This window comes from Pseudoalteromonas sp. MQS005 (assembly GCF_001661605.1).
Classification (GTDB): domain Bacteria; phylum Pseudomonadota; class Gammaproteobacteria; order Enterobacterales; family Alteromonadaceae; genus Pseudoalteromonas; species Pseudoalteromonas tetraodonis.
This window is the reverse complement of sequence record NZ_LYRQ01000040.1, coordinates 1-45,163: the sequence shown is the minus strand read 5'-3', so window position 1 is coordinate 45,163 and position 45,163 is coordinate 1. Positions and strand designations below refer to the sequence as shown.

General features: G+C 38.9%; 40 protein-coding genes and 1 pseudogene. 17 read left to right on the top strand and 24 right to left on the bottom strand.

Annotated elements, in window-relative coordinates; genetic code table 11:
• Window positions 1-88 precede the first annotated feature (88 nt).
• A complete protein-coding gene (locus A9479_RS13920) occupies window positions 89-2,596 on the bottom strand; it encodes a S8 family serine peptidase (RefSeq protein WP_064663733.1) in 2,508 nt (835 codons plus the stop codon).
• A gap of 72 nt (window positions 2,597-2,668) precedes the next feature.
• On the opposite strand from A9479_RS13920, the gene A9479_RS20190 reads away from it, so the two are divergent.
• The 5 genes from A9479_RS20190 to A9479_RS13900 all read left to right on the top strand — a co-directional run bounded on the left by A9479_RS20190 (window position 2,669) and on the right by A9479_RS13900 (window position 6,298).
• Window positions 2,669-2,800 carry a hypothetical protein gene (locus tag A9479_RS20190; protein ID WP_269453429.1) on the top strand — a complete coding sequence of 44 codons (132 nt, stop codon included), beginning with the start codon at window positions 2,669-2,671 and terminating at the stop codon, window positions 2,798-2,800.
• 366 nt (window positions 2,801-3,166) lie between these two features.
• Window positions 3,167-4,675 carry a curlin gene (locus tag A9479_RS13915; RefSeq protein ID WP_064663732.1) on the top strand — a complete coding sequence of 503 codons (1,509 nt, stop codon included), beginning with the start codon at window positions 3,167-3,169 and terminating at the stop codon, window positions 4,673-4,675.
• Window positions 4,676-4,716: 41 nt separating this feature from the next.
• Entirely contained in the window at window positions 4,717-5,109 is a 393-nt protein-coding gene (locus A9479_RS13910; RefSeq protein WP_013462999.1) for a curli production assembly/transport protein CsgE, read from the top strand.
• Window positions 5,103-5,525: a curli assembly protein CsgF gene (locus tag A9479_RS13905; RefSeq protein ID WP_016900115.1), complete on the top strand. Its 423-nt coding sequence runs from the start codon at window positions 5,103-5,105 to the stop codon at window positions 5,523-5,525. The genes A9479_RS13910 and A9479_RS13905 overlap by 7 nt, the downstream gene beginning before the upstream one ends.
• Window positions 5,525-6,298 carry a CsgG/HfaB family protein gene (locus A9479_RS13900; protein ID WP_024602690.1) on the top strand — a complete coding sequence of 258 codons (774 nt, stop codon included), beginning with the start codon at window positions 5,525-5,527 and terminating at the stop codon, window positions 6,296-6,298. Before A9479_RS13905 ends, A9479_RS13900 begins: the two co-directional genes overlap by 1 nt.
• 52 nt (window positions 6,299-6,350) lie before the next feature.
• Here the strand turns inward: A9479_RS13900 and A9479_RS13895 are convergent, their stop codons facing one another.
• The 4 genes from A9479_RS13895 to A9479_RS13880 all read right to left on the bottom strand — a co-directional run bounded on the left by A9479_RS13895 (window position 6,351) and on the right by A9479_RS13880 (window position 11,071).
• The gene (locus A9479_RS13895) at window positions 6,351-7,040 is read right to left on the bottom strand and encodes a LuxR C-terminal-related transcriptional regulator (protein WP_013462996.1); all 690 of its coding nucleotides are present in this window, start codon (window positions 7,038-7,040) and stop codon (window positions 6,351-6,353) included.
• Window positions 7,041-7,143: 103 nt separating this feature from the next.
• Window positions 7,144-8,640 carry an alpha,alpha-trehalase TreF gene (gene treF / locus A9479_RS13890; RefSeq protein WP_064663731.1) on the bottom strand — a complete coding sequence of 499 codons (1,497 nt, stop codon included), beginning with the start codon at window positions 8,638-8,640 and terminating at the stop codon, window positions 7,144-7,146.
• A 15-nt stretch (window positions 8,641-8,655) separates the two neighbouring features.
• Window positions 8,656-9,894 (bottom strand): sugar MFS transporter, encoded by a 1,239-nt coding sequence (locus A9479_RS13885; RefSeq protein WP_064663730.1) that lies wholly within the window; start codon window positions 9,892-9,894, stop codon window positions 8,656-8,658.
• Window positions 9,895-10,063: 169 nt separating this feature from the next.
• Entirely contained in the window at window positions 10,064-11,071 is a 1,008-nt protein-coding gene (locus A9479_RS13880; RefSeq protein WP_010389326.1) for a LacI family DNA-binding transcriptional regulator, read from the bottom strand.
• 280 nt (window positions 11,072-11,351) lie between these two features.
• Here A9479_RS13880 and A9479_RS13875 point away from each other — a divergent pair, with 280 nt between their 5' ends.
• Window positions 11,352-13,601: a TonB-dependent receptor gene (locus A9479_RS13875; protein WP_064663729.1), complete on the top strand. Its 2,250-nt coding sequence runs from the start codon at window positions 11,352-11,354 to the stop codon at window positions 13,599-13,601.
• A 348-nt stretch (window positions 13,602-13,949) separates the two neighbouring features.
• Here the strand turns inward: A9479_RS13875 and A9479_RS13870 are convergent, their stop codons facing one another.
• Genes A9479_RS13870 through A9479_RS13860 form a run of 3 tightly spaced genes read right to left on the bottom strand, consistent with a single transcriptional unit; the run spans window position 13,950 to window position 15,603 of the window.
• Complete coding sequence (locus A9479_RS13870; protein ID WP_064663728.1) at window positions 13,950-14,567, bottom strand: GDSL-type esterase/lipase family protein; 618 nt, start codon at window positions 14,565-14,567, stop codon at window positions 13,950-13,952.
• The gene (locus tag A9479_RS13865) at window positions 14,567-15,091 is read right to left on the bottom strand and encodes a DsrE family protein (protein ID WP_064663727.1); all 525 of its coding nucleotides are present in this window, start codon (window positions 15,089-15,091) and stop codon (window positions 14,567-14,569) included. Before A9479_RS13865 ends, A9479_RS13870 begins: the two co-directional genes overlap by 1 nt.
• 47 nt (window positions 15,092-15,138) lie before the next feature.
• Window positions 15,139-15,603, bottom strand: a complete 465-nt coding sequence (locus A9479_RS13860) for a flavodoxin family protein (protein WP_064663726.1) — start codon at window positions 15,601-15,603, stop codon at window positions 15,139-15,141.
• 98 nt (window positions 15,604-15,701) lie between these two features.
• On the opposite strand from A9479_RS13860, the gene soxR reads away from it, so the two are divergent.
• Window positions 15,702-16,160 (top strand): redox-sensitive transcriptional activator SoxR, encoded by a 459-nt coding sequence (soxR, locus tag A9479_RS13855; protein ID WP_064663725.1) that lies wholly within the window; start codon window positions 15,702-15,704, stop codon window positions 16,158-16,160.
• Here the strand turns inward: soxR and A9479_RS13850 are convergent, their stop codons facing one another.
• Together A9479_RS13850 and A9479_RS13845 are read right to left on the bottom strand one after the other, a co-directional pair.
• Window positions 16,161-16,676: a DUF6795 domain-containing protein gene (locus A9479_RS13850; protein ID WP_197487260.1), complete on the bottom strand. Its 516-nt coding sequence runs from the start codon at window positions 16,674-16,676 to the stop codon at window positions 16,161-16,163.
• Window positions 16,677-16,895: 219 nt separating this feature from the next.
• A complete protein-coding gene (locus A9479_RS13845; protein WP_064663724.1) occupies window positions 16,896-17,255 on the bottom strand; it encodes a DUF1294 domain-containing protein in 360 nt (119 codons plus the stop codon).
• 51 nt (window positions 17,256-17,306) lie between these two features.
• Here A9479_RS13845 and A9479_RS13840 point away from each other — a divergent pair, with 51 nt between their 5' ends.
• Window positions 17,307-17,837: a hypothetical protein gene (locus A9479_RS13840; RefSeq protein WP_064663723.1), complete on the top strand. Its 531-nt coding sequence runs from the start codon at window positions 17,307-17,309 to the stop codon at window positions 17,835-17,837.
• Window positions 17,838-17,940: 103 nt separating this feature from the next.
• Here the strand turns inward: A9479_RS13840 and A9479_RS13835 are convergent, their stop codons facing one another.
• Window positions 17,941-18,483 carry a carboxymuconolactone decarboxylase family protein gene (locus tag A9479_RS13835; protein WP_064663722.1) on the bottom strand — a complete coding sequence of 181 codons (543 nt, stop codon included), beginning with the start codon at window positions 18,481-18,483 and terminating at the stop codon, window positions 17,941-17,943.
• A 113-nt stretch (window positions 18,484-18,596) separates the two neighbouring features.
• Between A9479_RS13835 and A9479_RS13830 the strand changes: the two genes are divergently transcribed.
• Window positions 18,597-19,184: a TetR/AcrR family transcriptional regulator gene (locus A9479_RS13830; RefSeq protein ID WP_013462952.1), complete on the top strand. Its 588-nt coding sequence runs from the start codon at window positions 18,597-18,599 to the stop codon at window positions 19,182-19,184.
• Window positions 19,185-19,308: 124 nt separating this feature from the next.
• Here the strand turns inward: A9479_RS13830 and A9479_RS13825 are convergent, their stop codons facing one another.
• From A9479_RS13825 to A9479_RS13805, 5 genes are all read right to left on the bottom strand, one after another.
• Entirely contained in the window at window positions 19,309-21,426 is a 2,118-nt protein-coding gene (locus A9479_RS13825) for a methyl-accepting chemotaxis protein (RefSeq protein ID WP_033102988.1), read from the bottom strand.
• Between the two features lie 113 nt (window positions 21,427-21,539).
• Entirely contained in the window at window positions 21,540-22,760 is a 1,221-nt protein-coding gene (gene arsJ, locus A9479_RS13820; protein WP_033102989.1) for an organoarsenical effux MFS transporter ArsJ, read from the bottom strand.
• A 15-nt stretch (window positions 22,761-22,775) separates the two neighbouring features.
• The gene (locus tag A9479_RS13815) at window positions 22,776-23,789 is read right to left on the bottom strand and encodes an ArsJ-associated glyceraldehyde-3-phosphate dehydrogenase (RefSeq protein WP_036955243.1); all 1,014 of its coding nucleotides are present in this window, start codon (window positions 23,787-23,789) and stop codon (window positions 22,776-22,778) included.
• A gap of 16 nt (window positions 23,790-23,805) precedes the next feature.
• A complete protein-coding gene (locus A9479_RS13810) occupies window positions 23,806-24,162 on the bottom strand; it encodes a metalloregulator ArsR/SmtB family transcription factor (protein ID WP_013462948.1) in 357 nt (118 codons plus the stop codon).
• Between the two features lie 201 nt (window positions 24,163-24,363).
• A complete protein-coding gene (locus A9479_RS13805) occupies window positions 24,364-24,792 on the bottom strand; it encodes an organic hydroperoxide resistance protein (RefSeq protein ID WP_013462947.1) in 429 nt (142 codons plus the stop codon).
• A 129-nt stretch (window positions 24,793-24,921) separates the two neighbouring features.
• Here A9479_RS13805 and A9479_RS13800 point away from each other — a divergent pair, with 129 nt between their 5' ends.
• From A9479_RS13800 to A9479_RS13780, 5 genes are all read left to right on the top strand, one after another.
• Window positions 24,922-25,356 (top strand): MarR family winged helix-turn-helix transcriptional regulator, encoded by a 435-nt coding sequence (locus A9479_RS13800; protein WP_064663721.1) that lies wholly within the window; start codon window positions 24,922-24,924, stop codon window positions 25,354-25,356.
• A gap of 47 nt (window positions 25,357-25,403) precedes the next feature.
• Complete coding sequence (locus tag A9479_RS13795) at window positions 25,404-26,498, top strand: L-dopachrome tautomerase-related protein (protein ID WP_036955246.1); 1,095 nt, start codon at window positions 25,404-25,406, stop codon at window positions 26,496-26,498.
• A gap of 428 nt (window positions 26,499-26,926) precedes the next feature.
• Entirely contained in the window at window positions 26,927-28,273 is a 1,347-nt protein-coding gene (gene astB, locus A9479_RS13790) for an N-succinylarginine dihydrolase (protein ID WP_064663720.1), read from the top strand.
• A gap of 258 nt (window positions 28,274-28,531) precedes the next feature.
• Window positions 28,532-29,212 carry an SDR family oxidoreductase gene (locus tag A9479_RS13785; RefSeq protein WP_064663719.1) on the top strand — a complete coding sequence of 227 codons (681 nt, stop codon included), beginning with the start codon at window positions 28,532-28,534 and terminating at the stop codon, window positions 29,210-29,212.
• A 182-nt stretch (window positions 29,213-29,394) separates the two neighbouring features.
• Complete coding sequence (locus tag A9479_RS13780) at window positions 29,395-31,482, top strand: bifunctional diguanylate cyclase/phosphodiesterase (RefSeq protein WP_064663718.1); 2,088 nt, start codon at window positions 29,395-29,397, stop codon at window positions 31,480-31,482.
• 26 nt (window positions 31,483-31,508) lie between these two features.
• Here the strand turns inward: A9479_RS13780 and A9479_RS13775 are convergent, their stop codons facing one another.
• The 5 genes from A9479_RS13775 to A9479_RS13755 form a co-directional block, all read right to left on the bottom strand.
• Window positions 31,509-32,306, bottom strand: coding sequence for a response regulator (locus tag A9479_RS13775; RefSeq protein WP_064663717.1), 798 nt, complete (start codon window positions 32,304-32,306; stop codon window positions 31,509-31,511).
• Window positions 32,307-32,426: 120 nt separating this feature from the next.
• Window positions 32,427-35,354, bottom strand: coding sequence for a TonB-dependent receptor (locus A9479_RS13770; protein WP_064663716.1), 2,928 nt, complete (start codon window positions 35,352-35,354; stop codon window positions 32,427-32,429).
• Window positions 35,355-35,610: 256 nt separating this feature from the next.
• A complete protein-coding gene (locus A9479_RS13765) occupies window positions 35,611-36,426 on the bottom strand; it encodes a TlpA disulfide reductase family protein (RefSeq protein ID WP_064663715.1) in 816 nt (271 codons plus the stop codon).
• Between the two features lie 155 nt (window positions 36,427-36,581).
• Window positions 36,582-37,301 (bottom strand): Sir2 family NAD-dependent protein deacetylase, encoded by a 720-nt coding sequence (locus A9479_RS13760; RefSeq protein ID WP_064663714.1) that lies wholly within the window; start codon window positions 37,299-37,301, stop codon window positions 36,582-36,584.
• Window positions 37,302-37,580: 279 nt separating this feature from the next.
• Window positions 37,581-37,826, bottom strand: a complete 246-nt coding sequence (locus tag A9479_RS13755) for a YfhL family 4Fe-4S dicluster ferredoxin (RefSeq protein WP_058155766.1) — start codon at window positions 37,824-37,826, stop codon at window positions 37,581-37,583.
• Window positions 37,827-38,086: 260 nt separating this feature from the next.
• On the opposite strand from A9479_RS13755, the gene A9479_RS13750 reads away from it, so the two are divergent.
• The gene (locus A9479_RS13750; protein WP_064663713.1) at window positions 38,087-39,760 is read left to right on the top strand and encodes a hypothetical protein; all 1,674 of its coding nucleotides are present in this window, start codon (window positions 38,087-38,089) and stop codon (window positions 39,758-39,760) included.
• A 123-nt stretch (window positions 39,761-39,883) separates the two neighbouring features.
• Window positions 39,884-41,446 carry a tyrosine-type recombinase/integrase gene (locus tag A9479_RS13745; RefSeq protein ID WP_064663712.1) on the top strand — a complete coding sequence of 521 codons (1,563 nt, stop codon included), beginning with the start codon at window positions 39,884-39,886 and terminating at the stop codon, window positions 41,444-41,446.
• A gap of 42 nt (window positions 41,447-41,488) precedes the next feature.
• Here the strand turns inward: A9479_RS13745 and A9479_RS13740 are convergent, their stop codons facing one another.
• The 3 genes from A9479_RS13740 to A9479_RS13730 all read right to left on the bottom strand — a co-directional run bounded on the left by A9479_RS13740 (window position 41,489) and on the right by A9479_RS13730 (window position 44,618).
• Window positions 41,489-42,577, bottom strand: coding sequence for a cell division protein FtsZ (locus A9479_RS13740; RefSeq protein ID WP_064663711.1), 1,089 nt, complete (start codon window positions 42,575-42,577; stop codon window positions 41,489-41,491).
• 81 nt (window positions 42,578-42,658) lie between these two features.
• Entirely contained in the window at window positions 42,659-43,633 is a 975-nt protein-coding gene (locus A9479_RS13735; RefSeq protein ID WP_231893573.1) for a YafY family protein, read from the bottom strand.
• A gap of 247 nt (window positions 43,634-43,880) precedes the next feature.
• The gene (locus A9479_RS13730; RefSeq protein WP_064663710.1) at window positions 43,881-44,618 is read right to left on the bottom strand and encodes a DUF3883 domain-containing protein; all 738 of its coding nucleotides are present in this window, start codon (window positions 44,616-44,618) and stop codon (window positions 43,881-43,883) included.
• 406 nt (window positions 44,619-45,024) lie between these two features.
• Between A9479_RS13730 and A9479_RS20215 the strand changes: the two are divergent.
• A pseudogene (locus A9479_RS20215) lies at window positions 45,025-45,163 on the top strand (transposase); the annotation flags it as partial.

Sequence of the window (45,163 nt, the reverse complement as noted above, 5' to 3'; positions counted from 1 at the left end):
TAATTATTTATTACTATAAAATTAAGAAGGGATATTCCATAAAAAAGCCCAGCATTGCTGGGCTTTGAATGTCTAAGGGGTAAACGTTTTATTCAGAAAATGAAACCGTAATAATATTCGAACATACGTTTTCAGATACGCATAACTGATAGTCGTATGCCGGTAATGTTGCGTTACGCACATAATCACGGTAACGGCCATTATCTGATACGGTATCTACTAGTTCGCCATTTCGGTATAGGCTAAGTGACTCAGCCCCTACTTCTGCCCAGTTTAACTCAACACGCATAGTATCAAGACGTGACTTGTTAGCGCGTTTTAAGCTCAATTCAATTTCAACATCACTAACAACCACTGTTTGAGTGAATGTATCTGAGTTATTTTCACTATCCGTTACGGTTAATTCAACCTCATAACTTCCTGACTGAGCGTAAACATGTGTAGGATTTGGGTTTGTTGATGTTGAACCATCACCAAAGTTCCAGCTCCACTGTGAAATGTCATCATTTACATCACGACTTGTATCTACAAATGTAGCAGTTAAACCTTGTGCTGAAACACTAAAGCCAGCTTGTGGTGGTTGTGGGCTTACCTCACCAATAGCGCTAAATGTAAGTGACCAACCATTGATATTACCCGTATCTGCACCAGCTGTATCTTCAACATGAAGTGTCCAATCTCCGGTTGCCACTTCAGAATTAAATACGCTTGATGTAAATGACTTAACAATATCGTCTGCACTGCCACCTTCATTGCTTTGTAAAGTTACTTCTGTACCTTGCGCTGAAATAAGCGTAAGTACTAAGTCACCAGACCAAGTATGCGTAATATCTACATCAGCAGTGGTGCCAAAAATAGTTAAATCATCAGCAACCGTAATAACCGAGCTTGCGCCCTCTGGAGAATTATCTGGAATAGCGATGTTTTCATCACTGCTGTAAGTAAAGTCATTTAAACCAGCAGGTTGAAGCATTAAGCTAACAGTTTGTTCTTTAACTTGCTCGTCTGATGTTGCGGTAACAGTAAAGTCGTAATTTCCCCACTGAGTATCGCTGTTAGTTGCAACTGTTAAAACAACTTCATCGCCCGGACGAGCGGTAGTTGCGCTTAGTGATGCATCGGTAAGATCTGAAGCTAAAGCCAGTGAAACGTCACCTTCCCATTGTGCAATTGAGCCAATCGTAAAGGTATAAGTAACCGTATCACCTACAGTCGCTTGCTGAGAAACCGGCGATACAGATAATTTAAAGCCTGGAGTTGGATCAGCATCAATTAGCGCTTGGTTAACATTTAGACGAGTACCTGCAACCGTTTTACCATTTAATGCCGCATTAGCATCACCACTAGACATAAGTAATTCTTTAAGCTCTAGTGTTGTTAAATCAGGATTAACTGAAAGTACAAGTGCAGCAGCACCAGCTACATGTGGTGTTGCCATAGATGTACCTGAATAAGTAGCATAGCTATTACCAGGAACGGTCGACAAAATACCTGAGCCAGGTGCGCCCATATCAACACTTGTTAGGCCCCATTGAGAAAAGCTAGACATATTATCTCTGCTATCAGTACTTGCTATCGATAATACGTTGTCGTTTTCATAATTAGATGGGTAGTGTGGATTTTGATCGTTATCAACCGCATCGTTACCCGCAGCAGCAACAAATAAAATATCAGCTTGCTCACTAGCCGTAATCGCATCAGCTAACGCTTGGCTAAAACCACCGCCGCCCCAGCTATTATTTAACACACGCAGATTAACACCCGCATTTTTAAGGCCAACCATGTAATCGATACACTTAATAGCACCAGAGGTAGAACCTGTGCCATCTGCGGCTAAAAACTTACAACCAACAATAGAAACATCATGGTTTACACCAACAACACCGACACCATTGTTACCACTGGCACCGATTGTACCCGATACGTGTGTACCATGGCCTTCGTCATCCATCGGGTCACCAACATCAGTAATTGCATTAATACCGTGAACGTCATCAATGTAACCGTTTCCGTCATTATCGATACCATCACCGGCAATTTCACCACTGTTTACCCACGCGTTCGCAGCTAAATCAGGGTGGCTATAATCAACACCCGTATCAATAACACCTACTACAACATCACGACTACCTGTAGAGATTGACCATGCTTCTGGTGCATCAATATCGGCATCAGCCGTGCCACCAGTTTGGCCTTCGTTGTTTAAGCCCCATAAATCATCAAAACGAGGGTCATTAGTTGCGCTTGCTATGCTCACTCGGTAATCAGGCTCAACATACTCAATAGCTTGATGCGATTTTAAGCGCTCAATTGCTTCTTTAGCGCTCATTCCTGATATTTTAAATTTTGCGAGGCGGCCAGAAAATAACGAGGTGAAGTTATCATCAATTTCATCGTTATTTAGATCAGATATTTTGGCTTTTACTAACGAACGAGCTTGCTTACGCATTTCTGGCGAAGCATTCTTTTTATATTTAACAATAATCGAGTCACTGCTCGCGGTTATTTTTTGAGTTGTACTGTTAACATCAGGCAATTTAGCCGCAGCTAAACAAGGTAAAAGTGCAAGTGTAATAATAGATAATTTTGTTTTCATTGTTCTATCCGTAATTAAGTTAACTTAGCTTTACTAAGCGAAATATTTACGTTTATGAATTTAAGTAATCACGTGGCAAGCGTTAAGAAAACGGGTAATCAGTCACTAACTCAAGCAAAAAAAGCAAAATCAGGAACAAAACCATTATTTTTAACTAGAAATACAGTAAAAAAAACATTAATAGCAGCCATTTTAATGAATTAAATAACTTATTTTTAACATGGCATTAACTCATTATTTTTTACTGGTTTTTGATGTAAATAGATAGAAAATACAAATTAAAAGAGTAAGCAATTGAAATTTATAGATTTAAATTACCATTAAAAAAGATGATTCAAAATGAACTCATTGAAGAATACAGTGACTGAGCAGTTATGAATTAGTGAATGGCAAACCACCTTACCAAGTACTAATGACCAAACCCTAGTTCATATTTAAAACAGCATTTTACGTTTAAGAATAAAAAGCTAATCACACATTATTGCAGCACGGCATGCTGCAACGAAAATACCTTTTTAAAACTTAATAAATAATCAAGGTATTTTATTTTATCTTTCAAGGAGAATAATAATGAAATTGAATAAATCACTTTTAAGCTGTGCAATTGCAATTGCAATGGGCGCCAGCTTTACAGCAAACGCAAACACAGAAACAAAAGCAGGTTCAACTTCTGAGCTTGCAGCTAAAGTATCTGTAAGTAGCATTGAGAATGCTGTAACAGTTAAGCAATCATTTTCTGACAACACGGCATTAGTCTCTCAAGATGGCGATGGCAATACTGCACTAGCTACTGAAATCGGTAACAACAACGATGTTAAAATAGCTCAATTACAAAATGGTAATTACGCCGAAGTTGAAACAACAGGTGATAACAACCAACAAACTTATGCACAAGATGGTGTTGCTAATGGGTTCATCACACGCATAACGGGTGATAACAACGGCGTTTATGTTTCTCAATTCGGCCAAGGGTTATTTCAAAACAATGAAGCAATCAATATTATCACTGGTAGCGATAATAATATTGACGTTGAACAAGGAAATGGCGGTCACTGGTTTTACAACATGGACATGAGAGGTAATGGTAACGAAATTATTTCATCTCAGTCTGGTATGTGGCAAGAATTTGAAGTACTTAGCTTATCAGGCGATGAAAACATTATTGAAATTGAACAAACAGACACCTGGAATGAATTTAAAATAGGCTCATTACGCGGTAACGAAAATGAGATTGACATTAGCCAAGATGGTTCACGTAACATCATTACATTTACTGATATTGCTGGTGATGACAACGAAATAGCTATTGAACAAAGCAGCGGTGATAACAATACCATTACTTTTGCAGCCGTTACTGGTAATGATAATGAAATAAAACTAGACCAAGAAGGTTCGAATAATGCTATTGAGTCTGGTCTTTTTGACGGTTCATTCAATGAAGTAACAGTTAATCAAATTGGTGATGAAAACCTTGCGACTACTGAGCTAATGGGCGATAACAATGAGCTTACAGCAATGCAAGTTGGTAACACTAATGAAGCATACATGGGTGTCATTGGTTCAAATAATGAATTTACAGTAACCCAGGTTAGTGATTTTAACTCGGTTCATTTAGCTAACTTTAATGGTAGCGGTAACGATGTTGATCTTAGCCAATCAGGTGGCGATGAAAACGCAATTTTAGTGCAGTCTTCATATCCTGATGTTTCTCTCACTTCAAACGATAACGATATTGATGTTAATCAAGTCGGTAATCAAAACGAGGCGATTGTTACACTAGCGGGTATCCTTGATAGTAACGCAAACCAAATTGATATTGCTCAAAATGGTGATATTAACGTTATTGACTTAATGGTAGAAGGCAGTAATCACTCTATTGATATTGCACAGCAAGGCGAAGGTAACTGGGTAGGTGGAACTGGAGATTCAGCGTTTTTATTAGGCGGTGAAAACGTTTCATTCTCTGTTACTCAAACCGGTAACTACAACACTGTTGAAGGTAACGTAATTGGCTTTAACAGTACATTCTCTGTCACTCAACTTGGTGATGGTAATACAGCAACAATTACACAAATGTAATTGATGAGACGGGGAGAGTAACCCTCTCCCTTATTTTAACTATGAAAAATAAACAATATATCTATCTTTTTATACTTTTAACTTTTTTTACTCCTTTGAGTAATGCCAGTGCTGAATTAGAAATCGATGGATTATTACTAAACAAAAGTATTAGTCGCTTTGGGTATCAATTTTACAGTGAATTTTCAAATTATTGGCGTGAACTGCCTTCAACAGCTGGCTTTAATGTAGAAATAAAAGAAACGGTTATACCCCGTGCTGGTACTAAATTAGTTTTAATAATGAATCATAAGATTATTTATGCAACCCATTTGGGACGAAAGTTAGAGCCTTTGGACGAGCGAGTAGAGCAAGCAGTGCACTCTGTAATGGACGCCATGGCGCGATCGAATATGCAAACAGCGAGTCCTGATATGGCATTGAATGGATGGTAACAATGAAAAAAATAGCATTAACAATAATAACAACTTTAAGCTTTTCAGTCTCCGCAACTGAAATTATTTATACCCCTATTAACCCGAGTTTTGGTGGCAACCCTCTCAATGCCAATATGCTGCTTAGTAAGGCACAAGCACAAAATAAACATAAAGCGCCGGTTGTCGAAAAAGGGTATGCAGAGCAGTTTCAAGATTCATTAGAGCGGACATACTTAAATCGAATGGTGAGAGAAATCACCGACATGGCTTTTGGGGAAAATATTGAAGACAGTGTTTTTAATCAAGACTCCATTTTTATGAGTGGTGATTATCAAATAGAAGTGATCACCAGTACAACCGACACTATCACGGTTAGAATAACAAATGTAATTGATGACTCGGTTGTGGTTATCGAAGTACCGAGGTTTGGATAATGTATAAATTAATAATAATAACAATCGCTCTTTCTCTTAGTGGTTGCTCTACTATGGGTAATTTAATCCCTCCGTCAAAACAAAGTGCGGTAACGTTAGAGCCAACAGATGTCTTTTCTGATTTAAAAAGCTTACCTAAACCTGCGGGCAGCATTCCAGTCTCGGTTTATTCATTTCGCGATCAAACTGGTCAATATAAGCCACAAACTAATGTTAGCTCGTTTTCAACGGCCGTCACTCAAGGTGCAAACTCTATTCTAGTGCAAGCATTACATGAGTCTGACTGGTTTACGCCGGTTGAACGTGAGGGTTTGCAAAATATTTTGACAGAGAGGAAAATAATTAGAGCGGCACAAGCGACTAACCCTAATCAAGGCGAGCTACCGCCGTTAACCACTGCGAAAATCATTTTAGAAGGCGGTATAATTAGTTACGACACCAATGTAAAAACGGGTGGCTTAGGAATGGAATATTTTGGTATTGGCGCATCAGAGCTATATCGTGAAGATGCAATATCAATCTATTTACGTGCCGTAGATGTAAGAACTGGCCAGGTATTGTTATCAGTAGCCACCAGCAAAAAAGTATTGAGCCAAGAAATGCGAGCAGGTTTTTTTAGGTATGTTAGCTATAAACGTCTGGCGGAAGCTGAGGCGGGATTTAGTGATAATGAACCAATGAGCATTTGCGTAACGCAAGCAATAGAAAAAGCGCTTACAGATCTTATCACCAAAGGTATTGATAAAGGCTTATGGGCTAAACAGGCAACTTAACCTACTCTTGCAGATGGCCACAACGTCATTGATGTGGCCAAACAAATAACGATTAGCTCTCAACGGGTAATAATACTGAAATATATCTTTGCGCCCAATTGGCCAATTCAACTCTATTTCGCGAATTAGTTTTTTTAAATGCGCTATAAAGGTGAGTTTTAACAGTATGGTCGCTAATGTTTAGTTTGTCCGCTATTTTATTATTACTCGCTCCTTGTGCAATTAAATGAATAACCGATTTTTCTCGTTTAGTTAAATGCTTATAGTCAGCTTCATTTAACGTGATATCTTCGCTTAAGGAGCTAAACGAAGAGGCCACACTTAGAATATCATTAAAGGCCTTAGAGATTACTTTACGAGTAAACCAAAGCTCACCAGTAGAAATTCTTACTAAGCCTTTAAATATATCTTCTGCTGCAGCCGATTTATAAAATACCCCATTAAAATGATTGAGTAATAAGTTTTTTTCACATACTTGCTCTAGTTCTACATTAAAAAGCACAACCTTATACTGTTTAGCCAAACAAATTAAATCTGCTGGGATCAAGTCCTGCCAATCATTTTGAGATCCATCAATTAGAAAAATGTCATAAGCACCACGCTGATCAATATGTGGGATAGTACTGTCCATTTTTATATCACCAAAAATGGCTTGAAGTGTTCTTAAAATAACTGTGTAGTTTTGAGAATGGAAAGACGATTGAAGCGTTGTCTTAATAAAAGCCGAGCTTTTTTGCAACATATAACTCATCCTTGAAACATTAGATTTACAACAATCGTCACATTACCTAAATTAACTACAAAACACAATGCTCTTTTGGTATAAGCCAATGAGTTTAGTTACCCTATAAAAGTGTATAAAAGCGTGATGTAACACCGTTAGTCCAACCAAATCCTTGTTGTACTTTATATTCACCCCCGCTGGCTTTTTGTTGCGGTGTGCATACGTTATATTTCTCCAACAAGCATTTATTTTCAATAAAATCTTGTTCTACCATTGTTAGCCAGTTTTTCATTATGCGTGTAGCTAATTGATCAATACCATAATTACGCAAGCCTTTTACCGCAAACCATTGTAATGGAGCCCAGCCATTCGGGCTGTCCCATTGTTGTGGAGTATCAACAACCGTTGTTACAATACCACCTACTTTTAAAAACTGCTTGCTCAATACGTTTGCAACCAGTTCAGCTTGCTGTTGCGAGGCTAAATTAACAAAAAGCGGGGTACTTGCCGCTGCACTTAAAATAGCAGACGGCTTAGATAGCTTATGATTATAATCAACAAAAAAACGCTTCTCATTACTCCAAAGATATTGATTAATAAGCGACTTTCTTTTTACAGCATAGCTGCTGTACGTTTGTGATTGTTGCTCATTACCAAGCAATTTAAAGCATTTACTAAGCTGATTTTCTAAATTGTACAGTAGGCAATTTAAATCTATGGGTACAATATCTGTCGTTTGAATTGAGCTTAGTAAGTTTGACTCGGCTAACCAGCGCGAGCTAAAGTCCCACCCAGATTCGCACGCAGCACGAATATTACGATAAAACTCAGTTTTTTTATCATCACTAAACCCTGATGCAAGCGCTAAGTCTTCTCTTAATGACTCTGCGCGAGGAGCCGCCTCATCATCCCAATAGCGATTTAATACCCCACCACATGGCATTGTTACCACGCGTTTTACACTTGTTTGCGTATCACTGAGTGTATCTGCTCCTTGCATCCAAAATGCGTGCTCTTTTGTTAAAGCTTCAACACACAATTTAAGCCAAGCTAAATTATGTGTTTTACTGTGAGTGTGCTGCCATAAAAGCTCAACCATCAGCGCTAAAATAGGCGGTTGTGAACGCGATAAATAATAACTGCGGTTACCATTTGGAATGCAGCCGTAATCGTTAATTAAGTCTATGAAGTTTTGTAGCATGTCTTCTACTACATCACTTTTATCTGCATCAATTAAACCTAACGCAGTAAAGTAACTATCCCAATAATAAATTTCTTGAAAACGTCCACCAGGTACAATGTAGCTGTGCTTTAAAGCGAGTAAAGAATTAGCTTTGGGTGTATCGGCTTCACGTCGAAGGCCGCTCCACAGTGAGTTTATGTAGCCTTTTACACTGGTGGTATTTGCAGCCCCTTTCATTGTTAATAAAGGCGTTGTTATAAAATGCGCATCAACAAAGTCTCTTAATTGAGTTTTATTAAGGGGTGCTATTTGCTCATACTGTTTACAGGCACTTTGCCAATCAACACGCGCTGTTGCATCAGCAAACGTTTTACAGTCGCTAAATATGTGCTGTGTTTGTACATCTTTAAATAATTGGCTATTAAAAAAACTCATAACTGTCCTAATCTATTAACTATTGACTGCGTGTTGTGAAATGGCATGGGTGCGTTTTTTAAAAATAATCACGCTAATAAAAATTAAACTAATGGGCACAAGTGAAAGATAAAAAGCATGCTGGCCACTAAAGTGCTCAAATACATACCCGGTTATCACCGACCCTGTGGTGCCACCAAGTGCTGAAAACACAACGATTAACCCTGTCATTGCAGCATGTTGATGCTTTTGAAGCGCACTGAGCATGACTGAGTTGAGTACCGGATAAATGGGCGCCATAAAAAAGCCAATTAATGGCAAAACAAACGCCGCCAGAGGCGCATCAAATAAACTATTCACCTCGCTTTTAGGTAAGTTTTCCGTTAGTGGTAAGGTAATAATGATCAATGCAGCCATAGCAACTAAACAACAGCTAAGTACTACAAACCAATGAATATGCTTTAATACTTGGCCCGCCACTAAGCGCCCTAAAGCAAGAGCTGCGGCAAAAATACTCGCTAGTTGAATACTAATAGCTACTGGTAATTGCAAAACTTGATTATTAAATGTAGGCAACCAAGTCCCTACCCCTTGCTCGATTAACACATACAAAAATGCACTAATAATAAAAATCAGCACTAACGGTTGATAGGTAAGTTTGAGCATAGCAATAAAGTCATTCCAACCCGAGTTGCTTTTTTGACCTTTGATAGCAGGCTTTATTGGTGCTATTACGACACTGATAATCACCAAAAGCGTAAGCGCTGCTAATACGTAATAAACGTTCAACCAGGCATTGCTATCAACAGGGTCTATAAATGCGGTGAATACCCAATAGCCACTTAATACACCCACCATAAAAATGCCTTCTATGGTGTTCAGTAATGATGAGTGACTATTTGCATCCTCAGTCACTTGGCCAATAATTGAATAAACCGACACCTTAACGACCGCAAAACCACAACCCACAGCAGCAAATAACACTTTAAACATGTAAAAGTCACTTATTACAGCCGTACTCAAACACGCTATAGCGACAACTAGCAGTGCTAGCAGCATTGCAAGCTTGTAGCCTAAACGCGGTATAAATGAAGCAACAACAAATGACATTATTGCAATTGATAAGTCTTTAAACCCCTCTAAAACCGACGCTTCTGTTTTGCTTACCCCTAATGTGTTTATAGCCTGCAAAATAACAGTGCCTACGCTATTTAATAAAATTGCGAAAATAAAATAGCTTGCAGCAATTGCCAGTGTGATTTTTATTTTACTCATTGCGTGCCTCGTTTATAGCGACATACGCCATAACGTTTATAAAGCAAATTACCCATAGCTGGTAAATTACCGTGTGTGTTAGTCAGTGAATCCTGAGTTTAGAGTAGAATAAACATCATTGCAATCGTTTGCATTTTAAATTTAACAATTAATATACATGAATACTAAGTTAACGTTTGCTTGACTGGCGAGTAATTAACTCTATATCAATAACTTGTGATTCGACTTTTTCACCTGAAAACTGCTGTATTAACTTTTTAACTAACAAAGTCGCAGCAAATTGGGTGTTTTGTTTAATTGTAGAAAGTGAAGGATGGCTGATATCAGCCATGGCAATGTCATCAAATCCAACCAGAGCCACATCGTTGGGAATACTCACGTAGCGCTCTTTCAGCGCTTTCATCGCCCCCAGTGCAACCATGTCACTACAGGCCATAATCGCATCAAAATACAACCCTTTTTCACGTAATAACTGGTTAATTGCTTGATACGCAGAGCGACTGGTAAGATCAATGGATATAACATGCTGCTCAAGTTTATGGGTAGAAAGTGCAGCAGCGTAACCACGATGCCTTTCACTAATTTCACCATGCTCAGGATCGCCTAAAAATAAAATATTTTTAGCACCGTGTTCTATTAAATGAGCGGTCGCTTGCATTCCTCCTAAGTAGTTATCGCTGCCGACAATAGGATAATTGCTTTGTGTTTTTGGATCCCCCCATACAACTAAAGGAATACCTGCATCGGCAGCCGCTTCTATATTAGTTTGGTTTTTTCCTTGCCCCACAACAATAATGCCATCTGCTCGGCGGCCATTAATAAAGTAATTAGCCCAGTCATCTTGCGCCATAATAGAGTTAGATAACAACAACTCTAACCCCTGTTGATTAAGCGCAAGGTTAATTTCGCTCACTACCTTGAGTAAAAATGGATCGCTGATTGATTGCTCGGTTTGCTCATCAAGATTAATAATGACGGCAACAACATTGGTCTTTTGCGTACGCAAACGGCTAGCCGCCGTGTTAAGGCTAAAATTATGTTTTTTTGCAAGCTGCTGAAGCTTGTCGCGGGTTTCTTGCTTAATGAGCGGGTTATTATTCAGCGCGCGCGAAACCGTTGAGGTAGACACCCCAGCAAGCTTTGCTAAATCAGCTAATTTAATTTTTTTATTATTCATAAAACCCTAAACGCTCCACTGCGGCTGTTGCTATATCTAACTTACTGACAATATAGCATTATTATTTTTTACTGGCTTGCCCATTAACTTAAAAATTACGCTCTTGTGTAATTACGCTCAATAAAACAACAGCCCTTATTAATAAATAATTTACAAATAAATATTGCAAACGTTTGCATTTATCTCTAGAGTTTCAATTTATACAGCCTGTTTACATTAAAATTTAATCAATCTCGCTGTAATACACACTGTTTAACACACTAAAAACGGGATCTCACACATGAAATTCAATAAAGCAAAAAGCATGCTAGCCTGTGCAATTACTTTAGCCCTAAGCACACACGCTGCTCTTGCAGCAGAACAAGCAAAAGAAAAAAAAGTTGAGCGAATTGTCGTTTCTGGTACACCCGCAGGTGTTGGGATCAGAAAGATTGATGCCAGCTACGCTGTAACAAATATTGATTCATCACAAATTATAAAATTATCACCTAAAAGTACTGCTGACTTATTTAAAGCCGTTCCCGGTGTGTGGGTTGAAAGCTCTGGCGGTGAGTCTGGTGCCAACGTATTTGTGCGTGGGTTTCCAGGAGGTGGTGATGCGCCATTTTTAACACTCAGTATTGAAGGCTCGCCAGTTTACCCTGCCCCTACTCTTTCATTTTTAGAAAACTCATCGTTATTTAGAATCGATGAAACGATTGAAACAATGGAAGCACTGCGTGGTGGTCCTAATCCTGTGCTATCCAATGGTCAGCCTGGTTTAACAACCAACTTTAGATTAAAACGTGGCAGTGAAGATACTCAAGGCTTATTTAAATACACCACCTCAGATTACGACTTACAACGGGTTGATGCTGTAGTAAGTGGTGAAATCACCGACGACCTATATTTTATGGTAGGCGGCTATGTTAAAAGCTCTCCTGGTATTCGTGATGCAGGCTTTACTTCTGAAAAAGGCAGCCAATTTACAATTAACATTACTAAAGAGTTAGACAATGGCGAGCTTAACTTTTATACCCGTCAAACAGACGATCATGGCGCATGGTACTTACCAACACCACTCAATGTTAATGGCATTGATGCTGAATATACCCAACTTGGCACACTTAACCGTCAAGCGACGATTTTTACCGGCCCAAATGCGCAACCACACGACATTGACCTAGGTGATGGCCGAGGATGGGATGGCCATGTATCCGGCGGTAGTATTAAACTTGAATTTGATAATGGCTGGCAATTTATTGATCGCTTCAATATTACCAAAGGCGATGCCAATACATTTGGCCTAGTACCTAATGGTTCAGCAACAACCGTTGGTGAATTGGCCGACAATGGCCAAACGGCATTCGGTGCGGTAACTAACACCGAATATGCTAGTGACACTGCGATTCAGCAACTGGGTCGCTGGGTAGTATTAAAAGAAATAAGCTCGTTTACTAACGACTTAGCTTTTTCAAAACAATTTGGTGACTTATCAGCCACTTTTGGTTATTACACAGCAAGCACATCTGCGAGCGATTGGTGGAGCTTAGGTAATACCGCGTATCATGTGCTGGAAGCTGGTGGTGAGTTATTAAATGGTATTGAATGTAACCAAAACACTGACGGGTGTGGTTTTAATTACGATATTAGCTCAACAGGCGATGCACGCACCAATGCCCTTTACTTTACAAGCCAATATAAATTTGCAGATGCATTTACGCTTGATTTAGGTGTACGTAAAGAAAACCATGATGTGCAGTACAGTGTTGATGAAGACCTTGACGGCATTATCACTAAAACTGTTGATTACGATGAAAGTAAAACCTCATGGACAACCGGTTTAAACTATTCAATTAATGACGACATGGGCGTGTTTGCACGTGTTAACCGTGGTTATAAAATGCCATATTTTGATGACTTTAGAGATAACTTTCGCGCATACCAAGGGGGTGAAAAACTAATTAAAGAAGTAACGCAGGGCGAACTAGGTTACAAGCTTATTTCAGACTCTACCGACTTCTACGCCACCTTTTTTGTCAATGAAGTAAAAGGCGATACCTTTGTAAGTCGCCCGGGTGTGCCGGCTGAAATTTTAACCAACGAAGCGTATGGTGTTGAACTTGATTACAACTTTAATCATGAATCTGGCTTTTCTGTTAATTTAAATACCACATTACAACAAACCGAAATCACTGAAAGTCCAGAAAATAAAGGCAATGAAGCACAGCGCCAGCCTAAATGGCAAGTACGTGTAACACCAAGCTATGACTTTGAAGTAGACGGCATGTACGCCACACTCTATGGTACTTTGTCAGCAGTAGATGACCGCTTTGGTAATAATGAAAACACCGTGACACTTGATGGCTACGAAAAAGTTGACTTAGGTTTAATTGTTGAACCAATGGAAGGCATTAAACTGCAATTAGCCATAGATAACCTAACCGACGAGCAAGGTATCACTGAAGGCGACCCACGTAATGCCGACGCGCCCAATGGCCGTTACATTATGCCGCGTACAACACGCTTAAGCGTTAGTTACGCATTTTAATACACTCCCTAAGCAAAAAATTAAAGCCGCTGTGTTTAGGGTCTGTTGATCTTTCAAGGTTAAATTTGCAGCAGTCTGTTTGGTATTTAGGCAAGGCAGAGCCTATGTGGTGTGGTTATTCCCCATAAATAGGCGATAACGCAGCATCAATACCAAACAGGCGCTGCCCTTCGGGTTCTGCCTAGGGGCGATTTACTCTTTGTTGCCTACATGGATGTAGGTAAGGGGCGTGAGCAGGACGCGGAAGCTTTGCTCGGCTTTTACTTAGCCCACTAGGTTACAATCCGAGCGCCGCGATTAAACCGCCCCTAGTTTAAACAAATTTTAATCCGCAAAGGTCAACAGACCCTAGTACACAGCGGCTTTTTTTATTATAGGTGTCAACCTATTAGCAAGCTCTCTATGCGCACTAACAGCTAAGTGTATGCCCTCTTTCTTGCAAGATTGTATCAGCAGATAACAATCTAAAAATTCACACGTGTGACGATCAGCGGCGGCTTTGAACTCAATGGATAATTGTTCAGCTTTTTTACCTGCACCTGCGTAAATGCTTTTATAACTTCCCACTTCATGAACCTTGGGCGGGCTTATAATGATTATCTTTGGTATTGTTTTACAATGATAAAAGGCTTTAATGGCTAAAATTAACTCCTCAAGCGCTTTGCCAATATCGATAGCAGACAGTGCAAAACGTGCTTTTAAGTCATTGGTGCCAAGCTGAATAATAACAACATCAACAGTGTGCGCTTCCAGATACGGTTTTAAATATTTAATGCCCGATTTATCTCCCATAAACGGGGGGTTATTGACTAAAGTACGATTAGGCTCCCCGGCTTCAATCACTTCAAAGCCGGTGCCCAACTGCTGCTTTAATAAAGTAGGCCAGCGTTCAATTTCGCTCAGCCGTTTGCCATCAACAGGAGAAATACCAAAGGTATTGGAATCACCAAAACACAGAATATTCATTAAAACGGATTCAATGTATAGCCTTGTTGCTGTAACTGCGCATGCGCAGTCATCGCAGAAAGCGCCATTTTCACCCCAGGTATAAGCTGATCTGCTGCTACCATCATATGCATTGCCGACTGCCCGCATACATATACCTGCGTGTTATTAGCAAGCAGCTGTTTAATTAAAGATTCGGTTTTGTTATCTTTTTCAAACCGAGCTTTATAATCACTGTTTTGCAGTACATCAACGCTGGCTCCACCGTGTACCACCAGCGCAAGCTGAATATTTTCTGGTTTTACGCCGTGAGCCACATGCATATTAATAAATCGCGCTAGCGAGTTAATATGATTATTTTGCGCGCCCTTTTCAGCGCCTTTACCTACATCAAAAGCTATCTTAAACTGCGCTTGGCTTAAATCAGACACATGCTCGGGCACATTATAAAAATAACCATAGTCTTTAATAACAGGCGCAGGCTCTGCAGCAAGAGTACTAAAGCTAGCCAAAAGTAAGCTTGAGCCAATAAGTAACGTTTTCATACATCATCCTTTTTACTTTTTGTTTAGCCTAACGCTATTTAACGTGATTAACTAGCCTGAACATGTGAATGCGCTTTAAAAGTCATTCCTAAATAATTAAAGGTATGTTTAAACATATCGATAAATGCGTCTGGCGCAGAGGGAGATGCGGCATTAGACAGCAGTGAAAACTGCTTTTGACGTAAAGTTCTAAGCTTCGGTTTTAACGCCTCATCATCCATGTAATCTGTGATCCTGTCCATAAATGCTTTCATTTGTGGCGTGGTGTTATACCAGTACACAGGCGATGCGAACACCCAATGTTCGTAGCGAAGTAACACTTCAAACAAATTATAAAAATCATCATTGTGATACTGCTTATCGTAGCGATAAGGTGAAATAACATAATCATCTAAGCAAAAAACAATGCCGCTTTGTTGCTTACTATAGGCATTAACTTGCGCGGTAGTATTGCCATTTTTACGACCACTTGAATATATGATTGCGATATTGTGTGCTGATTTTTCTTGCATTGGGTTAGCTCCTTTTTTTATGATGGAGCAAAGCTTAAAACCTCAAGTTAAGTTCAGGTCAATAAGAAATAATTTAATTTTTAAAAGGAATTGAAGTGATGGCGGTACAAAAAAAGCTTACTGAAGCCAACTTAACGGTTGGGTTTGTCGCTAAACGCAGTGGCGTTAAGGTATCTACACTGCACTTTTACGAAAATAAAGGGCTAATACGCAGTTGGCGAAACAGTGGCAATCAACGACGCTTTAAACCAGATGTACTAAGGCGAGTCGCAGTTATAAAAGCAGCACAAGCGATGGGGATCACGCTAGAAGAAATTAAACAAACTCTGGCAACGTTACCAGAGCAACGCACACCTACCCAAAAAGACTGGTCTGCACTTTCAAAACAATGGCAAGCACAGCTTGATGAGCGCATTGCTTATATGCAACGTTTACGTGAACGGGTTGATGGCTGTATTGGCTGTGGGTGTTTATCAATCAGCAAGTGCCCTATTTATAACAAAGACGACCACTTAGGTGAAAGCCAAAGTGGTGCCATTTTGTTAGAGCGAGATTAGTTAAATTTTACATGCACCATATATCGTAAAGAAATGCTCTGGCGCTTCTTCTATAGGTATGTCGTATGTTTGTGGCTCTTTGGCAATATCACACTCTAAGTTAGCGAGTAAGTTTTTTAGGGTATCACCCCCCTCGTGCATAGACACGGTTGTGTACCAAAGTACAACGCCCTCAGGCGTACCATTTTCTAAATAAAGATGCTGAACCAGTGATTCATTATCAAACATGTTTGCAGGCTTACTCGTTTTTATAGATTTTTCTGTAAAGGTAAAAAAACCATTATCATCGGTTATTGCTTCATCTTTATATTCATCACCATAAGTAAGCGAGCGCACAACCTTAGTATTTGCAACAGGCTGCCCTTTATCTAATAATTGCCCCTTCACCGGAGCCGATAAAACAAAATCCTGTTTATTAAAAAAACCAAACATATCTGCACAAGCCTGTGTTGAAGTAATACTAAATAAAATCACTAGTAAAATAGCTTTGAAAGCTGATATCGAAGTCCTCTCCATGGTTTAAACCCTAAAATGAATGTTTTTACTACTTCTTGAATGTTTGAAAGCTACATTATTAATGTTTGAAACCTAAATAAAGTCATCATTTATCAATAATTAACACAATTAGACCCATTAATATCCTTTAAGCACTAAACCCATAATCAGGAAGTTTAATTAACTTTTGAAGTTACTCATCGCATTTTGTATTACCGAAAAACCTAATGCTTAAATACCTTAGCAAATAAACACCCAGAAATAACTTAGAAAACATATATTAACCACAATACATACCCATAGCACTGCAATAAAGACTCGCTTTTGTGACTTATGTCGTAAACTTTGCTGCGCAATAAGTGCACCGGGCCATCCTCCAAATAAAGCCAATAGATGTAAGTGTCGTTCAGGTATACGACTCACCTTTTTATGGTTTGATTGTACCGCTTTTCGCTTATCCCATGCGTAATATACAAATGTAATACAGCTGATCGATGAAACATATATGGGTAAGTACATTTCAACTTCATTATTTAAGTAAGCTAACCAAAATAAGGCTATAAACAAGCTGGAAAATATAATTAAGCTACTTTTTATCAAAAAATAATCGCCTATAATGAAGATAATTAAAAGAAACACCAAGGTTAAATTATGACATATTTAAAGGCTTCGATGCTGCTGTTTTCACTATGTATATTCAGTATTCAAGCAAATAATAAAACGCATTTACTAGAGCCTGAGCTTGCGGTATTCACTCCTTACTTAGGTACTTGGCAAGCTGATTTTCATATAGATAAAAACCCGCTTCCAACCCAAGATGTGACCAAATGGGAGCGCACCTTAAATGGTAAAGCCATTCGCACTACGCATTCTATAAATGAAGGTGAGTATGGGGGCGAATCAATGATTTTCTATGATCGAAAAAAACAGTCATTAGTATTTTATTATTTTACTACGGCTGGCTTTTATACCAAAGGAGTCATGAAAGTGTTGAGCCCAACACAATTTGTTGCTTATGAAGACGTCACTGGCAGCCAAGAGGGAATCACTAAAGTTAAATCAACTAGTGAATTCAAGGATGAGCAATTTGTTGTTTCCACCAGTTATTTAAAAAAAGGTGAATGGACTAAGCCGCAAATTCGCACCTACCATCGCAGCAATAAAGAAGTAAAGTTTAAATAAGTTTTACTTATTGCCTTGTAATACCTAAAAACGTATTAGTTCTTTAAAAACAGTGTTCTAGCCATTAATAATTACGATTTTGAACTAGAACACTGATTTTAAGTTACTTTATAAATTTTCTAAACGCATTATCAACAGGCGTATCTGCAAGATGGTTGGTGTAATTACTCATCACCTTTTGCGCAAGACCCAATACAATTTCAAGAAGCTGTTGTTTTGTATACCCTGCTGCAAAAAACTTTTCCTGCTGTGACTGACTTAACACACCACGTTCTCGTGTCATTTCAAGCGTTGTCTCACGAAGTGTCTCAAGTTTAGGATCAGCAAGCGGGGTTTTATTGACTAATGCATCCACAATATTCTCATCAACCTTCATGGCAGCGGCTATACCACTGTGTGCTGGCACACAATAATGGCACTCGTGCTCAACATTAATTGATTGCCAAACAACCGTTAACTCTTGTGCATTAAACGATGTTTTTTGAAATAACTCATGCAGTACTTGATAACCCTTTAGCAATGTTGGTACCTCAGCCATCACAGCATGAAGATTAGGCAACATTCCAAAAGCGGCGACAGAGTCTGCTAATAAAGGTTTTGCCTCTGCTGATGCATTTTCTTGCGTGTATAAGGTAAATTCAGCCATAGTTTGCTCCTATATAATAAATAGTATTAAGTCGTGTTGAGAAACATATTATTTGATTTTGAGCGGTCGCTCAAGTTAAAATTGAACAGTCGCTCAAATTAATAGAAACTATTATGGCCAATAAAATTAAATTTGAACGTGAACATGTTGTTCGCGTGGCAAGTCAGCTGTTCTGGGAGAAAGGCTTTCATGCTACTTCTACCCGCGATTTGCAGGAAGCTATAAATATGCGCCCAGGAAGTATTTACTCTGCATTTGGCTCTAAAGAAGGGTTATACAGTGAATCTTTAAAAGACTACACCGTACAGATGAAAAGCCAAATTGAGGGCTTTATAGCAAACTCTGATTCGATTTTAGGTGGTTTGCGGGCATTTGTTGAAAATGTAATTATTAAAACCAAGGACTGCAGTCCAAGTGCTATTTGTATGTTAGTAAAAGCAAATACCGAATTTGCTGAAAAAGACACGGCTTTAAGTGAGTTAAGCGCAGGCTTACTGACTAAATTTGAATCTTATTTAACCACATTGTTTACCCGCGCTATTGAAAATGGTGAGCTAAGCGGTGATTTAACTGCAACTGCATACGCACAATTTTTCCAAGTGCAATTTACAGGATTACGAGGTTACTTTAATCGCCCTGCAGTCGAGCATTTGGCGATGCCGATGATCAACCAAATGTTTGTACTAATCAAAAAACTGTAATCCTATTGGGTGCTTGTCTTTGCGCTTAAATAAACTCTTTTTATATTCAGTTTGATTATTCAGCGTATAAAAAAGCGGCTAATCTGTATTAAATTAGCCGCTTATTTAACTCTAAATAAAAAATTTACGTTTTCAACTTATTCAGCTCAGCGTCTTGCTGTGCAACCAACTTATTGAGTTCTTGGCTGCTATCGCCTGCCTGAGCAGATAAATCAGAGAGCTGAGATGCCGCATCAGAAATAATAGTTAAATTACGATTTATTTCTTCAGTGACCAAACTTTGCTCTTCAGCTGCGGTTGCAATATGGGTGATTTGGTTAGTTATTTCATCCACTTTTACAACAACACTGTGCAGTGCATCAAAGGCAGTAGAAGTTTCATCAACTGCATTTTCAGCACGTACAACGCCTTTTTCGATGACAGTTGAGGCATTTCCTACTTCTGATAACAAGCTATCAATTAGGCTGCTAATATCATCGGTGGATGAGCGAGTTTTAGACGCTAAAGCCCTAACTTCATCCGCAACAACAGCAAAACCTCGGCCATGTTCACCTGCACGTGCAGCCTCAATGGCGGCATTCAATGCCAGTAAATTTGTTTGCTCAGAAATAGTTCGGATCACATCCAAAATTTGCGTAATATCATTACTACGTGAGGCCACTTTTTCGACTGCTTGGTTGGCTTCTTTGATTTCCTCAGACATTGTTTTAACTTGGGTCATCGCAGAAGATAAACTCGACTCGCTGCTAACCACTAAGGTATTGATTTCATCAGCTTGTTGCGCAGATTGCTCAGAAGCTTTTGCCACTTCAAGTGCTGTCGCGCTCATTTCGTTCATTGCCGTCACAACACTTTCAATTTCTTTAAACTGTGCCTGAACATTATGCTTGGTTTCTACGGCAATATTTGAGGTAACTTCGCCTTGATGCTTGGTTTGATCCGAGACCGCTTTTAGCTCACTAATAAGTTCACGCAGTTTTGATAAAAACTTATTAAATCCTCCGGCCAAAGCTATAAGCTCAGCATGCGTATCAACATGTAGTGTTTGTGTTAAATCACCTTCAGAGCTGGCTAGGTTATCTACACGTTCTTGTATTTGTTTAAGTGGCGCTACAACACTGCCTACTACAAGCTTCATTACTATAAATGCCAATACCGCAATCACAGTCCCCGTGATCAAAATAATCACACCCAGCTCTTTTGCAGCCTCAGACATCCCAGCAGTTAATTGAATAGGTCCTTCAAAGGCAAGTTCAGCGGGTACTTCAATTAGCAGCATCCATTTCACATCAGCAAGCTTAATTTCAATCGGGTAAGACACCATTATTTCAGCGCCTTGTTTGTTTGTTCCTTTGGTGCCTTTTAGAGCTTTATAACTCTCATAACTTTTAGCGCTAACCGCTTCTTTTAAAGGGCGACCTAGTTTTTCTTTGTAGTGGCTCGTACCTACAATTAAACCTAAATGACTAAGTAACGTTACTTTTGCTTTACCATCGTAAAGCGCTTTTGAAAGCTCTTCTGTCAATTTTTGAAATACAGGTAGTGTAATATCCGCGCCTGTTACCCCTACAAACTGGCCTGATTTAATAATAGGTACCACTAAAGAGGTCATCATTTCAGAATAACCCGGTGTTATTTCATAGAGGTAGGGTTCCATAATGCAGGGTTTTAATTTGTCTTTTGCACATAAGTACCATTCGGCTTCACGTAAACCGAATTCATTAATTTTATCAACATATTTTTCTGAGGCATCTTCTACTACTTGTTGTTCAACAACGCCGTTCGAACTTCTCGTTAGATAAACCTCTAGTGTGCCAGCTCCAGCAACTGAATGATCGTACCCTTGGGTAAAATCACTATCTTTGCCATCAAAGCCATTTTTTTCAAACTGTGAGTAAATACTAGAAATAACATCATTGCTTTCTAGTATTGAGCGATTTAGTAGAACAACAGACTCTCTGTTTATGGATGTTTTATCGGCGTCTTCTAAAATACTGCCAAGAGAGTATGGGATCCGATAAGCTTCATTGATAAATGCCGCAATTTTCTCACCATATGCTGCTGCATTTGCGGTTAAGCGACCATCTACTTCACTGACAATTAATGCTTCTGCCTCTGAAGAGGTTTGTGCATTACTTGATGATAATTTAGACCACAATATTCCTGAAAATAGTACAACCGTTAAAAGTATACTTCCAACACTTATCCACAATAACTTTTTTGCTAACGCTATTTCCCGCATTAAAATTACCTTACCTTACATATGTATTTTTTAGTTTAGACCAATTAAAAGAACATACTATAAAATATTTCAGAAATACCGTTTAGTGACTTATTTTAGTATTTAGTGTTCGGCTAACTTTGTTTAGTTAACCGTTGAGTGAGTAAACAAACGAGAAAAAGTAAGCTAGCGCTTACCCACAAACAGGCCTGCAGTCCATATACTTTATACATAAAACCAGAAAGTACTGTCCCGACCAGTCTTCCTGCAGCGTTAGCCATGTAATAAAAACCTACATCCAGAGAAACACCATCACTTTTAGCAAGGCTGACAATCAAATAACTGTGTAATGATGAGTTAATAGCAAATGCAGCACCAAAAATAAATAACCCAACAATTAGCGTAGTGTTTACAGCTATATTCAACTGCATCAAACAAGCTAATAACAAGGTGACACACGCCAATACTCCCCCCCAGTAATACGCTTTCTTTATCGCATCATTACTGACAAGTGACTTGCCTGTAATTTTTGGTGCTTGAGATTGCACTACCCCATAAGCAATCACCCATAGTGCCATAAAACCACTAACCCACCAGTGTGGCCAATTAAATTGCGAGGCTAAATAAACAGGCAGTGCAACAACAAACCATACATCACGAGCAGCAAATAAACAAAACCGAGCGGCACTGAGTAAATTAATTGCCCTAGACTTAGAAAATAACGCTTTAAATTTTGGTTTATTTTTAGCTTTGCCTATATCACCCTCTAAATACACTAAGCTAATGATCCAAGCGATAGTTAAAAGCATAATTAAAGCAACTAACGCTCCAACAAATCCTAGTAAAGTAAGTAATAGCCCCCCTAAAAAGAAGCCAACTCCTTTTAATGCATTTTTAGAGCCCGTTAATATAGCAATCCATTTGTATAATTGGCTTTGCTGATTGTCACCTTCGGGAACTAAATATTTAATCGCACTTTTAGCGCTCATTTTATTGAGATCTTTGGCAACCCCACTTAAGGCTTGCGCTAACATTACATAACTTACCGATAACCAATCGCTTGGTGCACACAACATAGCTAAAGCCACAACTTGCAACCCTAATCCTATGTTCATGGTTTTATTTAAACCTAAATGCGCACCTAACCAACCGCCAATTAAGTTAGTAATAACCCCAAATAACTCATAAAACACAAACAGCATGGCAATCGCGAGCGCGCCATACCCTAACTGATGAAAATACAGCACCACCAGCATGCGAAGTGCGCCATCTGTTAGTGTAAAAGCCCAGTAATTACCCGTAATAATGCCATACTGTTTTAAAGCCGATGGTAAATTGGCGATTTGCGAAAACATCTTCAATACCCTGAACTAGTTTACTAAATCACTTTGTCCTACTTTGAGCATCAGCTCAGCAGTCCGGTTGGCATAACCCCATTCATTGTCATACCAAGCATAGAGTTTAAGTTGAGTGTGGTTTATAACCATTGTCGAAAGCGCATCTATAATTGTGCTACGAGGGTCTGTTTTGTAATCAATAGATACCAATGGCTTTTCTTCATAGCCTAAAATGCCTTTTAGCTTGTTATTAGCCGCTTGCTTAAACCATCCATTCACTTCTTGTTCGGTTACACCACGCTCTAGTTCAAACACGCAATCAGTAATTGATGCATTGGTTAGGGGGACTCGAACCGCATGGCCGTTTAATTTTCCTTTAAGCTCAGGGAATATCTGCGTAATAGCCGTTGCACTGCCGGTAGTGGTAGGAATTAAACTTGTTCCGCATGAGCGCGCGCGACGTAAATCTTTATGAGGTGCATCTATAATGGTTTGGGTGTTGGTAATGTCATGAATCGTTGTTATGGATCCATGCTTAATCCCTACTTTTTCTTGCAATACTTTTACCACAGGCGCTAAACAATTTGTTGTGCATGAAGCCGCGGTAACAATTTTATGTAACTGCGGATTATAAAGATGATCGTTCACCCCTATTACCACATTCAAAACACTCTCTTCTTTAACTGGGGCAGTAACAACCACACGCTTTACACCTTGCGCTAAATAAGCGTTGAGTAATTCTGTTGTTTTCATTTTACCGCTGGCTTCAATCACCACATCACATTGTGACCAGTCAGTCTCTGCAATCGATTTATTATTCGTTACTTTAACCGTATGCTTTGCTACAGAAAAACTATTATCATCGGCTTGCACCTCATATTTTAGGCGCCCGTGAACCGAGTCAAATTCTAATAAATGGGCATGTGTTTTCGCATCAGCAGCCACATCATTAACATGTACAAATTCAACCTCAGGCCAATCAATTGCCGCTCGTAAGGTTAAACGTCCGATTCGTCCAAAACCATTTATGCCTACTTTAATCGTCATTATAAAATTCCTTTAGTTAGTCACAGCATTTTAAAATTCGCTCAGGACGCTTGCCCATCACATTTAAACGCTGTAATTGATGCTCATAAAATGTAGGGGTGGCATGTAATGTTTTTGTAATTACATCTTTCGCCCAATCAGGTAGTGATTTATTTAAGCTATAGAACACCCATTGATTTTGCTTACGATCAGCAAGCAAACCGCATTGACGTAATACAGCTAAATGCCGTGAAATTTTAGGCTGGCTTACATCAAGTGCCGCCACTAATTCACATACACATAACTCATCTTCATGCGCAATAAGCAGTATTGTCTTTAAGCGGGTGTCGTCAGCGATACATTTAAAAAAATGCAGAGGATTTAGTTGATTCATACAGTGTAGTCTTGTTTTGCATACAACAACAATATATGAAAAGAAAGACATATGGAATAGTGAATATATGAAATTTCATATATTCAGGTAAAGTTATCTATTTTCCGCGTCAACTCAAGTTTGGCTTTTAGAGGTGTGCCCAATAAAAAACACGCAATGATCACTCATGGCGTGTTTTTATAAACAATATAAAGAGGTTAATTAAATAACCGACAGCTCTACTTCAATATTGCCACGAGTTGCATTTGAATATGGACATACTTGATGTGCTTTCTCTACCAAGGCTTGTGCCGCTGCTTTGTCCATATCACCTAGTGATACAGCCAATTTTACAGCAATACCAAAACCGGCATCAATCGCACCAATAGACACTTCAGAGTTAATGTAAGTATCACTTGGTAACGCAATTTTTTCGCTACCCGCTACAAACTTAAGTGCACCAATAAAACAGGCAGCATAACCTGCTGCAAATAATTGCTCTGGATTAGTGCCTTGTCCATCGTCACCACCTAACCCTTTAGGTGTTGATAAGTTAACATTTAAACGACCATCATCCGATTTAGCAACGCCTTCACGTCCGCCTGTTGCCGTTGCTTTTGCTGTATAAGCTACATTTTGTAATACATTCATAGTGAACTCCTAAGATTAAAATTTCTAAGTTAATTACTTTGCATGCAAAATAATAGATCAACTAAATTCCGATTGCAAATACTTTGCATGCAAACTAAAATACTCTGTATTGAAATGAAGGATAAAGCGATGTCGTTTGAACAGTTAAAATTAAAAAATCAGTTATGCCATCGTTTATATATGGCGTCCAACAGCATAGCCCGTGCCTATCGAGAACCTCTAGCTGAGCTTAACCTTACCTATCCTCAGTATGTTGTTATGATGGCGCTGTGGGAACAAGATGAAGTAACCATCGCTGAGCTAATAGATAAAACCGCAATTGATGGTGGCGCGCTTACTCAAATATTAAAAAAAATGACCGACAAGTCATTACTTAACGTTATAAAAGACGAACACGATAAGCGTAAGCGTTTGGTGCAACTGACTCACACGGGCCACTCTTTAAAACTTGAAGCTGCCGACATCCCAAAAAGGATTCTTTGCAAATTTGACAGTATCGACACAACCCAAGCACAACAATTAATGCAGTTACTCGACTTAGTGGTCAATGATCTGACCGACTAAAAACCCAGCTTTACCCAGCTATAACTTAACAAACAAGGCGTTAATTAATGACTCATTTAAAAAAACGACTTATTGCTATTACTTACAGCATTACATTACTGGTAAGTAATGGAGCACTTGCCAATAATAGTGAATTAACCACTGTTGCGACATTTGATGCACAACACCCGCCTGGCAACATAGCCATTACGCCATCTGGCCGTAAGTTTTTATCTATACATGGTTTTTATGGGCAAAATCAAAAAATCATGGAGCTATTAAGTGATGGCACCACTAAACCCTACCCTAATGAGCAATGGGCTTACGCATACAACAAAGGTAAGGGCTTTTACGGGGTACTCGGTGTTAATGTATCAAGCGACGGCATACTATGGATGCTTGATACCTCAGGGCCCGATCATGCGGGGCGATTAGTTGGTTGGGATACCAACCAAGAGCAACTGCATAAAATTATTTACCTAGCCAAGCCAACAATTACCGATACCTCGTTTTTAAACGATTTAGTCATCGATAATAAACACGGCGTTATTTACATTGCCGATACAGCACAAGGCACTCAGGCTGCAATTATTATAGTAAACCTAAAAACCGGTGAAGCGCGAAGAGTATTACAAGATAGCCAATACACCACCGCCGAAAATATTGATATGGTTATTAATGGCCGAACAATGCGCCTGGGCGGACAACCTGCGCGTTTAGGTGTTAACCCAATTACGCTTGATCCTAACGAAGACTGGCTTTACTTTGGGTCAATGTCGGGGACTTCGGTTTATCGTATTGCCACCAGCGCAATTAACAACGAGCAGCTTTCAGCAAAAGCGCTAGAAGCCAAAGTAATGCGCTACGGCACTAAACCCATTTCCGACGGCATTACGGTGGATGGGGGCGGTAACGTCTATGTGACCGATATAACCAATGGTGCAATTGGCGTCGTAAAACCAAATGGCGACTATGAAGTGTTATTTAAAGATGATCGCCTAAGCTGGCCAGATGGCTTTAGTTATGGTGCAGATCATAAAATATATTTTACAGTAAACGATTTGCACAACTCGCCGGTGTTAAGCAATGATAAAACTCAAAACCCTAATAAGTTTAAAGTGATGTCGTTTACGCCCCTTGTAAAAGGTAAAGTAGGTCGTTAATAACCTAACGTAATTACCCTAGCCCTGTCATGTAATGCAGGGCTTTATAACATCACACCAAAAAAGTGCATATTTTATAATTACTCCCCCAATTTGGTGCTTCAGCCAAATTAGGCATTAAAGAAATAATAGTAAATATCTGATTTATATTCATAAAATATTCAATAAACAATTGGCATACTTCTTCCTTATATTTAATTGTCATTAGTTACACCAAGGAAAAAAATTATGTCTAATTTATACAACACTCTTTATTTTTTATGGCGCTTAGATATCACAGTGTGGCAAGTTAATGAGCCAACAAATACGCATACCACCAGTGAGAAAGAGCGTATCTACTCGCGTTAAAACTATTTTTGAACAGACTTTGCAAGCTAAGTCATAGCGTTGTATTGTAAAAGACTATTTAATTGGTTAGTGGAACGTGTATGCATGCTTTAGAAGTTAATTTTGACGGCTTAGTCGGCCCTACTCACAACTACGCAGGTTTGTCGTATGGAAATGTTGCCTCGTTAAACAACGCGGCGAGCTTTTCAAATCCGCAAGAAGCAGTATTGCAGGGCTTGGCTAAAATGAAAGCCATGCACGATAAAGGCTTAACCCAAGGGGTATTTGCGCCTCATGCTCGCCCAGATTTAAATGTATTGCGGCGTTTAGGGTTTACTGGCAACGATGCACAAGTCATTAATAAAGCCTTTAAAGCCGATCCTATTTTATTGCGCGCTTGTTACTCTGCCTCAGCCATGTGGACCGCTAATGCAGCCACCGTATCGCCTTCACCTGATACTAACGACGGCAAAGTACACTTCACTGCGGCTAATCTAAATAATAAATTTCATCGCTCTTTAGAGCCAAACACCACTACACGTTTGCTCAAAGCGATGTTTAATAACGAACAATACTTTGCACACCATTCACATTTGCCTGAGCAAGGTTTTTTTGGTGATGAAGGCGCAGCAAACCATACTCGCCTGTGCGACAGCCATGGTGAAACCGGGCTAGAATTATTTGTATTTGGTGCAAGTGCCTTCAACAGTCAGCTTGTTAAACCCGTTAAGTTCCCTGCAAGGCAAACTTTGGAAGCGTCTGAAGCCATTTGTCGATTGCACAATATAAAAGATACCAGCCAAATACTATTACAACAAAACCCTGATGTGATTGACCAAGGGGTGTTCCATAATGATGTAATCGCGGTGGGTAACGCTAATGTTTTATTATGCCATCAGCAGGCGTTTTTAAATCAAACGCAAGCATTAGACGATATCCGCGAAGCCTATGTAGGTAACAAACAGCTTTATATTATTGAAGTGCCAACCAGCAAAGTGAGTATTCAAGATGCCGTTAGTAGCTATTTATTTAATAGCCAACTGGTTAGCCTTAGTGACGATAAAATGTTGCTCGTTGCCCCACAAGAATGCCAGCGTAATCCTGCTGTAAAAGCGTATATTGAAGAAATGATTATTGCCGATAACCCAATAAATCAAGTGCAATTTTTTGATTTGCGCCAAAGTATGCAAAATGGCGGCGGGCCTGCTTGTTTACGGTTACGTGTGGCGCTTAATAGCCAAGAATTAGCAGCGGTAAATCCTGAGGTTATTTTAAATGAGCAAAAGTACACCCAATTATGCGATTGGGCTACGCGCCATTACCGAGATAAGCTTGGTGCCAACGATTTTGCAGACCCTGCTTTACTAACCGAAAGCTACCAAGCGCTTGATGAGTTAACCCAGTTACTTAGCCTAGGATCGGTATACCCATTTCAACTAGAAGCTTAATTGCTTTCGGCTACTAGGGTTTGAAACATACGTTCAAACCCTTATCGCTAATTTCTCTAAATTCAATTAAGGTTAAGTTTATATAATTATACTTATAGCTTAACTATTCAAATAAATATGATTCTATCTATTAGGGTAATGAATTACTCCTGATAGCATGCTTAAACGACATTACTGTCACTCAATTAACCCTAACTAACTCATTTAATTGAGTCTATACACTCAAGCTTGGCAGAATTCCAAAAAAGGAGACAAACCATGGCAACACAGAAAGTAATTTTAATTACCGGCGCATCGAGCGGCATTGGCGAGGCAACCGCTAAAACATTAGTTAATAATGGCCACAAAGTGATCTTAACCGCACGCAGCAAAGATAAACTCAATAAACTAGTTGACGAGTTAGGCCATGAAAATGCATTTAGCGTTTCAGCCGATGCCACTGAATTTAATGAACTTGAGAATGTAGTGAGTAAAGGCGTTGAAAAATTTGGTCGATTAGACGCGGCATTTGCTAACGCAGGCATGGGTGTGTCATCACCTGGTACAGAGAATGGCGATCCTCAAGAGTGGTCAGCCATGGTTGACCTTAATATTAAAGCACTAATGTGGACCGCTAAACTCACTTTGCCTCATTTACGTGAAAACCAAGGGCATTTCATTTTAACCAGCTCTGCAGCAGGACGAAGACCCATTGATGGCTCTATTTATGGTGCGACTAAATGGTTTGCCCATGGCTTTGGTCAAAACCTCGCAGAAGAAATGAAACCATGGCATGGCCGTTGTACAACCATAGCCCCAGGCATGGTGAATACACCATTTTTTGATGAAGCAAAACCAGATAAGCTCGACCCTCAAGACGTGGCCGATGCGGTATTATTTGCCATTGAAGCTAATCAGCGTAATAGCGTACGCGAAATCTATTTAATGCCCACCAACTAATAATAAAATATAAAGGCCAATGTTTATTGGCCTTTACTATAAAAGTGCTTAACTGGGCTTTGTTCAAATCACTATTTACTCAATCAATAAAAAGTCACTCATTGAAACGCCGCTTACCATGCTAAATCATAACTTTATGTCTATTATATAAAGAAAGTAATTCAATAACTGGAACCCATTTAATGGCTCCCAATAAAACTAATAATATGCCAGCTCATCAATATGTTACTAATGACCCGTTGCATCAACTTTTTGATGCAGTCGATTCTATTTCAGTACAAGGTTACGATGAGCAACGACGTGTTATTTATTGGAATAAAGGCAGCGAATTACTTTATGGGTATACACACCAAGAAGCCATTGGCAAAAAACTCGAAGATTTAATTATACCCGCGCCAATGCGAGAGCCCGTTATTAAAGCGCATAGTAATTGGATTAAGTATGATATTGAAATTCCCGCATCAGAACTCATACTCAGCCATAAAAATGGCAGTGATGTAGCTGTATTTTCAAGCCATGTTATGTTTACCAATCAGTACAATACCAAACAAATGTACTGTATTGATATTGATCTGTCTGATGTTCACAAAGCACAAGCAGAAGCCGTCTTTAATGCCACCATGCTCAAAACTTTATTTGAGGCAATTCCTGATTTATTTTTTGTACTAGAGCAAAATGGCACTATTACTGACTACCATGCAAATAATGAAAACGATTTATATATTTCACCTAACCAGTTTATTGGTAAAAAAATGGTGGATGTATTACCTGAAAAAGTAGCGCAAAAGTTTCAGGTTCATATAGAAAAAACGATAACACAAGACAGTATGGTCAGTTTTGAATACGAATTAAGCATGCCTGAAGGCGTAATTTATTACGAAGCGAGATTGCGTTTACTGCCCAAAAAAAACCAAATTATGGTGATTATTCGTGATATTAGCGAACCACACCGCTCCGCTGAACTAATTCGCCATCAGGCCCACTTTGATAGTTTAACCGATTTACCTAATCGCTTTTTATCCCTAGACCGCTTATCACAAATATTACTGGAAGTACAAAAGAGCCACGAAAAAGCCGCGGTGTTCTTTTTAGATCTTGATGACTTTAAAAAAGTGAATGACTCTTTAGGCCATGAAGTGGGCGATGAACTATTAATTGCGGCAGCAGCAAGATTACAGCAAACACTTAAAAAAAGTGACACAATAGGCCGATTGGGCGGCGATGAGTTTATTGTTTTAATATCCAATTTAAATGATGAAAACGATGCTTTAGTGATTGCTGAGCGGTTACTTCAAGCATTTAGGAAACCCTTTAAACTTGTAGGTAGAGACTTAATACTGACATTAAGTATTGGGATTGCTATTTCCCCTAAGGATGGCACCTGCGCCTCGGTGTTGTTACGAAATGCCGACACCGCTATGTATCAAGCAAAAACCATGGGGCGAAACACGTCCTCTTTTTTCACCCCACAAATGAACGTCGCCATGCGCCGCCGCTTTGAAATAGAAGAGCAAATGCATGGTGCACTGGAGCGTAATGAATTTGAGCTTTATTACCAACCACAAATAGATGTAAAAACAAACACCATCGTTGGCGCTGAAGCCTTGCTTCGTTGGCATAATATAGTGTTAGGGGAAATCACACCAGATGAGTTTATCCCAATTGCAGAGCAAACCGGCTTAATTACGCCTATTGGTGTATTTGTTCTTCAACAAGCCTTACGCTTTTTAAATGAATGGCAATCAATTAACAAGCAAAACTATACCATGGCGATTAATTTATCACCGCGCCAATTCAGAGACCCTGAACTGGTCAATATAATTAAACACACTCTACATAAAAATAGTATTAATAATGAATGTTTAGAGCTGGAAATTACCGAAGGGGTGCTGATGAATAGCCAAGCGTCAATTCATGATGCCTTATTGCAAATTGATGAGCTGGGCATAAAACTGTCAATGGACGACTTTGGCACAGGGTATTCATCATTAAATTACTTACGAGAATACCCTTTTGATGTGCTAAAAATTGACCGCAGCTTTATTACTGGCATAACAGATAACAAGGCAGACTGTAATTTAGTGAAAGCGGCCATAGCTATGTCACACAGCCTAGAAATAAAAGTAGTGGCTGAGGGGGTAGAAACCAAAGAGCAGCTAGATTTACTCAACGAGCTAAACTGCGATATTGCTCAAGGATTTTATTTAAGTAAGCCCTTGCCGGCCGCCAAGCTGCTCAATTTTTCATTGCGTTACTTAAAAGCACTTTAGTTAAAAAGTGCTTTTATAGTTATGTTTTAGCTCATGATTTTAAAGAGTAAATCGCGCACAGTAGCGGGCTCAAACGGTTTGTCACATATTGCGTCCACACCCGCTTGAGCAATATTAGCTAAATGGGTATCGTTAGCTTCTGAGCTCACCATCAAGATTGGAATATGCGAGTACGCATTCGATTGCCTTACCGTTTCAGTTAATTCTTTACCATCCATTTCTGGCATATTGTAGTCAGTAACAATTAAATCAAATGATTGGCTGTTTAACATTTCAATTGCTTGTTTACCGTCTTCGGCCTCTACCGGTGCTGGAATTCCCATCCCCGCTAGCACTCTTATTATGTGTTTTCGTGCAAAACGGCTGTCATCAACTACAAGCACTCTAAGAAGCGTCACATCAAAGTGCTCTAGTTCCACTTCTTGCTCGCTAATAATATCTAAAGTAGCTTTAAGCGCTCGGGTTATTTCGTCGGCACTAAACGGTTTAGGTAAAATCGCTAATACCCCCGATTGCCTAAGTTGCTCTAAATGGCGCTTATTACGCTCGCTCGATACCAACATAAATGCCTGTTGCTCGGTATTACTATTACTGCGTATTGCCTGTAATAAAGAATCAGCTGTGCCATCACTTAAGTACATGCTGCTAATGACTAAATCAGGGTGATAATTTGATAAAGCAGCCAGCGCGTTTTCTTTAGTGCTGGCCGTTTCAATTTGTGTAACACCGCACTGAGCCAGTGATTTTTTTATTAGCTTTTGTTGAACTTCAGAAGGCTCAACTAATAAAATAGATAAGTTGGCTATTGCCGTTAAATCACTCATTTCAATCCTGTTAATATTAATTCTATAATTTTTATAACGCTCATTATAAAGTAATAACTTACAAGAAAAAGCTAAAACAGCAACAAAACAGCTTGTTTACCCAAACTCAACACACTCAGCTTAAAAACGGTAGTTTATGCCCGCATAATAACGTCTTCCCGAATAGCTTGAGTTTAATAACCGAGACTCTGTATCGTTACCTAGGCGCTTTACCGACTCAGATTTAGTTAAATTAATAACTGCAGCGGTCAAACTCAAATCCTCTAATAAATTAATCGAAGCATTTACATCAACTTGCTCGTATGGGTCTTGGTATACATTTAAGCCGCTATTTAAACCCAACACAGTTTCACCGCGTTTATTATAAGAAGCTCGAATATTAAAGGCATCTCCCTCATAATATATCGAGGTATTGTATTGATACTTAGCACTGCCTATTAGTGGCGATTTACCAAACTCTTTACCATCCACTTCTACATCGGCTTTATTGGTTTTGTTATAAGTGTAGTTTGCATAAAAACCAAAACCACTATCAAAGGCATGCTGTATAAATACTTCCGCCCCTTTAGATACGGCATCAGTGCCATTACCTACTGTGCTATATGGCGATATAGTAATATTTCCTGCCTCAACAATGCCCTCTTTACCAGCAAAATCTTGTTTTACATCAATGACTAAGGGTACAACAAAATTATCAACAGTTTTATGAAACAGCGCTAAACCAATGGCAGAGCCTTCGCTGTAGTAATATTCAATAGATAAATCAGCTTGCACCGACTCAAATGGCTTTAAGTTTTTATTACCGCCACTGCCACTAAAACCCGGAATTTCATTAAACTCAGCTCTATCGTCTGCCCACTCATCTGAGACAAACGTGATGCGTTGTTGTGCGCCTAAATCGGCATAATCAGGGCGAGACATCACTTTCGCAACCGCGCCTCGCACCACTACATCATCACTTATATCCCACGCAATATTAAAGCTAGGAAGAATTTGAGTATCGGTACTCTCTTGAGTAATAAGTTGATAGTCTTCAACAAATCGATCATCTCCCGTTACCGGCTCGCCGCTGTCATCATCAGTATGATCTAATAAATAAGTATATAGGTCGGTTGATGATGTCATGGTTTTAGTGCGCACCACACGCACCCCTAAATTACCTCGCACGCTATTAAACTCAAAGTCACCTTGCAGATAAAACGCCGCTATTTGCTCTTCAATATCATAAATAAAGTTATCTTCTTTGCGTGTATACGGCACATAATGACTGGTCACAATGTCACGATATTTTTGCCAATCAATACCGGGCATTTGGTTTATATTAAAACCACCAGCAATGTTACCTTCGTTAATAAACACATCTTGTGCTAGTGGCATACCGTTATTCCACTGATAACTGTCAAAACGTGTGATCCCCCCCTCGCTGGCTTCTCCTGCAGCAATATCAAAATTAGGATCTAAAAAGAAGGTATTACCGGTTTCGCGATGCAGTGTAGCTTCTCGGTACTTTACGCCGGTTTTAATTGTTCTTAAAATGCCCCAATCGGTATAAATATCAAAGTCAGCTTGGTAGTAATCTTCTTCGAGTTCACTGCGTACAAAACTTGAATTTGACGAGCCCGGATCGCGACCGCCTCCCACGCCATTAAGTAGGTTTGCTAGCGTATTAGGGTCTATATTTAAACTAATATCGTTTTCATTAATTTGCCAACCCGCTGTTTGCGATGCATTTTCTATACGGCTTTCATTTTCACCGGCGTTTGAACTTTTATACGCCGCTTCCCAACTCTCCTTTGGCCCGCCTTCAGAGCGCGTATTGCCCGCCACAAAACGGGCTTTAAAATAATCGCCTTCATAGGTTAAATTAAAATCAAAGGTGTCTGAGGTCGACTCTTCACGTACATAACGGCCTCGCATCCACGGCAATTGCATATCATTCTCTGCGCCACTCGCAGCTGCATCAAATTGCATCCCATTGATAATAGTGCCCGACTCATCCAAACTTACATCGGTTAAAAAGTCAGGATTTAAAGACCATTCAGGTATATCAATCACCGACTCTGTTCTATTTTTATCAAGTGAAAATCCAAAATAGTTAAAGCCAATTTCAACACGGCTGGTTGGGCGCCACTGCGTGCTAAATTGCACCCCTTCTCGCTCACGTAATTCGTTTACAATTGAGCCACGAACCACTTGAGGAAACCAAACATCGTTATAATTATTACCCTGAGCATCACTTATTGAGTCCCACTGATTATTGTTTTCAACCAGCTCGCCATTGGTATCTACCGGGTTATCACCGGCAAAGCGCCATACGTTTGCATCTGTGCCTCCTGAGAGAGTTCGGTTAGTGCGTTTTTGTGAGGTATAACCAAACAACATGCCAAAGGTATCAGCCTCGTTCTTCCAAGAATAAAGCGCGGTTAACTGCGGCTCAGATTCTTCAGTCACATCGGCATAGGTGCTTTCAATGTTAATTACCCCAGAGTTTGCCTCCATACTCAGCGGTTTACGACTATGCATTAATACCGTGCCGCCTACGCCCCCCTCATCTAAACGCGCTTCTGGCGATTTATACACTTCCACGCTTTCAATCATGGCTGAGGGCAGTAATGCATAATCAAATGAGCGAGACGGCTCACCTGGTGATGACGCAATAAAATTACCATTTAGCTGAGAAAAGGTTAGCTCAGATGATAACCCCCTAATACTTACCGATGAGCCTTCGCCTCCGTCACGGTCAATCACCACGCCAGGTACGCGTTGTAATGAATCAGCGACATTTTTATCAGGAAACTTACCAATATCTTCTGCTGTTATGGCATCAACCACAGAGCTCGATAAACGCTTTATATCTAAATTAGCCGCCATACTGGAACGAATACCACGCACCTCAATGACTTCCATATCTTTGCTTTTTAATGTTTTATCTTCTGCTTCATCAGCATATGCATGATTGACAACAGATAGAATAGACACGCATAGCGTTGATTTAATAAAAAGTGGAAGAGAGTGATGTGCAGCGTGGGTTATCCGATGAGCGGTCATAGTTTTAACAGTTCCATTTAAAATACAGTTAATACTTAAAGATGAGCGTACCGGCTAAAGTTGATACGAAAAAAGTAGCTGTATTTTACACAACCAAACTTAATAGTTTGTTAATGTAAACTGATAAGTAACTGAATAAACTATCAAAAAATAGTCAATTCGAATAAAGGTAGGAAGTTAAGCAGCAAAATTGCTATTTAGCTGCTTATTAAAAGAGCATAAAAAAGGAATGACGCGATTAAACAGCAATACACCGTTATTTTTTATCACTAATAGCCTGAATATAATAGCCTAAACTCGCATGAGAAAGTTCTCCCATATGACTGGTAACTAACTCACCTTGGCTATTATAAAACAAAGTGGTTGGTAAGCCCGCAGCACCTGATTCGCGACTCACATTACTACTTTGATCAAAAAACACATGATTTAGGTCGAGTTGCTGTTCATCAAGGAACGCTTTTACCGTGTGTAAGTCTTCGCCTTGATTGACAAACGCCACTGTAATGTTTGGATTATTTTTTTGAGCCGCTTGCAGTACCGGCATTTCTTTTCGACACGGCGGACACCAAGACGCCCAAAAGTTAATCACCACCGGCTTACCTTTGAAGTTTTGTAAGTTAACTTGCTGCCCTTGAATATTATGCACAACAGACTGCGGTAACTGCACACCCGTTTGGTAAATAGACAGCGCAAAATTAGGAATAATCATTGAACAAAAACCAACAAACCCAGCAATAGCATAGTTTTTCATTACCGCTTTTTTACCACGTGCATAAAATGCTAAAACCACTATACCGCTGAGCCAGCCATAATAACCAATAAAGCCGCCATCGCTAATATTAAAAAGCTGCCACCAGTTACCTTGATAGGCATCCCACATAGTAAACACAAACGCTAACCGCGAGACTAAAAAGCCCACCACAATTGCTTTAAAAACAGTGTCTAAAGTCGCTTTTTGTAATGGATGTTGGCGTGTCAATAAATAGGTAAGCCCCCAAAAAATGCCTAACCCTAAAAAAATGATCAACTGTGAAATGGAAATAACCAAAGGCCCAAGAGAAATACTTAACATTGCTGTCGTCTACTTATAATGTATTTTAGTACTTAAAATAACCGGTACATAGTGTGAATTAAAGGCTAACAATAACATAGCCTAAGCTGTACTGATTATTAATAACGCATAATAGGTTATGTATACCAGCAGCAATACAAAACCTATTTACCTAGTTAACCTTGTTGCTGTATGTACTCCAACGCAGTCATTTTTTTATAACTTACATTTGAGTGCAATACATGAGTAGGTTCAGGATCAACAATTTCAATAGGAATAGCGTAATTACGTGCAATCTCTAATGCCATTTGGGTAATATTAACGCTGAACGAAGTACCCATAAACACCATTTTATCGGCATCAATCATTCGCTGCTGCGCTTCAGTAATGCGGTATAGCTCGGTGTAATATTCATCAAATAACAACACAAAGGGCTTTAAAGAATGATTAAGCTTTGGCTGATGGTTTTCAATATTGAATAACGCAAGTAGAGAGCGATGTAAGTTGCTCTCATCAACATTACTCCATAGCGTAGCTTGTGGTGTAACTTTATCACCTTGATGATGAAATACAGTCATTTGATCAAGCCGACCATGAATCGCAATGTAATTTTTATTACCCGCCTTACCATCTAGCCCATCAATATTTTGAGTTATTAAGTTTTTATCACTAAGCCAATGATGCACTTCGTTAGGACCATGATGACGATAAGTTGCAAAGCGATGATAATACCAAGCTAAAAACTCACTTGGATTATTTTCATACATTGCACGTGTCGCCATTTCCATTGGCGTATAGTTTTTACTACCAATAGTCCAAAAGCCATCTTCACCGCGAAAGGTGGGAATACCGCTAGCAGCACTTACACCTGCTCCAGTAATGTATAATGTATTCATAAAGTCATCTCTTATATTCAATAACCCTATAATACTTTATAAGATTGTATATTTGTGACCTTTACTCTTTAGCTATTAAATTATTTAAGCTTCGGCCATTTAGCTGAAAATAAAGTTGGGCACCAAGAAAGCTCTTTATATTTTTAATTTCGCTCAAGAGCACTTTAAATCCTTTTTTAATTGTATGTGGGAACTATGCCAAAAATAAACAATAACTAATTAGTTACAATGCACTTAGCTTTCTCAGAAAAACATATAATTAATCTACTAATTAAGTAACTAGCCCATTAACCTCACATATTTTTCTGCCAGCTCATCTATAGTTTCTCGGTGATTAGGGTCAGGCTTTATACAATCAATGGGGCATACGCTCACGCACGTTGGCTTGTCGTAATGACCCACACATTCGGTGCATTTATCTGAATCTATTTGATAAATTTTAGCGCCCATATAAATGGCTTCATTTGGGCACTCGGGGTCGCACATATCACAGTTAATGCATTTATTATTTATGAGTAGAGCCATTTTTTAGCCTTTTCAATTAATATCATTATAAAACAGAAAGATAAGTAAAAACAAAGGTGTGTAAAGGCTAACTTTTGTGCAGTTCTAGTTTAATAAAAAACCGCTATTTTTCATTAAATCGTAACACAAATTAGTAACACAAATTTTTATTTTTGGGTGTAAATTACAGCCGCGAATTATGCCTATCTTTCTCTGTTGCTTTGTTGATCTTAATCAATAAAAATCGCCGCAAGGCCTTTATTTATATAGGTTTAATCAAAGTGAAAAAATCACTATCAACCCTTACCAAAGCTCAATACACGAAAGCGAAACTAGAATGGAAGCAACTTAAATCGCCATTTTCTATGCAGCACATAAATCGCTGTGTTATTTTGGCCTCTCAAATCATCTTTTTTGAGGAAAAAGAAAAATCAAAACAAGAGGTTAAGAAACAAGATACAAAGCGATTATCGAAATATGAGGCACAACACAATCTTCGTCTTATATTTACCCTATCTGGAACAGTATCTTTTTATTCAGCTTTCCCTAAATCATCTGGCATAGCTAATACCAAGTTAGGTGAAGCACCAGAATTAACAATAGCAAAAGCACGTCAGCTTACTGATCAAATGAAATATGGTATTTTAAATAATCATAATATTAAAACTGTGTTTGATGCTTATGAACAAAGCTTAATAGAGCGTCATAACACCGCACCCACTAAATTTGCAGCTTCATCGCTCAGAACATATCAATGCAGAATAAAAAAGCTCAGGCATCATTTCCCACTTAAGCGTGCGTTCCAATCCCTTACAGCTGGAGAGTTAGAAAAGATTGTAGATTTAATTATCAAGACAGAGTCCAATAACCAGGCAATCGAGCTTTTTGCACAGATTAGAAGAGTATGGCGATTTGCTAAGAACAAATTTAACTCAGGTAAAAACCCAGCAGCTGATATCGATGACTTTTACGTATCTGACCGTGTAGAAAGCCCTCGTCCTTGCCAAGTTTATACTGACTTAGATTCAATAGCTGAATTGTGGATAAACCTTGCATCTGCACCAAATGTACATCAAAAAAATGCAGCTCGATTCATGATTTTGACAGGTATACGCCCTATTAATATTCCACAAATGAAGTGGGAGTGGCTCAATAGTATCGACTTCCCAACATTAATTACCTTTCCGGCATCTGTTGTCGGAGTTCGCGGAGAAATGAAAAACCAAAAAGAATATAAATTGCCCTTAACCAAAGCCATGCGCGCCATTATTTTAGAGCAGAGAGGCTGGATGGAAAATGCACTCCCTAACTGTAACCCTGATCACATATTTCTTCAGCCTCGCGATCTTAACAAACCATTTGCTAAAAGGTCGCTGGACAAAATCATCAAAGATTACTCACCTGTTGATGCAGTTAAAGGAGACCTAAGAAATATTGTAATGAAAGGCTCTGCAGGTGCATTTTGCACAATGTGCCGAAGCTTTTTTAAATCCAACGCAAAAGCGATTATGGTTGCCAACGGCTATCATTTTAAACATGCAGAGGAACTCACCAGACTCGCGCTTCATCACCTCAGAAAAGAGGACGATCCAAACGGCTTGAATTATGATAAATCTGAAGAGCTATTTGGCACTACAACAAAGCTAAAATTTAATGTATTCAAAATTCATGAAGCAAGTATTTTAAAAAGAGCCAAAGAACTCGAAAGCCAAAAACTCAGACTCACAGGTATGCAGAGTAAACAGGCTAAAAACCTTAAAGAAAACAACCAAAAGAAAGCCCTGAGAGATAGAATTAAAGCTCATTTAGTTCATAAAGGCAGCTATGTGAACTTCATTAATCAACCACTTGGTGATACGGGTAGAATAGCAAAAGATTTGATCTTAACCGAAGAAGGAAGAGCTGTCGTTGAGAGATATTTAAGTGACCAAGAAGCCAAAGCAAAAAATAATTAAAAAAAGTTTAATTTCGACTTACCAAAGTTTTTGTAAAAAAAATTAATTTCATATCATTGCCTTATTAGAGCGATACCTCATCAGTTATTTGATGATTTTAACTTTTTTAAGGCTTATATATTAATGGCAATATCAGTATTAAATTCAATAAAACCATGTGAGGTCACGATTAAAAGTCGTGACCTTTGCATGGCTGAATTTAATGCATTTAAGCCACCGTACAATGACGAGTCAATGGAAGAGCTAGCCAGTCTTGCGACTATTATATTGGCGCAAGAAAAAGGAAGAAGACTTTCAAAGTATCAGCTTAAAGATCAAATAAGAATTGTATTCCAACATGATGGCATTATTAAATTTTTTACTCATTTTAAAAAAGAACATGGAATAAAAAATATCAAGCTTGGTGATTCTAATGATATGAGTTTTTCAGCAGCGAAATTAAAAGCGGCCGAAATATACAAAAAGAACACCTCTAATTTCACATTAGAATTTGTAGTGAGTAAACAAGTAGAAAACTTACAGGCAATTAATAAACATAGCCCTAGCAAGTTAGCTGAAACCACAGTAACCACATATACCTCTTACCTTAATGCAATTCAAAATGCATTTGGTAAAAATACGTTATTTCAGACTATTACGCCTGAAATAATAGAAGCAACGCTTGACCGACTACTAACAGAGAAAAGTGGTCCGCATGTGGCTAAGCTATTCGAGCAGATGAAAAAACTGTGGGTATTCGCAAAAAATAAATATAATAATGGCACTAATCCATTCCTAGAAATAGACAATAATTATATATCTTCTCGAACGGCGAAGCCTATTCCTTGTAAGGCCTATACTGATATATCTCTTGTTTCTCAGCTATACATAAACCTAAAAACAGCTAAAAATAATACATTAATAAATGCCGTACTACTGATGATGTTTACTGGGCTAAGACCCATAAATATTTGCAACCTTCATCTATCGTATATAGATGATTTAGATAACCCTAAGTTTTTGACGTTTCCTGAAACAACTCATACCACTCGCGGTGCTATGAAAAACCAAAAAGAGTTTAAAATACAACTTACATCCGAAATGAAAAAAGCGATACAACAAGAATTAAAATTAAACCCAGACAGAAACCGCACATACTTATTTTGTAATGGTAAAGACGGCTCAAAACCCATCAGTAAAGAGAGTTTAAACCGAGCACTTAAGTATCATGCACCAAAAGGCATGGTGGCGGCCCCGCGAGATAACATAAATATAAAAGGATCTGCCGGAGCATTTCCAACACTACTGCGCAGCTTTTTAAAATCACATATGAAAGAAGTGCTAACTAAAAAAATTGGGTCATCAACAATTGCTGAAATTGAATCTAAAAAAATGTTACATCACTCTGTTTCAGAACATGATCCAATGAGTAAACATTATGACCACTCCAATATATTATATAACACTGATATAAAAGCACTTTACAAAAACTTTAACCTATTTGAGAAGGGAATTCTTAACGAAGTTAAAAAGCAAACTAAGTTAAGAAAAAAAACAACTCAAAAATCATTTTTAAAATTAGATTGTTTTAATAAGGTTGCTGCCAAGTTAAAAAGTACAACAAGTACTTATTCCACTATCTGGAGTAATATAGTTCAGCTACCCCAAAAGCTTAAAAAGAGCCGTCCTTTGCAAATATTAGAGTAGCGTTTACTTAAAGCTATATAACTTTGTCTTTGCTTACAAACCCTATAAAGAGCTTTTACTAGGCGGTGCAGACTGATTTCTTATAAAAGCGGGGATATCAAAAATATCAGATGCTTTTGGCTTAGTAGCGACTACTTTAGAGCTTGACTCACTTTTATTGTCATCGAGTATCATTTTTGAACTCGCGCCCGTAGCAATAACTAGCAGCTCATAACTGGTTGCTAAGCTTTCTATTTTTGACACACCACAAATAACCAAAGCATTAGGACTTACCTGCTGACGCACTGTATCGGTAATGAGGTTGTAACTGCCCAATGAAATTTCTTCCTTACAATTTACTTGTATTATCACACCAGTACTTGACGACATATCAACCTGATTAACCAGTGGGTTATTGAGTGCACTATCAAGTGCAGTAGTGAGCTCGCTCTCATCATTACACTTGCCTACGCCAAGTACAGCATCGCCTTGGCAATCCATAATTTTCGCAAAATCATTTAAATCTACGTTTATTAGGCCTTGAAAGCACAGCATATCGATTAATGATTTTATGAGTGAATGGAGTATTTGGTTTGAATGTTTAAACGCATCGAATAATCCTATATCGTTACCAAGCACCTCAATCAGTTGATCGTTTGGGAGAGTAATAACCGCATTAGCATGCTCTTTGAGTTCATTTAGGCCAGTTTGCGCTATATTGCCTCTAAACTCGCCTTCACTACTAAATGGCAATGTAGCAACAAATATAATGGGCTTACCTTGCTCACTAGCAAGTTGTGCAATATACGGGCTAGCGCCAGTCCCAGTACCGCCACCCAACCCTGTTGCACACAGAATTATATCGCAGCCATTAATAAGCGTTAAAAGCTGCTCTTTACTCTCTTCTGCTGCTTGCAGCCCAACTTTAGGGTCTGCTCCGGCACCATACCCATGTGTGAGCTCAGCACCTATTAGTACCGCTTCATCACTTTGCGTATGCTCAAGTACTACTTTATCGGTATTAACACTGTACAAGTGCGCCTGTTCAGACTCGCGTTGCTCAAAAATACTGTTCAGCGTATTACAACCGCACCCACCAATACCAAATACACCGATTGATAAACCATCATTTTGCTGAATTAATTGAAACATAACTTAATCACTCCTTAACTTTTAAAGGAGCATAGCAAATAGGTGCGTCAAATTTTGACGCACCTAAACGTTTAAAATCAATTAAAGGTAGTTTGCAGTCGCCGCTTTAAGCTTTGTAGTAATTCTTTGCCGCAGCTTTTCAGGTTTAATAACCTCGAGCCAATGAGCACATTTAAATAACTCATCGGTTAACTGCTCGGTATCAATCGTCTGGTAGGTCAGTAATACGTTTTTATCGTCAATCTGCTGCTTATCAGTCAGATCGCCAAGCTCAATAAAACCTTGATTAACCGTAGAATGAATAGGTACTTTTACAATTAACTCAATCGCTTCTTGCGACATGCCTTTGTTAATCGCACTACGTAACGACTTTAACTGCTCAGTGCTTGGCTCTCGTCGTGTTTTTTGCAAAATGTGTACATTGCGCATACGGTAAACCGGCATTTTATAGCACTTATCGTGAAGCGTCCCCACCATAAACTGCGCCATTAACACACCGCCTTGCTCAACTAAGTTATAAAAACTCAACTCAGCAAATTTTAGCCAATGTGCCTCATCATAAAGTACTCTATAAAGATCAGCGCTCACTGCACGCTTATACTTAATCGCATGCTCAATTTGCTCAATTAACTGAGTATCAATATTCATTTTTAATAAAGGCCTAGGCAGTGTTGAGAGCCAATCAGGCACATAGCCATTAAAACGTTTAAGAGCCTGCTCTGCTTTAATATGAACTGAGCGTTTAACATCACTGGGAACTGATTGCGGTAGTAACTGCTCTAACAGCAAGTAATGTTCAGCCACTTCACTGCCCATTACTTTTGCGTTACCGCCTCGCCACTGCGCGTTAATAGACCAACCATACGGTTTGCTCCGCGTGTCTTTTTCAAGCCCAAAACAACCCTGCTCGTATAGTGATTGAAGATCTCTCTGTAGCATGCGAATTGAAATATCAAAGTCACGTTCAAGCAATTTTTGCTGCAAGTGATGGGTCGAGATAGAGCTTGGCGCTATTGGCACAAGCTCTAAAATTGAAAAGTGACGGTTTGAAATCATTTCATATCATTTAGTTAGTAAATAACGGTAACCTTTCTGAATGGGTTCTATTAATTATAATACTGTAACGAGAAGATAATTCATTTAGCATTTACTATAAATAGCTCACGATGTTCACTGACCACCCTGCTTTCACTAGACAGTTTTTGATCTCGATATCTTCATTCATGTGTGACACCCAAATAACAGGCTAAAATTAAGCGAAGCTAAGAGCCCGTTGTTTTGGTTCTTGTTGTTTAGCTTTTTATCATAGCGGGATCTTACATTCCCAACACAAAGGCTCGAAATCGAAAGCCTTTTCCATTTCGCTAGTGTTATATATGGATAACTTTGGATTATCTATAGCATTTGCAACAATAGCTAAACGCCATTGCGGATCAGCTGACTTAGCTCGCTCATTTTTGGAAAGGAAAAAGCGTTGCTCATCAAGTGACGTTCCTTTAACTTCGATTTTAAGAACAGTCTTATCTTTTTCGGCAAATAAGTCATAACCACAATTGTCACTCTGGCGGTCTGATATAGAGTACCCCTGATGCTCATAATGTGTTATTACATAACCAATAGCCGCAAGCTCGACCTTTTTACGTTTCTTGGAATCGGGGAAGCTGCTGGAAGTTACCTTTACTTCATAATTTTCTTCTGCCGATAGAAATAGTATTCCGTCAACTTCTTCAGCTGTACGATGTTGACGATGTTTTTCGATGGTCTTGGGGTCTTGTGAATATTTATCTGCCTTATATTTACCCAGCAATTTCCAAGCATTCACTCCCTGTTTTAAATAGACAGGTACATACTCCTGCTGATCTAAAAACAACCTAGCATTTTTTTTTATATTAGGACCGCCGCCTACAACAATAACTTCTGGCGCCTCAGGGTTTAGCTCCGTTGTAATGGCTAAGCCTTTCACAACATTGTTCTTGGTTCGAATATAAGAATCACCGCCAGCCAACTTTTCAGCAAGTTCAGGTGTCGTTAAAATGCTCACTCGGTTTCCTTCTTGATATTTAAAGATGATAATTTGATAGTTCTTTCATCGCGAATATTTCTGCGAGCCTAAGACTAATCTATCTAGTTCCTGTAGCTTAGAAAACAACCTAAGGTATTACTATAACATAGCCTTCTTAAGCTTTTTTAAAGTTAAATGGAACAGAAAGAGCGCGCTGCTCATTTTCATGAACATACGAGAAAAGATTAACTTGGTCAATCAATTAACTCTCATATTTAGTCAACCTTATTGTCGCCTAATCGCTCCAGTCCGAACTTCCTCAAAGTGTCAGTCTATGTCTGATAAGCTAAGGCTGATCTGCTTTAATCAAACAGGACACTTTAATAATGGAATATAATCCAATTATTGAGGTGTTAAATGACAAAACGAATAAGCAGAATTTAAACAAGAAGCTGTGGCATTGGTAACCGAGAAAGGTTACAGCGTACCTAAGGCAGCAGCGTCTTTAAGTATCACAGATAAATTACTTTATAACTGGAAAGCTAAAGTTGAAGCAGAACAATCTGGTGCCAGTTTGAATGCTG

Coding starts and splice junctions, on each gene's coding strand:
- A9479_RS13775 (WP_064663717.1), bottom strand. CDS start 32,306: ATGAGTGATTTAACGGCAATAGCCAACTTATCTATTTTATTAGTTGAG.
- A9479_RS13805 (WP_013462947.1), bottom strand. CDS start 24,792: ATGAATGTATTACAAAATGTAGCTTATACAGCAAAAGCAACGGCAACA.
- A9479_RS13870 (WP_064663728.1), bottom strand. CDS start 14,567: ATGAATATTCTGTGTTTTGGTGATTCCAATACCTTTGGTATTTCTCCT.
- A9479_RS13875 (WP_064663729.1), top strand. CDS start 11,352: ATGAAATTCAATAAAGCAAAAAGCATGCTAGCCTGTGCAATTACTTTA.
- A9479_RS13880 (WP_010389326.1), bottom strand. CDS start 11,071: ATGAATAATAAAAAAATTAAATTAGCTGATTTAGCAAAGCTTGCTGGG.
- A9479_RS13745 (WP_064663712.1), top strand. CDS start 39,884: ATGGCAATATCAGTATTAAATTCAATAAAACCATGTGAGGTCACGATT.
- A9479_RS13860 (WP_064663726.1), bottom strand. CDS start 15,603: ATGCAAGAAAAATCAGCACACAATATCGCAATCATATATTCAAGTGGT.
- A9479_RS13915 (WP_064663732.1), top strand. CDS start 3,167: ATGAAATTGAATAAATCACTTTTAAGCTGTGCAATTGCAATTGCAATG.
- soxR (WP_064663725.1), top strand. CDS start 15,702: ATGGCGGTACAAAAAAAGCTTACTGAAGCCAACTTAACGGTTGGGTTT.
- A9479_RS13800 (WP_064663721.1), top strand. CDS start 24,922: ATGTCGTTTGAACAGTTAAAATTAAAAAATCAGTTATGCCATCGTTTA.
- astB (WP_064663720.1), top strand. CDS start 26,927: ATGCATGCTTTAGAAGTTAATTTTGACGGCTTAGTCGGCCCTACTCAC.
- A9479_RS13825 (WP_033102988.1), bottom strand. CDS start 21,426: ATGCGGGAAATAGCGTTAGCAAAAAAGTTATTGTGGATAAGTGTTGGA.
- A9479_RS13740 (WP_064663711.1), bottom strand. CDS start 42,577: ATGTTTCAATTAATTCAGCAAAATGATGGTTTATCAATCGGTGTATTT.
- A9479_RS13770 (WP_064663716.1), bottom strand. CDS start 35,354: ATGACCGCTCATCGGATAACCCACGCTGCACATCACTCTCTTCCACTT.
- A9479_RS13850 (WP_197487260.1), bottom strand. CDS start 16,676: ATGGAGAGGACTTCGATATCAGCTTTCAAAGCTATTTTACTAGTGATT.
- A9479_RS13905 (WP_016900115.1), top strand. CDS start 5,103: ATGGTAACAATGAAAAAAATAGCATTAACAATAATAACAACTTTAAGC.
- A9479_RS13900 (WP_024602690.1), top strand. CDS start 5,525: ATGTATAAATTAATAATAATAACAATCGCTCTTTCTCTTAGTGGTTGC.
- A9479_RS13795 (WP_036955246.1), top strand. CDS start 25,404: ATGACTCATTTAAAAAAACGACTTATTGCTATTACTTACAGCATTACA.
- A9479_RS13810 (WP_013462948.1), bottom strand. CDS start 24,162: ATGAATCAACTAAATCCTCTGCATTTTTTTAAATGTATCGCTGACGAC.
- A9479_RS13840 (WP_064663723.1), top strand. CDS start 17,307: ATGACATATTTAAAGGCTTCGATGCTGCTGTTTTCACTATGTATATTC.
- A9479_RS13780 (WP_064663718.1), top strand. CDS start 29,395: ATGGCTCCCAATAAAACTAATAATATGCCAGCTCATCAATATGTTACT.
- A9479_RS13895 (WP_013462996.1), bottom strand. CDS start 7,040: ATGTTGCAAAAAAGCTCGGCTTTTATTAAGACAACGCTTCAATCGTCT.
- A9479_RS13865 (WP_064663727.1), bottom strand. CDS start 15,091: ATGAAAACGTTACTTATTGGCTCAAGCTTACTTTTGGCTAGCTTTAGT.
- A9479_RS13885 (WP_064663730.1), bottom strand. CDS start 9,894: ATGAGTAAAATAAAAATCACACTGGCAATTGCTGCAAGCTATTTTATT.
- A9479_RS13835 (WP_064663722.1), bottom strand. CDS start 18,483: ATGGCTGAATTTACCTTATACACGCAAGAAAATGCATCAGCAGAGGCA.
- A9479_RS13815 (WP_036955243.1), bottom strand. CDS start 23,789: ATGACGATTAAAGTAGGCATAAATGGTTTTGGACGAATCGGACGTTTA.
- A9479_RS13760 (WP_064663714.1), bottom strand. CDS start 37,301: ATGAATACATTATACATTACTGGAGCAGGTGTAAGTGCTGCTAGCGGT.
- arsJ (WP_033102989.1), bottom strand. CDS start 22,760: ATGTTTTCGCAAATCGCCAATTTACCATCGGCTTTAAAACAGTATGGC.
- treF (WP_064663731.1), bottom strand. CDS start 8,640: ATGAGTTTTTTTAATAGCCAATTATTTAAAGATGTACAAACACAGCAC.
- A9479_RS13735 (WP_231893573.1), bottom strand. CDS start 43,633: ATGATTTCAAACCGTCACTTTTCAATTTTAGAGCTTGTGCCAATAGCG.
- A9479_RS13910 (WP_013462999.1), top strand. CDS start 4,717: ATGAAAAATAAACAATATATCTATCTTTTTATACTTTTAACTTTTTTT.
- A9479_RS13830 (WP_013462952.1), top strand. CDS start 18,597: ATGGCCAATAAAATTAAATTTGAACGTGAACATGTTGTTCGCGTGGCA.
- A9479_RS13755 (WP_058155766.1), bottom strand. CDS start 37,826: ATGGCTCTACTCATAAATAATAAATGCATTAACTGTGATATGTGCGAC.
- A9479_RS13785 (WP_064663719.1), top strand. CDS start 28,532: ATGGCAACACAGAAAGTAATTTTAATTACCGGCGCATCGAGCGGCATT.
- A9479_RS13765 (WP_064663715.1), bottom strand. CDS start 36,426: ATGTTAAGTATTTCTCTTGGGCCTTTGGTTATTTCCATTTCACAGTTG.
- A9479_RS13920 (WP_064663733.1), bottom strand. CDS start 2,596: ATGAAAACAAAATTATCTATTATTACACTTGCACTTTTACCTTGTTTA.